This is a genomic window from Brevibacterium sp. UCMA 11754 (assembly GCF_021532275.1).
GTDB lineage: Bacteria > Actinomycetota > Actinomycetes > Actinomycetales > Brevibacteriaceae > Brevibacterium.
Window position 1 is genome coordinate 171138 of the sequence record NZ_JACBOT010000025.1, and the last position, 57671, is coordinate 228808.

The following is a 57671-nucleotide window of genomic DNA, read 5'->3' on the forward strand; positions in this document are numbered from 1 at the left end:
CACCATGGGCACCAGCGGCTTCGGAGAGGAACGCGTTGTTGACCTGACCGATCGTCAGCGGACCGACAGCGTCGTCCTTGTTCACGGCGGTGTACCACGCGAGGAAGGCCTTCGTGAGCTTGACTGATCCGGTGGCCACGATCTCAAGGTCTTCGGCACGTCCACCTCCGCTGGGCGGCAGCGCACCGGCGGCGACCTTGATCACCCGTGTCGTCGTCAGCGGTGCGAAGCCGAGGGCCTGTGCGAATCCCACACCTGGGCTCCCGGCCTGTACACGTGTGCGCAGGTCAAGTCCTTCCAGGGCAGTCCCGACGGTGTCGGCACACACTGCTTCGAAGAGTTCTCGTCCCTGACCGTGGCCCTGTTCCTCGCTGGCGACCTCGACGTGGGCCCACGCCCGGTAGGGGTGAAGCGGGGACTGTGCGATCGCGGCAGCACCGACGGGCACCTCGGGCACCACCTCGGCGATGACGGATCGCAGCAGGGGTGAATCCGAGGAGGGACGGAACAGGGACCTGGCCATATGAGCGGCCGGCGTATCGGCGTCGGCGAACACCTCGTTCAACCGCAGGTCGTCACCATCGGTCAGGTCTCTGATCGGCATTGTGTGCGCTCCTTGAACGGGTCGAGAACTTGATAATCTTGGCGTCATGACTGACTTAAGCGATCCTACCGCCGCCGCCCGCGCCGCGGCCACGACCATCAACTCCAAAGCCGGCATCGAGGCCCATGACATTGCTCTCGTTCTCGGTTCGGGATGGGGCGGAGCAGCGGAGCTCCTCGGCGAGACGATCAGCGAGATCTCGGCCGCCGAAGTTCCCGGCTTCCACGCGCCCGCAGTTGAGGGCCACGGCGCCACCCTGCGCACGATTCGGATCGAAGCCAGCGGCAAGCACGCTCTCGTCCTCGGTTCCCGCACCCACTACTACGAGGGCAAGGGCGTGCGCGCTGTGGCCCACGGAGTCCGCACCGCCGCTGCCGCCGGCTGCGAGAACCTGGTGCTCACCAACGGCTGCGGAGGGCTCAATCGCAATTGGGCCGCCGGCACCCCGGTCCTCATCTCCGACCACCTCAACCTCACCGGCACCTCCCCCATCGAAGGTGCGAACTTCGTCGACCTCACCGACCTGTACTCCCCGCGCATGCGCGCCATCGCCAAGGAGATCGACCCCAGCCTCGACGAAGGCGTCTACGCTCAGTTCCGCGGGCCCCACTACGAAACTCCCGCCGAGGTGCGCATGGCCGGAGTCCTCGGCGCGCACCTCGTCGGAATGTCCACCTCGTTGGAGGCCATCGCCGCACGTCAGGCCGGTCTGGAACTCATGGGAATCTCCCTGGTGACGAACCTGGCAGCCGGCATCCAGGAGACCCCGCTCTCCCATGCCGAGGTCATCGAGGCCGGCGTCGCCGCCGCCCCGCGGATCTCGCAGCTGCTCGCCGACATCGTCTCGAAGCTCTGAGCGACATCTGCCGCGCTGAGTGAACCGACCAGCGCTCCCCCGACGCGACAGCACAGCTCTTGCCACCCGCATTCCCCTCCCCGACAGCACTGGACAAGGACAGATATGACCGAAGTAGCCGATCGCTTCACCAACGGCTTCGACGCCGACATCGTTGAGGCGTGGATTGCCGATGACCCCGATCAGAAGACAGCGACCACGCTGAGAAACATCCTTGGCGCGGCGAAGGCCGGTGATGCGGCGGCGATAGCCGACCTCGAGGATCGTTTCGCAGGACCCCTGGCCTTCGGCACCGCAGGCCTGCGTGGAGAGATCGCGGCCGGACCCAACCGGATGAACCGTGCTGTCGTCATCCGAGCCGCAGCAGGTCTCTCCCGTTTCCTCCTGAACACGGTGGGCGAGGGATTCACTGTCGTCATCGGATGCGATGCCCGCTACAAGTCCTCAGACTTCGCGACCGACACAGCCGCAGTCGTCACGGCGGCCGGCGGTACCGCCATCCAGCTGCCCGATCAGCTGCCGACACCGCTGCTGGCATTCGCGCTGTCTCATCTGCAGGCCGACGCCGGAGTCATGGTCACCGCCAGTCACAACCCGCCCGCCGACAACGGCTACAAGGTCTACCTCGGTCAGCGTCCGCTGCAGGCCATCGAGTCCGACCCTTCCGCCGCTGAGGCAGGTGCCGGTGCTCAGATCGTCAGTCCCGCCGATGCTCTCATCGCCGAGCAGATCACGGCAGTCGAATCTGTGGCCTCGGTGCCTCGTGCCGAATCCGGGTGGGAGCACCTGGATGCGACGATCGTCGAGACCTACCTGGCTCGCATCGGTGCCCTGGGTGTGCATTCGAGCGCCGACCTGACCATCGTGCACACCTCCTTGCACGGTGTCGGAGCCTCCGTCGCCGAGGCGGCCCTGGCTCGTACCGGTTTCACGAACGTGCATCCGGTGCCCTCGCAACAGGCACCCGACCCGGACTTCCCGACGGTCACGTTCCCGAACCCGGAAGAGGCCGGAGCCCTCGATGAGTCGTATGCCTTGGCCAAGGAGGTCGGCGCCGACCTCATCATCGCCAACGACCCCGATGCCGACAGGTTCTCAGCGGCCATCCCGGATGCCTCGCTGGCAGCCGGTTTCCGCCAGCTCTCCGGCGACGAGGTGGGCCTCCTCCTCGGCGAAGACATCGCGACTCGTCTGGCCCGGGACACTCACCATTCGAGGCAGCAGGTGGCCGAGGACTCTGCAGGAGCAGGCGCCGCTGCTGATGTCTCCTCACCGGTGTTCGCGAACTCGATCGTCTCCTCCCGGGGTCTGGCTGCCGCGGCCGAAAGCCATGGATTCACCGCGACCAACACCCTCACGGGTTTCAAGTGGATCTCCCGTGTCCCCGACCTGGTCTTCGGCTACGAAGAGGCCTTGGGCTACTGCGTCGACCCGGGTGCGGTCAGGGATAAGGATGGAATCTCAACTGCCGTGACCTTTGCGGCCCTGGCCTCACGCCTCAAAGAGGCGGGTTCGAGCATCGATGCCGAACTCGATCGGATCCGCAACCGCGACGGATACTTCGCAACGGCTCCGCTGAGCTTCCGCCTCGACGACGTCAGCCTCATCGCAGCGGCCATGTCGAAGCTGCGGGAGAACCCGCCGGCGACGTTGGCCGGCTCCCCTGTCACCGAGGTTCATGATCTGTCGCAGGGTTATGATGGGCTGCCTCCCACCGATGGCATTCTGCTGCTCTCCGAGGCGAACTCACGCGTGATCGTCCGTCCTTCGGGTACCGAACCGAAGCTCAAATGCTATCTCGAGGTCGTCGCCGACCCTGAAGGACTCGCAGCCGCTGCCGCCGCCGATCAGCGCGCGGTCGCTGCTGCAGGGCTGAGGGTCACGACCGCCTCGGCGAGTGCAGCACTCCAGCCTGCGCTCAAGGAGCGCCTGACAACCATCAGCACCGAACTCAAGACCTTCTTCGGACTCTGATGGTTCCGAGCCGTGGCCGGGAAGCATACAGTCGAGGTCAGATTGAGTGGGTTGCAGAGGCTGTTGCCGAATATGTGGGGGTGGGCCTCAATGGTTACGAGCAGGAAGCAAACATCGGTGCGTAGTAGTCATCCCCGTCCTAGCCTCGACGATCGCGGGCTTTCAGTGACTTACCTTACTCATTTGGTGTGGTGATCCCAGCTCCGGTGGGTAAGAGACCACTGACAGTCCGAATCTATGCAGTCCGCAGCCTCGCGGGAAGATCAGCCCGCGGGCAGTGCTCCTGCCTGGCGGCTGTGCAACCTCAAGATATTGATGACCGCGGCGATGAGTTTGACCTCGCCAATAGCTTTCACGTGCCCGCGCATACTCAATCGCCGCATCCCTAACCATTCTTTAACCCAGGCATTGATCGTCTCGACCAACGCTGCCCGCCGCCGATACAACTGCATATTTTCCTCAGTCGCTAATTTCTCGCGCATGGCCTGCACCAGCGGATACTGCGACGTCTCACTCACTACACCCGCGGCGAGTATGCGTGCCTTGCGGTCAGAAATCAATCGGTCGGGACCATCTACAGCAAGGTTCTCTTTCGAGTGATATCCCGCATCAGCTAACACCACACCGACCGAACCCTGACCACCGGTCGCAGCCTTCAGCTCCCGGTCTGTGGCTCGAAGCATCGGTTCAAACAAATGAACATCAACCGCGTCGGTAAAGACCTCAGCCGCGACGATAACGTGGTCATCTGATACCGCGAACTGCGTGTTATAGCCCTGCACGAATCCTGTCCGGGCCTTCATCAACCGTGACTGCGGATCAGTGAGATTACGTCGGCTTGCCTGTCCCGTTCGCTGCGCAAACGTCTTGTCCTTCAGCGCTTGTATCCGTGTTTTGCTTTCCTCGATGACGGCCCATCGTTTCTTCAACAGCATCAGTTCATCCGGATGCATGCACGGCTTGCGACGATCACGATCGGGACTGGCACGCCAACCTTCGTACTTCTTCAACTGCTGGTCATACATGCGTTGGTAGCGGTGCTGGCGCCTGTCGAGGACGTCTTCAGCTCGTCGAATGGGCGTGCTGGTGACATTGTCCTTGCCTTCGTCGAATGACTCAACGCACTCCTTTGCCCGGTCTAACCGCGACGCGTTGTAGATCACCGCTTTCCGTGCGGTTTCATCATCGTCGTCATCGTCGCCAAGCAGGGCATCGTCATTGTCGGCAGCTTCGGCCTCGTCCGTGATCTCGTCAATGAGACGACGAAGGTAGGGCTCTTTCCGGTTCGCATCGATCGAGGCATTCGCCGCGATCTTCGTACCATCGATGGCGATGACTCCGACGTTGCCCATCCCCGCGCGCACGCACTCGGCCAATACCTGCGCAAACAGATCGGAAAATGCTTCAATATTGTCAGCACGAAACCGTGAAATCACGGTGTGATCAGGGATGTCACCAGCACAGGCGACTCGGAACGCGATGTCAGTCCCGCACAGTTTCTCGATACCCCTCGAAGACCGTTGGCCAACACTGTAGGCGTAGAGCAACAGCACGAGGAGCATATCCGGGTCATAGCCTGGCTGGCCAGCACGCGATGCTGTAGTGGCGCGGCGTCGACGTTTCGTGAATGCGCTCGTCTCTAGGTCACCCACCAGTGCCTCGATGACCCACACCAAATGGTGCTCGGGGAGCCATTCGCGCATGTCCGGGGGCAGGAGGAACTGCTGATCACGGGACGGTATCGAGTTGCCATGGTTCATTGTCTCAATACCGGCCCGCGCCGCCGTTGACATACACGCACCACATATTCGGCAACAGCCTCTGCAACCAACTCAATCTGACCTCGACTGTAGGAAAAGCGCCCTAGGAGTCTGAACTGCTCCCAGACTCCCCAGAGAAGGACTCTCTCAGGACAGCCCGCCAAGAATCGCAGCGGATCCGGACAGTCCGAGACGTGAGGCTCCTGCAGCGATCATCTCTTCTGTAGCGTCGACGGTGCGGATTCCGCCGGAGGCCTTGACGCCGAGGCGATCACCCACGGTTTCGCGCATCAGTGAGACCGCGTGTGCGCTGGCTCCGCCTGCGGGATGGAAGCCTGTGGAGGTCTTGACGAAGCCTGCCCCTGCAGCCTCGGCGCGGCGGCTGGCTTCGACGATCTGGTCGTCGCTGAGCGCTGCAGATTCGATGATGACCTTGACCAGGGCGCTGCCGCTGGCGTCGACGACCCCGCGGATATCGGCCTCCATCGCATCGAAGTCACCAGCAATGGCCTGGCCGATATTGATGACCATGTCGACTTCGTCGGCACCATCGGAGACGGCCTGGGCAGCCTCGGCGGCCTTGATCTCAGGCTTGACCTGACCGCTGGGGAAACCGACGACGGTGGCCACGACCAGCTCACCGGGATCGGTGACGGGAAGCATCGACGGGGAGACGCAGATCGCGAGCACGCCGAGGTCCTTCGCCTCTGTCACGAGTGCCTCCACATCAGCAGGAGTGGCTTCGGGCTTGAGCAGTGTGTGATCGATGATCGCTGCGACTTCGGCTCTGCTGGTCATGGTAATCCTCCAAGGTGGATGGTGCTGTGTGAGTTTGGGTTGCGTGAGTTGGTACTGCGGTGATGCAACGAATCGGTGCTTCAGGTGATCTTCTCTAGCACGATCGACGCGGAGACCGTGCCGAGGTCGTCTCCGATTTCGACAGCGTCCTCGAGAGATTCGATCGCTCGGGCGAAGCGTTCAGGAGTCGCTGTGTGCAGAGTCATCAGCGGCTGGCCTTCGGCAACGGTGTCACCAGGCTTGGCGTGGAGTTCGATGCCGGCCACGTCCTGGACCGGGTCCTCCTTACGTGCTCGTCCGGCACCGAGGCGCCAGGAGGCGACTCCCACGGACAACGCATCGAGCCGACTGAGGACGCCGGACGCAGGCGCAGTGATGACTTCAGTGTTCTCGGCGACGGGCAGCGCGGCGTCAGGGTCACCGTTCTGGGCCCGGATCATCTTCTTCCACACGTCCATCGCCCGGCCGTCGCCCAAGGCGGCACGCACATCGACGTCGGTCTTGCCTGCCAGACGCAGCATCTCCTCGGCCAGGGCCACAGTCAGGTCCACGACGTCGGAGGGTCCGCCGCCGGCGAGGACCTCGACGGACTCACGGACCTCGAGGGCGTTGCCGACCGTGAGTCCCAGCGGGGTGGACATGTCGGTGAGCAGCGCCGAGGTCTCGACCCCGGCTGCCTTGCCCAGATCGACCATGGTCCGAGCCAGCTTCTGGGCCTTGGCCAGGTCCTTCATGAATGCCCCGGAACCGACCTTGACGTCGAGGACAAGTCCTTCGGTGCCTTCTGCGATCTTCTTCGACATGATCGATGAGGCGATGAGCGGAATGCAGTCAACCGTCGAGGTGGTGTCGCGCAGTGCATAGAGCTTCTTGTCCGCCGGAGCCAAGCCGGAGCCTGCGGCGCAGATGACCGCGCCGAGGTCCTCGAGCTGGTCGAGGATGGCCTCATTGCTCAGACCCGCCTGCCAGCCCGGAATGGACTCGAGCTTGTCCAGGGTTCCGCCGGTATGGCCGAGGCCGCGACCCGAGAGCTGTGGGACGGCGACGTCGAATACGGCGACGAGCGGGGCCAGAGGCAGGGTGATCTTGTCCCCGACTCCCCCTGTCGAATGCTTGTCCGAGGTCGGGCGGGACAGGGATGAGAAGTCCATCCGCTCGCCCGATGCGATCATCGCCTGCGTCCAGTCCGCGATCTCGCGAGGTTCCATGTCGTTGATGAAGATCGCCATGGCCAGTGCGGCCATCTGCTCATCGGCGACAACACCGCGAGTGTAGGCATCGATCACCCATTCGATCTGTTCTCTGCTCAGGGTGCGGCCATCGCGTTTCGCGGCGATGACGTCGACGGCATCGAATGCCTCTACGCTCACGGTGTCAGTCCTTCGTTCTCGGGGTGTGGCCGATGACCCGGCCACTGGAGTGACCATTGACCAGCCATTGGTGCGGCCGAGGTCCGGCCACTGGGATGACCGTTCTGGTGGTCACCATCGATCGCCGAGGTGGCGCTGGGATCGCGGGGCCACCTCGGCGATATCGGGGTCAGTGTTTGGCGGAGCCTGCACCCGGCGCATCACCGCTCAGATGATCTGGTCCGAAGGCATCGGGCAGCACAACTGACATGGGAGCCCTGCCGCTGGGCATGTTGAGCATCATCTCGGTGCCGCCGTGTTCGAACAGGAGCTGCCGGCAGCGTCCGCACGGGGCCAGGGTCGCTCCCGCACCATCGACGCAGTCGAATGCCACGATCCGGCCTCCGCCGGACATGAACAGATCGGAGACGAGTGAGCATTCTGCACACAGCGTCACCCCGAACGAGGCATTCTCAATATTGGCGCCGCTGACGATTCGACCGTCATCGACGAGTGCTGCCGCGCCCACGGGATAGGACGAATACGGAACGTATGCGTGACGCATCGCTCTCATCGCCTCATCTCGCAGCAGCGACCAGGTGTCCTCGCTCAGGTCGTCGACCGAAACGGGGGTGGGTTCCACGCTCCACACGTGTTCAGAGGCTTCGACATCTGCAGAAGTCATAGGGGATACCTCTCTCTTCAGGGTTGGGTTATTTCACGTACGGCACGCCTTCGGCCGCCGGTGGGCGAACCCGGCCGACGAAACCGGCAACGGCGAGGACCGTGACGATATAGGGAAGCATGAGCAGCAGCTCGTTGGCCACCGGAGTTCCGATGGACTGCAGAGTGTTGCCCAAGCTCTTGGAGAAGCCGAACAGCAGGGCAGCAAGCAGGGCGCCCTTCGGGTTCCACTTGCCCAGGATCATCGCCGCAAGGGCGATGTATCCCTGTCCGGCCGACATCTCTTTGCCGAATGCCAGGCCTGAGCCGACGGTGAAGAAGGCACCGCCGAGGCCTGCGATGGCACCGGCCATGAGGGTGTTGCGCACACGCGTGAAGTTGACCTTGATGCCCACGGTGTCGGCTGCCTTCGGGTGTTCGCCCACGGCCCGCATCCGCAGCCCCCACTTCGAACGGAACACGAAGATCTGGAGGGCGATGACGACGACGTACATGATGTAGACGAGGATGTTCTGGTCGAAGAGCACCCGTCCCAGGATGGGGATGTCCGACAGCAGCGGGACCGGCAGGTTGGGAAGCTGCTGCCGGGAGTTCCACAGGCCCGGGTTCTGTGTGAGGACCGTCGAGTAGAGGAAGCTGGTGACACCGACGACGAGGACGTTGAGCACGACGCCGATGATGATCTGGTTGACCCAGTACTTCACCGCGAAGAATGTGAGAACCACAGCCACCAGCGCGCCGGCGATCGGGGCTGCCAGCAGACCTGCATAGGGGTTCTTGGCCACCGAGGCGACGACTGCGGCGAGGAAGGCACCGGCCAGCAGCTGACCTTCGATGGCGATGTTGATGATGCCGGAGCGTTCGCCGACGAGCCCGCACATGGCGCCGAAGATCAGCGGCACGGACAGTGCCAGTGCGCCAGCCAGCAGCGTGGTCAGGGGGATCACGCCGCCGCTGCCGCCGCCGGCCCAGGCCAGGAAGGACACGACGAAGAGGATGCCGAAGACCATCGGGAACCATCCGGCCAGGGTGATCCGCTTCAGGGCGAGGTAGATCGAGGCCGCGGCCATGATCACGAGGATGAGCGAGAGGACCAGTCCGGCTACGGTCGAGGACACGACGACATCGGGAATGGCGAAGAGGTCTCCGCCGGTCGCGATCCGGAATGTCGTCTCTCCGTCACGGCCGATGAGGCCGAAGAAGATGAGCGAGACGAGGGCCAGGATCGAGTAGGTGATCGGGAACTTCCACGCGATCGGGGTCAGTGCCTTGGACTGTGCCGAGGACTTCGCTGCCAGTGTCGCAGCGGCGGTGTTCTGAGCGCTCATGTCAGGCCTCCTTCCGCTTGAGCACCGGTGTGGGCAACCGGAAGATCGACCTCACGAGTGGTGGGGCCGCGATGAGCAGGACGATGACGGACTGGACGACGAGGACGATGTCGATGGGCGTCCCGGTTTGGGACTGCATGAGGTAGCCGCCGGCCTTGAAAGCGCCGAACAGGAGACCTGCGAGGAACGTCCCCAAGGGCTTGGACCGCCCCAGCAGAGCCACGGTGATGGCGTCGAAGCCGATCGAACCGCTGATTCCGCCGGTGAGTTTGAATTCCGTGCCGAGCACCTGGGCCGCTCCGCCGAGTCCGGCGAGGGCTCCCGCGACGATCATCACGAGAATCGTCACCTTCGACACGGAGATGCCTGCCGTGCGCGCCGCGTGCGGGTTGGCACCGACGGCCTTGAACTCGAAGCCGATCGTCGAGCGTTCGAGCAGCCACCACACGAAGATCGTTGCCAGGATAGCGATGATGAATCCGAAATGCAGACGGAACGGCGAGGGCAGCAGCAGGAACATCTGCGACGAATCGTCAAGCGTCCGCGACTGCGGGTTCGCCGAGTCGGTGTGGGTGAACCAACTCTGCTTGAGCAGGTAGCCCAACAGGTAGCCGGCGATGGAGTTGAGCATGATCGTCACGATCACCTCGTTGGCTCCGGTGCGTGCCTTGAGCACACCCGCGATGCCGGCCCAGATCGCACCGCCGATCATGCCGCCGATGGCTGCGATGAGCATATGCACGACGGGTGGCAGGTGGAGGGCATAGCCGAGGTAACCGGCGATGGTGGCACCGAGGATGACCTGGCCCTGGCCGCCTATGTTGAACAGTCCCGAGCGGAATGCCAGGGCGATGCCCAGGCCTGTGAGGATGAGTGGGGTGCCGCTGACCAGGGATTCGGTCAGGGGGCGGATGGCGCGCTCGGTGGTCCGGGCGTCCCAGTCGAAGATCGCACCGCGAAACAGTGCGGAGTAGGCGTCGCCGACGGTGGAGAACAGGGTCGAGAAGAAGACCCCGGGGGCTGCGAAGATGTTCATCGCCGCTTCGACGACTTCGGCGTTGGACACGGCGATGAGGACACCACCGAGGAGAAGGGCGACGACGATGGCCAGCACCGAAACCAACCAGGAACCGGACAGGATGTCCTGCAGCAGATTCGGTTCCTTGCCCGGTTCCGCTTCGGTGCTCGGAGGTGGAGCCGGCGATGGTGCCGCCGGGGAGATGTCAGTTGTCATTTCGTCTCCTCCGCCGAGGTGGTGGCTGAGTTCTCTTCAGGTGCCGCGGTGGCGGTTGAGTTCTCTTCGGGCGCCGCGGTGGCGGCGAGGGCTTCGTCGGCAGGGACGCCGGCCATCATCAGACCCAGTGCTTCGCGTGAAGTGTCAGCATCGACGATGCCGACGATGCGGCCCGAGTACATGACCGCGATCCGATCGGCGAGTCCGTAGACCTCGTCGAGTTCCGTCGAGACGATGAGGCATGGTGTGCCGGCATCGCGTTCGGCGATGACACGTTTGTGGACGAATTCGATCGAACCGACGTCGAGGCCACGGGTGGGCTGGCTGGCGATGAAGAGGCGCAGCTCGCGGCCGAGCTCCCGGGAGAGGACGACCTTCTGCTGGTTGCCTCCCGACAGCGTCGCGATCGGGTCGACGACGCTGCCGAGGCGGATGTCGAACTCCTCGACCTTCTTCTTCGCCTCGTCGTTGATGACAGCAGACTTGAGATTGAGGCCTTTGGCATAGGGAGGACGGTCGTAGACGTCGAGGATCATGTTCTCGCGGATCGTGAACTCGGCGATGATGCCGTCGGTGGACCGATCCTCAGGAACGAATCCGATGCCAGAACCCAGACGGTCTTTGACGGACTTGCCGACGAGGTCCTTCCCATCAAGGGTGATCGAACCCAACCTGGGATCTGTCAACCCGATGATCGTTTCGGCCAACTCCGTCTGACCATTGCCCTGGACGCCGGCGACGGCGAGGATCTCACCACGGCGGACGTCGAAGCTGACATCGTCGACGACGACGTTCTCGGCCTTGTCGACGACGGTCAGGCCGCGGACTTGGAAGGTGGCATCACCGGGATCGGCGTCATCCTTCTCTGTCGTCAGGGACACCTGGCGACCGACCATCTGGCTGGCCAGCTCCGCCTCGGTGGAATCAGGGGAGGCAACGCCTGTGATCTTGCCGCGGCGGATGACTGTGATGGAGTCCGCGATTGCCCGGACCTCACGCAGTTTGTGGGTGATGAACACGATCGAGGTGCCCTGCTCCTTGAGCTGGCGCATGATCGAGATGAGCTCATCGGTCTCCTGCGGGGTGAGCACCGCGGTCGGCTCATCGAGGATGAGGATCTTCGCGTTGCGCGACAGGGCCTTGATGATCTCCACTCGCTGCTGGGCACCGACCGGGAGGTCCTCGATGAGGGCGTCGGGGTCGATGTTGAAGTTGAAGCGCGAAGAGATCTCCCTGACCTTCTTCCGTGCCTCGGCGAGGTCGATGAGTCCCAGGGACTTCGTCGGCTCATAGCCCAACGCCACCGACTCGGCGACAGTGAACACGGGCACAAGCATGAAGTGCTGATGGACCATGCCGATCCCAGCAGCCACAGCATCACCCGGACCGGCGAAGGTCACAGGCTTGTCGTCGAGGAGGATCTCTCCCCCGTCGGCGTCGTAGAGTCCATAGAGGACGTTCATCATGGTGGATTTTCCGGCGCCGTTCTCACCCAACAAGGCGTGGATCTCGCCCGGTTCGATGGTGAGATCGATGTGGTCGTTGGCCACGAACGATCCGAACACCTTCGTCATCCCGCGAAGCTCGAGTTTCACTGCTTCCGGTACTCCTCACAAATTCGAAAACTGCAGGGCCGAAACCACTCGGCCCTGCAGTTTAACCTATTCGCTTATTTGGGTGTGCTCTCGGATTCCACGGTCAGCGATCCGTCGATGATCTGCTTTTTGAGCTCTTCGACCTTCTTCTTCACGTCCTCTGGAACCTTGTCATCGAAGTCGTGGTAGGGAGCAAGTCCGACGCCTTCGTTCTCGAGAGTGCCGACGTAGGGCTCGGAGCTGAAGTTCTCCTTCTGGGCTTCGGCGACCGTGTCCTCGACTGCGTTGGCGATCTGCTTGACCACTGAGGTGAGGATGATGTCACCGTATTCTGTGGACTCGTATCCGTCGGAGTCGACCCAGACGAGCTTGACGTCCTTGGCTTCCTTCGCAGCCGCGGCTGCACCCAGTCCCACAGGACCGGCGACGGGCATGATGACGTCGGCGCCCTGAGAGATAAGCTGCTTGGTCAGCGCCTGGCCCTGACCCTGATTGTCGAAGTCGCCGGAAAAGGATCCGTCCTGCTTCTCCTTGTTCCAGCCGAGGAGCTTGACGTCCTTCTTGTTCTCTTTGTTGAACTTCTTCACGCCGTCAGCGAATCCGTCCATGAAGATGGTCACCGAGGGGATCTGGATGCCGCCGAAGGTGCCGACCTTGCCGGACTCGGACGTAGCCGCAGCCACATAGCCAGCGAGGTAAGCAGCCTCGGCGGTGTTGAAGACGAGAGGTTTGGCGTTGTCCAGCGTCACCGGTTTGCCGTCAGCATCGGAGAAGGTGGAGTCGATGAGAGCGAAGTTGAGGTCCGTGTTGGCCTCAGCAGCCTCCTGGATCGCGTCCTCGAGCAGGAAGCCGACGCCGAAGGTGAGGTTGCAGCCCTGCTGGATCATGTTGTCCACGTTGGGCTTGAAGTCTGCGTCACCCTGCGACTCCGCCAGCGACTCATCTATGCCGAGGTTCTTCTTCGCGTTCGTCAGGCCCTCACGGCCCGACTGATTGAACGACTGGTCATCCCAGCCGCCGGCGTCTGACACCATGCAGCCGAGGAAGTCTTCAGCTTTGGAGTCCCCGCTGTCTTCGGATCCGCAGGCGGAGAGAACGAGGGCAGATGCGGCGACAATCGACACCGCAGATACGAGCTTCTTCACGTTTACTCTTTTCTCAAGTTGCTCACTTCCAGCACTGGCGTCGATCGGGCGCAGAGTCCTCCGCCGAATTTGTGAAACCACTGGATGATCACTCATATTTCAATGAATTTTCCGTCAGTCTAATTCACCTCAGACCCATAACAGGGTCCACTAGCATCCGAATCGTCGACACCGATATGAAAACGCAACATATCTTCATGTTGCCTTCAGCCCACCCCGACACTCGACCGCGACGGACACCAGCTTCCGCTCCGGCCCCCCGGCTGCCTGCTCGGTACCCGCGCATGCTGGTCCCAGGCACCTTGTGCACTAAACTGGAAGGCGATATGGCACATCTTCTCGGGGCTGAAGCCCTGCACCTCGAATACCCCACCCGCATCGTCTTCGACTCCGTCACGCTCGGCGTCGACGCCGGAGACATGATCGGCATCGTCGGCCGCAATGGCGACGGCAAGTCCAGCCTGCTGGGCATGCTCGCCGGCACCATCGAACCCGATTCCGGCCGCGTGACCTACCGCGGCGGAATGCGCCTGGGCATGCTCAGCCAACGCGACACCATGGACTCCGACGCGACCGTCGGCTATTCCGTCGTCGGCGACATGGACGACCACGAATGGGCCCGCGACTCCAAAGCCCGCGACATCATCTCCGGTCTCATCGCCGACCTGGACTGGAACGCCACAGTCGGCAGCCTCTCCGGAGGCCAGCGCCGACGAGTGGCTCTGGCGGCACTGCTCATCGAAGACTGGGACTTGCTCATCCTCGATGAGCCCACCAACCACCTCGATGTCGACGGCATCTCGTGGCTGGCCAAGCACATCAGGAACCGCTGGTCGAAGAACTCCGGGGCGCTGCTGCTGGTGACTCACGACCGGTGGTTCCTCGATGAGGTCTGCAACAAGACGTGGGAGGTCCACGACCAGATCGTCGAACCATTCGAGGGCGGATACGCCGCCTATGTCCTCCAACGCGTCGAACGCGACCGGATCGCTGCCGCAACCGAGCAGAAGCGCCAGAACCTCATGCGCAAGGAATTGGCATGGCTGCGCCGAGGTGCGCCCGCCCGGACTTCGAAGCCGAAGTTCCGGATCGAGGCGGCAAACCAGCTCATCGCCGATGTCCCGGAGGTGCGCAATCCGATCGAACTGAAGAAGATGGCGACGGCCCGACTCGGTAAGGACGTCGTCGACCTCCTCGATGTGTCACTGAGCTTCGGGGATCAGCAGATCCTTGACAATGTCACCTGGCGCATCGGCCCCGGCGAACGCACCGGAATCCTGGGGCCCAACGGTGCCGGCAAGTCGACCCTGCTCAGCCTCATCTCCGGTGAACTCGAACCGGATGAGGGCAGGGTCAAGCGCGGGAAAACCGTGAAGGTCGGAGTCCTCGACCAGCAGTTCAAGGAACTCGACGCCATCGCCGGACAGAAGGTCCGCGAGGTGCTGTCGGAGTCGAAGACGAGCTTCAACATCGAAGGCAAGGACTACACTCCGGCACAGCTGCTGGAGCGCCTCGGCTTCGCCAAAGAGCACCTCTCGGCCCGAGTCAAGGAACTCTCCGGAGGACAGAAGCGCCGCCTGCAGCTCTTGATGCTGCTCATGTCCGAGCCCAATGTCATCATCCTCGATGAGCCGACCAACGACGTCGACTCCGATATGTTGGCGGCGATGGAGGACCTCCTCGACTCCTGGCCGGCGACCTTGATCGTCGTCTCCCACGATAGGTACCTGCTCGAACGCGTCACCGATCAGCAATACGCGATCCTCGATCACGGTCTGCGGCATGTGCCCGGCGGCGTCGACGAATATCTGACGCTGCGTGCCGAGGCCGCCAAGTCCGGCGGATCGAAGGGAACTGTCACCGGTCGAGGTGCAGGGAACTCCGGCTCCGGCAATGAGAATTCGTCGGCTGATTCGGGCGCAGACGCACTGTCTGGAGCCGAGGCCCGAGCAGCCAAGAAGGAAGTCTCTTCGATCGAGCGTCGTATGGACAAGCTGAGCAAGCGCATCGCCCGTGCCCACGATGAGATGGCCGACCACGACCAGACCGACTTCGAAGGGCTGCAGAAGCTCACCTCTTCCCTGCAGGAGCTCAAGGACGAAATGACCGAGTTGGAGGAGCGCTGGCTCGAAGCCAACGAGGCTCTCGACGCCTGACGATGAACGGCGAGGAGGGCTGATGGCCGATTCGGATCGAGTGCGGGAGCTTCTGCATGCAGAAGATGCCGCGACCAGGCGGCTCATCGCCACACTGTCCTCGGATATCAAGGATCTGACGGCCGCACGCGAGGGCGACAACAGCGACGACGAGCACGACCCCGAGGGATCGACTCTCGCCTTCGAACGATCACAGGCGGACACCTTGCTGCGCCAGTCCGAGGAGCGCCTGCTCGCCATCGCCGAGGCGGAGCAGAGGCTTGAGCGCGGCACCTTCGGAATCTGCACGAACTGCGGAAACCCCATCCCCGAGGTGCGGTTAGAGATTCGGCCCTACGCGCCGACCTGCGTCGCCTGCGCAAGCTGAAGAGAAGACGTCTTTCAAGCTGAACACCCCCTGGTTCCTCGCTTGGAGCGGTATGAAATCTTTAGGTTTCGTGGCCCAGCGCGCTATCGTGGCGTGGTGCCCATACGAGATCACCGACTGGACCGTGCCAAAGGCATCCTCATCTTCACTGTCGTCCTCGGCCACCTGCTGGCCAGGACATCACCGTGGGGTGACGATGTCCTTCGTGCGCCGATGTACCTCATCTATTCGTTCCACATGCCGGCCTTCGTCTTCCTGGCCGGCATCACAGCGAAGTCGACGAAGCTGCCCGAACGTGTCCTGACCTTCCTGGTCCTGCTGTTCACCGTGCTGCCCCTGATGTGGGGATGGATGTGGGTCTTCGACCTCAATCCCGACTACAGTTTCCTCACCCCGTTCTGGTACACATGGTTCCTGCTGTCGATGGCGTGCTGGATCATCACCGTGCCGTTCATCGAGCGATTCCCTCGAACGCTCCTTGTCACCTCGGTAGTGGTGGGACTCTTCGGCGGCATTCTGCCGATCCTCGACACGGAGCTCTCGGCGTCACGGTCCATGATCTTCTGGCCCTTCTTCGTCATCGGCAAGCTCTACGGCAAGCAGATTCTCAACTGGGCCGGCAGCCTGCGCATCTGGCAGAAGCTGTTCTTCACGGCGACGGCCTTCGGCGCGATCGGCTACTTCTACCTCGATGAGGTCTACTACAAGTGGTTCTACGGCAGCCTCAACTTCGCCCACTTCGAAGTCAGCATTCCCGAGGGCGTCGGCATCCGCCTCATCGTCGACATCGGCGCGCTGCTCATGACATTGGCGCTGCTCATGTGGGTCGGCGACAAAGACACCATCATCGCGAAGATCGGCCGGAACAGCCTGGCTGTATATGTCCTCCACGGGTTCGTCGTCCGCGGTCTCCAACCTTTCCTCGGTGACATCGAGGACGTGATCAGCGCCCCGCTGATCTTCGTCCTCTGCCTCGCAGTGGCACTTCTGACCACATATGTGCTGTCGTGGGCACCGTTCGAGAAGGCACTGCGCTGGTATTCCTCCACCGTGACTCGATTGCTGCTCGCACCGTTTGCACCATTGCGTCCGAAGCCCGGCAGACACTCGGATAGAACCTCCGGCTGAGGCTAGGAAAAGGCTTCTTCCCACGCTCTTCCCCTAACGGAACGAATCCTCTAGTCTGGCGAGAACCTCGGAGTCGCTGAAAATGACTCCGACCGTCATATGACTGAATTATGTCAATGTGACGTCGGTAACTTTTCCAAAGATGGTTGTATGCGTAGAGTTCGGGCCATCAACCTGAGCGAGCTCAACCGCCTGTCCTCTACCTTCCGTACGGAGAGCACTCATGACTCAGTCCAACCCGTTGACCCAACGCCTCGATGCCGGACCAGTGATCTGCGCTGAGGGGTTCCTGTTCGAACTCGAGAAGCGCGGCTACCTGTCCGCCGGAGAATTCGTGCCCGAGGTCGCCCTCGAGTTCCCCGATGCTCTGCGGTCCCTGCACGTGGATTTCCAACGTGCCGGTTCGGACATCGTCGAGGCCTTCACCTACAACGGACACCGCGAGAAGATGCGGGTCATCGGCAAGGAGGATCTGCTCGAACCTCTCAACCGCTCCGCCCTGCAGATCGCCCGCAGCGTTGCAGATGCCAAGCCCGGCAACTTCATGGCCGGAAACATCTCGAACTCCAACATCTGGGATCCCGAGAGCACCGATCGCCAGGCCGAGGTCCGTGCCATGTTCACCGAGATGGTGGGCTGGGCCGTGGACGAAGGCGCCGATCTCATCATCGGTGAGACCTTCTATTTCGCCGGCGAAGCCATTGCTGCAGCCGAAATCGCCAAGGCCAGCGGGCTGCCCGTCGTTCTCACCCTCGCCCCCATGGCCTTCCAGGAGATGGCCGATGGCGTCGGCATCGTCGAGACCGCGCAGAAGCTTGAACAGTTGGGCGTCGACGTCGTCGGCCTCAACTGCTTCCGCGGACCCGCGACGATGCTGCCGTGGCTGAAGGAGATCCGCGCGGCAGTGTCCTGTCACGTCGGCGCCCTGCCCATCCCCTACCGCACGACACAGGATGAGCCCACCTTCTTCAACCTCTCCGACCCCCGCGCCGAGGTGGCTTCCCCGCACGGTCGCACCTTCCCCACGGCTCTCGATCCGCTGCAGACGAATCGCTACGAGATCGGTGCCTTCGCGAAGGAAGTCTACGACCTGGGCGTCAACTACATCGGTGTGTGCTGCGGCGCGACTCCGATGCACATCCGTGAGGTCGCCGAGGCGGTCGGACTGACCACCGATGCCAGCCGGTTCTCGGAGAACATGAAGAACCACTTCATGTACGGCGACAACGAACGCCTCGCCGACAACGTCGTCGCGCTCGGCTCCACCGCCTGAGGCCAACCGTCGATGCCGGTGACGAGGGGCCAGTCAGCAGCACCGCGCACCTGCACCACCAAAAGGCCCCTGTGCAACGGGACGTTTTTGTGCTCAGAGTGTGCAGTGAAACTGCGGGTAGGAATGGTGGCTGCGGGTAGGAACAAGCGTATCCCCGGTGCGGTGGCCATCGCGCGCTGAGAGCGCCAAAACTTCCCTGTGCAACGGGAGGTTTTGGCGCTCTCAGTGTGAGGCGAGGCTCTCGCGGCGTCGCGAAGTTGACGATGCGGACGTCAACCCCGCCGCAGCAGAACCCTGAGGCTTCAGCGTCAGGCGTCAACCCTGCGACGTCACGCCGACCGAGTCGAGTGCGGCTTCGAGGCGGGAGATCGTGCCGTCGATGTCGTCGAGTTTGTCGAGGCCGAACAGGCCGATCCGGAAGGTGGAGAAGTCCTCGGGCTCGTCGCACTGCAGGGGCACGCCGGCAGCGATCTGAACGCCGGCTTCCTTGAACTGAGCGCCGGTGGCCAGCTGCGGGTTGTCCGTGTGGACGACGACCACGCTGGGCGAAGCGAATTCCGGTGCCGCAACCGAAGGCAGCCCGCGATCGGCGAAGACCTTGCGGACCCGGTCGCCGAGTTCGAACTGTGCGGCGGCGAGCTTGTCGAAGCCGCGTTCCTTCGTCTCGAGCATGATGGCGGCATTGTGCGCGAGCGAGTCGGTGGGCATGGTCGCGTGGTACGGCGCCCGGCCCGCCTCGTATTCGTCGGCGATGAACAGCCACTTCTTCAGGTCCATGGCGAAGCTCGTCGAAGTGGACTCGTCGACGGCGGCGCGGCCGGCTTCGCTGAGCATGACATAGCCGGCGCAGGGCGAACCGCTCCAGCCCTTCTGCGGCGCGCTGATGAGGACGTCGACGCCCAGCTTCTCCTGTGAGGCCCAGACCGCACCCGAGGCGATGCAGTCGAGGACGAAGACACCCCCCACGCTGTGGACCGCGTCGCTGACCTGGCGCACGTAGTCGTCCGGCAGAAGCATGCCGGAGGCGGTTTCGATGTGAGGAGCGAACACGACGGTCGGGCGCTCGCGCTCGATGGCGGCGACCACCTCGGCGATGGGGGCAGGAGCCCAGGCCGACTGGTGCTCGTCACTGAGAGGGGACGCCTTGAGCACGGTCGTCTCGCTGGCGATGGATCCTGCGTCGAGGATCTGTGACCAGCGGAAGGAGAACAGGCCGTTGCGGACCACAAGGCACTTCTTGCCCGTCGCGATCTGTCTGGCCACTGATTCCATGGCATAGCTGCCACCACCGGGGACGATGGCGACGCTGTGGGCGTCGTAGGCCTCGCGCAGGATGCGGTTGATGTCCTGCATGACGGACACGAACCGACCCGACATGTGGTTGAGTGATCGGTCGGTGAAGACCACCGAGTATTCGAGCAGGCCGTCTGGATCGATATCTTCATGTGGCAGAGTCATGTCACCAACATTGCCACGTTCGGCGATTTTGGGCCACTGCCGCTCAGTTGCAGAGACGTCGCCGCGGAAGAGTCGTTCCAGCGGCAGAGGCCCCGGCGATCACAGCTGCACCTCGCTGCGGTCACCCGACCACAGTGTATGGAAGGTTCCCGGTCGATCTGTGCGCCCGTAGGTGTGGGATCCGAAGAAGTCCCGCTGGCCCTGCACCAGCGCCGCCGATGCCCTCGAGGTGCGGATGCCGTCGAAATACGACAGCGCCGAGGCCAGGGCCGGAATCGGCACGCCAGAGGAGGCGGCATCGGCGACCGTATCCCGCAGAGCCTGCTGCCCGGAGTTGAGCGAATCCCGGAAATACGGAGCGGCCAGCAGTGAGCTCAGATTCGGATCGGCGTCGAAGGCCTCCGTGATCCGGTCGAGGAATCTGGCCCGGATGATGCAACCCGCCCTCCAGATCCTGGCAACCTCACCGAGTTCCGTGTTCCAGCCGTGCTCCTGCGCTCCCGCGGCGATCTCGTGGAAGCCCTGCACGTAGGCGAGGATCTTTCCCGTGAACAGCGCTTTCCGCACGGTCTCGATGACCGTGTCACGGTCGACCGGCGCCGAGGTGGGGGCATCGTCGAGCGCCGATTCGCGGGCTTCCTCGAGCGCCGATTCGCGGGCTTCCTCGAGCGCCGAGGTGACCGTCGAAGGACCGACCAACGCCGCGCCGGAGGAACGAAGCACGGAGGCCGCGGACAGGGACCTGGCCGAGACCGCCTCGGCGATGGTGGCGACAGGCACGCCAAGGTCGAGGCCGGTCTTCACCGTCCAGCCGCCGGTGCCCTTGGCACCGGCGGAATCGGCGATGATGTCGACGAACGGCTCGCCTGTGGCAGCATCGGTGTGGTCGAGGACCTCGGCGGTGATTTCGATGAGATAGGACTCGAGATCTCCTCGGTTCCATTCTCTGAAGACCTCCGCGATCTCAGGAGGGGTGAGACCGAGCCTGCTCCTCAGCAGTGCGAAGGCCTCAGCAATGAGCTGCATGTCAGCGTACTCGATCCCATTGTGGATCATCTTGACGAAGTGGCCGGCCCCGTCGGTGCCCACATGGGCGATGCACGATTCCGGGTCCGCCTGTGCGCTTCGCCCGTCGCCGGGTTCGGCACGAGCCGCGATAGGTTCGGCACGAGCGGCGATGGGTTCGGCATGCGCGGCGATGGGTTCGAGAATGGGCCGCAGTCTTGACCACGCGGATTCGGTGCCGCCGACCATCATCGATGGCCCCTCAAGCGCACCGACCTCTCCCCCGGAGATGCCGACCCCGACGAACTCGATGCCGGCCTTGGCCGCGTTCTCGCCGCGGGCGATCGTGTCCGTGAACAGTGAGTTTCCGCCGTCGACGATGATGTCTCCGGGTTCGAACACCTGCAGCAGGTCGCCTATCGCCGAGTCCGTGGCCGGGCCAGCATTGACCATGAGGATCGCTACGCGCGGGCCCGACAGCTTGCTGGCCAGATCCGCCGGCGAAGAGGCGACGAGGAAATCCGCTTCGTGATGGTCGGCCGCCAGAGCTCGAGCTCGGTCGATGTCGCGGTCGTAGATGGCGACTCGCGCTCCGGTTCGGCCAGTCAGATTCCGTGCGAGGTTTCGTGCGAGGTTCGAGCCCATCACTCCGGTGCCGATCACGCCCACTTCCGCGGTCATACCCAATCCTCTTCCTCGTGGCTACTAGTCACGGCTGACAGTTACGGCGAATTGTCGCAGCTGACAGGTTCTCGCAGCGGTTGACAGTTTCACCCGTCTCATTTAGATTTCTATAAATCTGATTTAATGAGTGCAGTTTAGCAATGTCATCATATTTTTACGAGAGGCCAACTGAGATGGATCTTCCCCCGCTTGTCATCATGGGGGTGTCCGGCACGGGGAAGACACTGATCGGTCGCCGCTTGGCTGCCGAGCTCGGAGCCGCGTTCGTCGACGCCGACGATCTCCACAGCCAGGACAACAAGTCCAAGATGCGTGCTGGAGTCCCCCTCGACGATGAGGACCGGTGGCCGTGGCTGCAGTCCGTGGCCAGTGAGCTGACCTCGACTCCACCTCCCATCGTCGCCTGTTCCGCGCTGCGACGCAGCTATCGCGACTACCTGAGGGCACAGGCACCAGCAACCTTCTTCGTCCATCTCACCGGGAACCGCGAGATCATCGTCGAGCATCTCGCACGGCGTTCACACGAATTCATGTCACCAACGCTTGTCGACTCCCAGCTGGAGACGCTGGAACCGCTCACCGTCGAGGAAGCACATTTCCTCGCTCCCATCGATCTCTCCCCCGCCGAGGTGAGTCGATACATCATCGAGCGTCTCCCCCACACCACCTGACCACTGCCCAACGCCACCTGACCACGACCGAACCTCAAGGAAGAGGAAATTGTGACCGAGATCGAACTCAACTGGACGCTGTCGGCCCCGGCCCTGCTCGGCATCGCCGCAGCAGCCATCGCGGTGCTGCTCATCCTCATCATCCGCTTCAGGCTTCACGCCTTCATCGCGCTCGTCGTGGTCAGTGTGGTCACCGCCCTGGCCGCGGGAATCGCCCCCGGCGATCTGGTCCCCGTCATGTACGACGGCTTCGGGTCCACCCTTGCCAGCGTCGCACTCCTCGTGGGGCTCGGTGCCATGCTCGGGAGGATGCTTGAACTCTCGGGTGGGGCACAGGTGCTCACGGATGCGCTCATCAAGGCTTTCGGAGAGAAGCGGGCGCCCCTGGCTTTGGGCCTGACCTCGCTGCTGTTCGGCTTCCCGATCTTCTTCGATGCCGGTCTGGTCGTCATGCTGCCGATCATCTTCACGGTGGCCAAACGCCTCGGCGGATCTCTGCTTCTCTACGCCATGCCATCGGCGATCGCGTTCTCGGCCATGCACATCTTCGTCCCTCCGCATCCCGGGCCTGTGGCCGCATCCGGACTTCTGGGCGCGAACGTCGGACTCGTCCTCATCTGCGGCCTGATCATCGCCGTGCCGGCCTGGTACCTGTGCGGGTATCTGTTCGGGCTCTTCATCGGCAAGCGAATCGAGGTCTCGGTTCCCTCGCTCCTGGCCCACGATCCAGCCGAGGAGTTCGCCGACTTCAGGTCCTCACCCAAACTCTCAACGGTTCTCGTCCTGCTTGCCCTGCCGCTTGTGCTCATCTTCCTCAACACCGGCCTCGACTTCGCCGGTGAGGCCGGCTGGGTCGACGCCGAGTCCACTCTGGTCACTTCGCTGCGCATGCTCGGTGAGACTCCGATCGCCCTGCTCATCACGGTAGTGGCGGCCATGTGGCTGCTGGGGTGGAGGAAGAAGAAGGGCAGAAGCATGGTCGAGAACATCGTCGACTCGGCTCTGGGCCCAGTCTGCTCGATCATCCTCATCACCGGAGCCGGCGGCATGTTCGGCGGTGTGCTGCGAACCAGCGGGATCGGTGACTCCATCGCCGATTCCCTGGCAGCCCTGGGTCTGCCGGTCATCGTGGCCGGATTCGTCATCGCCGCGATCGTGCGCATCGCCCAAGGTTCAGCCACGGTCGCGCTCACAACTGCGGCGGCACTCATGCAGCCGGTCGTCGTCGGCAACCCGGACTTCTCGAGCCTGCAGGTCGTGGCCATCGTGCTGTCCCTGGCCGCAGGCTCCGTGGTCGCCAGCCACGTCAACGATTCGGGCTTCTGGCTGGTCTCCCGGTTCTTCGGCATGGACACGAAGACCACTCTGAAGACCTGGACCGTGGCTCAGACCATCCTCGGTCTGGTCGGCTTCGCCCTCAGCCTCGCCCTCTACGGTGTCGTCAGCGCGTTCTGACCAGCCAGTCCTGAGGGTCGTCAGCCTGTCCTGAGAGTCGTTCAGCCTAGCCTGTCCGGAGACCCGTCAGTCCGTCTTGAGGCGCGGCTGGCCCGCCCAGGCATCTTCCATCTCGGCGAAGGCTCCATCCATCATCTTCGTCATCGCGGCATGAGCACGATCGGGGTCCCCATTGCCGATGGCATCGGCGACGTCGAAGTGCCATTGCAGCGCCTCTGGATGGGGAAACTTCGGCATCAGCCCGGCGTGCGTTCGACCGCGCAGGATCTCGGCGACGACCGAGTCGAAGGAAGCGAAGAGTTCGTTGCCGCCGGCCCTCAGAACTGCCCGATGATAGGCGATATCGACCTCCAGCACCGCCTCAACATCGCCCTTGCGTCCGCTGGTGCGCATTCTGGCGGCCAATCCCATGATCTCCTCGGCCGCCTCGGCCGAGGCATGGACGGCGGCCAAGTGTGCCGCCTGAGGTTCGATCGCGACTCTCAGTTCGGTCAGGGAACGCAGTTGGACTGCCGGGGTTGCGGCCATTCGCCACCGCACCACCAGAGGGTCGAGTATGGTCCATTCCCGCATGGACAGAATCACCAGCCCCAAGCGGCGGATCGGCTTGACCATCCCCAGGGACTCCAGAACACGCACCACTTCGCGCACCACCGAGAGCGAGACTTCGTACCTCACACGCAGCTCCTCGGCCCGGACGACCGTTCCCGCTTCCAGGTCACCGGTGACGATGTCAGTGCCGATCGAATTGAGAAGACTTTCGTGGAGGTTGCCGCTATCCTTCGCTTCGGCCATCAGTGCTCGATGATGTGGGCGCCGGGGGCAGGTCCCGTGGTCCGCAGCGCTTCCTTGACTCCGCGGGTGGCCTGGAGCAGGACCGCGAGGTCAAGGGCGTGATGTGCGTCGCGGGCGAGGAAACCGATCGTCGGGCCTGAGCCGCTGAGCAGGGGCAGGAGGGCACCGGCTGCACGCCCCGCCTCCATCACCTCGGCGAGTTCGGGCATGGCCGATATCGCGGCATCGGTGAGGTCGTTGGCGGCCGCTGTGGCCAGAGTGTCCGGGTCGCCGGCGGCGAGCGCCGTGAGCACCTCGGCGGGCACGACCGCTGGTTCGGGGTTCGGGGTGAGTTCGTCGAATCGTGAGTACATCGCTGGTGTCGACAGCTGCCCCGCCGAGGTGGCCATGACCCAGTGGAATGATCCGCGGGTGAGGACGGGGGTGAGTTTCTCGCCACGTCCGTGGCCGATGGCTGTTCCTCCGTGGAGGAGGAAGGCGACATCGGCGCCGACTCCGACCGCGCAGTCGTGGAGGAGCGACTCGTCGACTCCCCCGACGAGGTGGGCGGCACCGCACAGTGCTGCGGCCGCGTCGGCCGACCCCCCGCCCATGCCGCCGGCGACGGGGACCTGTTTGTCGATGACGATGTCGAGCTCGCGCAGGACGTCGACGTCGCGTTCGTCTTCGAGGGCTGCGATGAGGAGGTTGATGGCCTTGCGTGCGAAGTTCGACTCGTCCTGGGGCACCTCGGCGTCTCCGTAGCGACCGCTGACGACGATCGAGGAGCTCCCGCCGGGGACGAGGGTCACGGTCTCGTTGAGGTTGAGGGCCTGGAACACCGTCGCGAGTTCGTGGTATCCGTCATCGCCGGCCTCACCCACGGCGAGGTGGACGTTGATCTTGCCCGGTGCCTGCACCTTCACCGGTGTCAGGGTCTTCGGGCACGAGTGCAGCTGTGCGCTCATGATTGTGCGCTTCCCGTTGTGGAAGCCTCGCCCTGTGCGGCGCCCGCTGCGGCGAGTCGTTCGAAGTCTGCGACGCTGAGGGCTTCGCCTCGAGTCTTGGGATCGATGTCTGCAGCACGCAGCAGCTCTTCTGCTCGCTGTGCGCTGCCGGCCCACGTGGCCAGGGCAGCGCGCAGAGTCTTACGACGTTGGGCGAAAGCCGCGTCGACGACGCCGAACAGGCGACGTCGCTGTTCCGGATCACGGTGGGTGCGGGTGACATCGATGTGGACGAGTCCGGAGTCGATGTTCGGGGACGGCCAGAACACGTTCTTGCCGATGCGTCCGGCCAGAGTGACGTCGCCGTACCACTGGGCCTTGACGCTGGGCACACCGTAGGTGCGTGATCCGGGCCCGGCAGCGAGGCGTTCTGCGACTTCGAGTTGGACCATGACGAGCACGGACTCCAGGCTCGGGAAGATCTCGAGGAAGTGCAGCAGCACCGGGACCGCAACGTTATAGGGCAGGTTCGCGACCAGAGCGTCAGGGTCCGTGGGCAAATCGGTGACTCTGAGCGCATCGGCATTGACGAGTTCGAAGTTCGCGGTCTCGTCGGCAGCGGCTGCGCCCTGCCCGTGCTCCGCTGCTCTCTGCCCGTGCTTCTCTGCACTCTTCCCGTACTTCTCAACCGTCGCAGGCAGGCGGGCGGCCAGGACCTCGTCGATCTCAACGGCGGTGACATGGTGTCCGGCTTCCAGCAGACCCAGCGTCAGCGATCCCAGGCCGGGACCGATCTCGACGACGCTGCTGTGGTCCTGAAGCTTCGCGGACGTGACGATCGAGCGCACGGTATTGGGGTCGATGACGAAGTTCTGCCCCTTCTGCTTAGTCGGGCGCAGACCGATGTCGGCGGCGATTTCGCGAATGTCGCGTGCGGTCAATAACGTCACAGCCAACAACTTACAGCACTCATTCCCAGGCACAATCACCGAACACTCCTGACGCCATTTCCTTATGCTCCTGCAACATCGCAGTCAGAGGGCTGACGCCGGGACGATAGGGTGAACGGTATGGATCCGCAGACACTCACCGAACTCCTCGATGTCTCCGTCCTCGACCGGCTCGACCGGATCGAGGACCTGCCTGCCGATGAGCTCGCCCGATCATCGGCGCTGCGCAAGGAAGGCTATTCCGCCGAGGTGACCGCCGCCCTGCTCACGCAGGCCCAGCTGCGCAAGGACGCCGTGAAGAAACTCGGCCCGTTCGCCGAGGACATGCTGTTCACTCGTGACGGTCTGGCCCAAGCCACACGACTGCCGGTGGCCGCCCATCACGCCCGCCGCCTCCTCGGCGAGGGCAAGGACACCGGTGGCGACGAGGGTGCCGACGACAGTGCTGATGCGGCAGATTCCACACCCTCGATCGCGGATCTGGGCTGTGGGATCGGCGCCGACTCCTTCGCCTTCGCTGGGATGGGCGCCCAGGTCACCGCCGTCGACGCAGACGAGGTCACGGCCGCCATCGCCACCTTCAACCTCCGCCACCTGGCAAATGCCAGCGCCGCGCACGCCCGCGCCGAAGACAGCGACACCTCCACGTTCGACGCCCTGTGGTTCGACCCGGCCCGCCGCACAGTCGGGAAGGGGACCAACAGCGGCTCCACCGCTCGCATCTTCGACCCCGAAGACTTCTCCCCTTCCCTCTCCTGGGTCATCGACAAGGCGCTCGCGGCGAAGGCCGCAGGCGTCAAACTCGGACCGGCGCTCGACCACAGCCTCATCCCCGATGAAGCCGAGGCACAATGGGTCTCCCACCTCGGCGAAGTCGTCGAGGTCTGCCTCTACTTCGGCGAGGCCAGGCAGCGTCCCGGGCGCAGCGCCCTCGTCATGGGCGAGCGCACACTCCTCGTCCACGAAGATGATCTTCCCGCCGACGATGAGGACGGTGTCGGTGAGCTCGGTCGGTACCTCCTCGAACCCGACGGCGCGATCGTGCGGGCCGGACTCGTCACCGCCCTGTGCGGACCCTTGCAGGCTCGCCGCGTTCACCCGAAGATCGCCTATCTGACCACGGACGTCGAACCGAGCGGACCGGCCTCGGCCGGGGTCACCACCTATGAGGTCACCGACGTGCTGCCGGCGAAGATCCCGAGCCTGCGCAAGGCCCTCATCAGCCGCGGCATCGGCTCGGTCGTGATCAAGAAGCGCGGAGCTGATATTGTTCCTGACCAGGTCAGGCGTCAGCTCAAGTTGCCGGCCGGAGACAAGGCGACACTGGTCTTCACCCGCCTGGGCGATCGTCATGTCGTCCTCCTGACCCAACCCTGCTGAACCGTCCCAACCCTGCTGAACTCCCTTCGCCCCACCTCACTAGGAGAATCCCCCATGAACCGCTCCGACGTTCTCATCACCGCCGACGAGCTCCTCGCTCGCCTCTCCGACGACGGATCCACGCCGAGGCTGCTCGACGTCCGCTGGACACTGCAGAAGCCTGATGGCCGCGAAGACTTCACCGCCGGGCACATTCCCGGAGCCGTCTACGTCGACTTGGACACCGAACTCGCCGCACACTCCGAGACTGACCCCACAGCGGGACGACACCCGCTGCCGTCTGCGGAGGAATTCCAGGACCAGGTCCGAGCCTGGGGCATCGACCAGCTCACCGACGTCGTCGTCTATGACGACAATTCGGGCCAGGGCGCCGCGCGCGCCTGGTGGCTGCTGAAGTGGGCAGGCATGAAGGCACGCGTCCTCGACGGCGGCCTGCAGGCTTTCGTTGCCGCCGGAGGCGAATTGGCCACCGGAGCCGGTGACCCCGTACAGCCGAGCACCGTGACGATCTCCCCCGATTCGATGCCCGTCATCGACGCCGACGCAGCTGCAGCATGGACAGGGGTCCTCCTCGATGCCCGCGCCGCCGAACGTTTCCGCGGAGAGACCGAGCCGCTCGACTCACAGGCCGGCCACATTCCCGGTGCCACGAGCGCGCCCGCCAGCGAAAACACCGCAGACGGAAAGTTCCTCGACGAAGAGTCTCTACAGTCGCGCTTCTCCGCCCTCGGCGCTCTCGACCAGCCCGTCGGCGTCTACTGCGGTTCAGGCGTCAGCGCTTGCCACAACGCCTTGGCGCTGGCGACCCTCGGTGTTGAGACGAGCCTCTACCCAGCCAGCTGGTCGGGATGGTCATCCGACCCTGCCCGCCCGGTCGCAACTGGAGCCTGAGCACCCACCGGCCTCACCTGCAACGTCAAACTCCTGCCCTCGTTCTCGAACGGGCATTCTCCGTCGCAGAAATGTCATTTTCGGTCTGTTACATAGGCCGATTTGTTACATACAGGCACGGAAGACGACGAGAGATAGGTCATATCACCACCGGTCAGCACCAGACAAACGCGCAACTGTTACAGAAATTTCGGCGCGAGATAAGCTTCTGACCTGCACTGTTACACACGTCGATGAGAACTTCTCGCTCAATGTAACGAAAACGTGACATTAGGTCACTGATTGGTTACAGTTGTGAAGGTCGGTCGCGAGAGTGCCGACTTCACAGCGAGAACCGCACGCCACGCTCGCTGTGAAATCACTAAGGACCGAAAGTGGCGGTTGGGATTCTTCCAATAGGTGACGAGAGGAAAACGTGGCAAATAAGCAGCATGGCCGCCGAGCCGCAGAAGCCAAGGTCAAGACTCCCTTGACCGAACTGACCGATATCCTGAACGCCAACTCCGCCGTCTTCGGACGCCGTGCAGCCGTTGTCGCTGCCAGCGGTGGCCTGCTCACCGCAGCAGTTCTTCCGGCAGCAGGACAGGGGGCCGACGACAAGGCCTCAGTCTCCGCGGAGTCAGAAGCTCAGACACAGGTCGAGTTCAAGAACCAGTCGGCGACCGTCGCTGCGGACGAAGGCTCGTCTTCTCAGGGCAAGGACAAGAAGCAGAGCGCCTCCATCGGTGTCGATGTCGAGAACATCACTGCTGAGGCCGCTCCCAAACCGAAGCCGAAGCCGAAGCCAGAACCCGTCGAGACCACCGAAGACGAACCAGCCGACGAGGCTGCTCCGGCTCCAGAACCCGCAGAGGACAACTCGGGCGACTCCGCCAACACCGGTTCTTCGGATTCCGGCGACGAGGACAAGGGCGAGAGCAAGGACTCCGGTTCCGATGCAGGCTCAATGGACGGCTCCAAGGCGGAGCAGGTCATGAGCTGGGCAGAGAAGGGAACCGGCACGCCCTACGTCTACGGCGGAACCTCCCAGAGCGGTTGGGACTGCTCCGGTTACACCAAGTGGGTCTACGGCAAGGTCGGTGTCGATCTGCCTCGCAACTCGGGCGGACAGAAGGCCGCTGGCCAGGTCGTCTCCCAGTCGGAGGCAAAGCCCGGTGACCTCATCTGGCACCCGGGACACGTCGGCATCTACGCCGGTGACGGACAGATGTACGATGCCGGCTCACCAGGGTCAGGCACCTCGAAGCGCAGCTACAGCTGGATGGGTGACGTCACCTTCATTCGCGTTCTCTGATCCAGTTCTACGAAGAAACCCCTCGTCCGCCTTGATGGTCCCAGCCGGACGAGGGGTTTTTCGTGCCCTGCCGCGATGCTGCGGTCTGGGGCGCTGCCTCAGCTGCAGTCTGGAGCTTTGTCGCTTCCGTCGTAGTCGACGGGCAGCTTGCCTGAGGCTCTGAGATCGCCCTTGAGCCATTTCGCCACGGCCTTCAGCGCATTGGGATTGCTGTCATAGGCCGTCACGGCCGACTGTGCCGGGGTATTGCGCATCGTCCACGGTGCAGCGGTGCCGACTGCCACCTCGGCGGAGGTGTCCGGGCTCAGGCTCACGCTCGTCCCACCGGAGCCGACTGTGAGACCCGCGTCCTTGGCCGCCTTGGTCAATTCGCTCTTCTCCTTCTCGCTGCCGCCGACGATGGAGATCGAGTCGGTGCCCTCGAATGCGCACTCCCCCTTGAGGACCGTCAGTGATTTCTCGGCCACATCGGTGAGGACCTTCTGCGGATCCTCGGCACCGGCTGGCCCGGAGCCGTCCCCACCGGAGTCGCCCCCTGGCCCGGAGCCGTCCCCACCGGAATCGTCGGTCATCGACTTCTGGGTCTCGGCGGTGGCCAGCTGCATCGCCACCACGCGCTTCGCCTTCTTCTGCAGATCGGACTTCTTCAGGTCACCGTCCTTCATGGCCTTGGCCACCGCCTTCTGTGCGGCGGCAGAATCCGGTGGCATCAGCGCGAGATCCGCGCCTGCGGACAGCGCCTTGACGGTCTCTTTCCCGCTCTGGTTCTGGTCCACGGCCTTCATATTGAGGGCGTCGGTGATGATGACTCCGTCGAAGTCGAGCGTGTCCCGCAGTGACTTGTAGGCCTTCTCATTCAGCGTCGCCGGCGTCGTCTTCGCATCCGGCAGGCCGATGTGTCCCATCATCACTATCGGGATGCCGGCCTTGACGGCGGACTTGAACGGCAGCAGGTCCGTGTCTTCGAGTTCCTTGATGCTCTTCTTCGACACCGGCAGACTCTCGTGTGAGTCGACGTGAAGTCGACCGTGGCCGGGGAAGTGCTTCGCGGAACTGGCGACACCGCCGAGGTGGTATCCGGTCGCGGCTTGCGCGACCACCTCGGCGGCTGTCTTGTGATCGTCACCGGCCGAACGCACGTTGATGGCCACGTCCTTCTCACCTGTTGTGACATCGGCGTCGGGAGCGAAATCGATGGTGAAGCCCAGGTCGGTGAGGTTCTGGCCCTGCACCTTGGTCGCGGTCTGCGTCAGTTCGGGATCCTGGGTGGCTGAAAGCGCCATCAGCGGTGGGAACGGCAGCGCGCCGGTGCCAAGCCGCGAGACCGGACCGCCCTCCTGATCGACGCCGATCGACACGGGCTGTCCCTTCGAACGTGACGCGTTGACTGCTTCGGTGACGCCCTTGACCTGGTCAGGAGTCGGATTCTCGGGCAGATTGTCGGCCATGACGATGACCCCGCCGAGGTCGTTGTTCTTCAGCAGATTGACCCCGGTCTGGGTGTCGGTGCCCGACCAGGTGCCGATGATGAGGGACCCTGCCAGCTCATCGTCGGAGAACGATTCGACGATCTCCTTCGCCTCGTCGGCGAAGTCAGCGGGGCCGATGTCTGCGGGCTCGGCGGCCTTTTCGGGTTCGGCCTTCTGTGCCGATTGCGGGGCTCCGGCTTCCCCGGTCTTCTCCGGTTGCGGGTCGGACGTTCCGCCGGAGCAGCCGGTCAGGGCGAGCACGGCGGCTGCAGCGATGATGCCAAGTCTGGGGCGCATAGCACCATGCTAATCGTCGAAGATGAACCAACGGTCGAACGCGGGCGGGGCGTGCCACCGCTGGTTCGGACGTCGGCGCTGCTTCGGACTTCGGCGCTGCCTCAGAGCCTCTCTCCGGCGGCGAGTCGCCTGACGGTCTCCTTCGCACCTCGTTCGTGCAGGGAGTGCAGAGCTGCCAGGTAGTGCTCGGTGAAGCGGGGCTCGTCAGCCAAAGCACCGAAGAACTGCTCCTGCCGGACGAAGGCCAGGATGTCCTCCGCTTGTGACGACGCGACCTGCTGCAGCTCACCGGCATAGCGATCGACGATGGTGAACGCCGCCCCCTGCTCATCGCTGCCTTCGGCGTAGCGAGCCCACGATGCGCAGATCGCGGCCGAGACTTCAACCTGCGCACCCGAGGCAAGATTGTCACCGATGACGGGGACCAGCCATTTGGGAATGCGGTCGGAGGACTCGGCACCGAGGCGAGCCAAGGTGTCGCGTATCTCGGGATTGCTGAAGCGTTCGATGAGAGAGTCCTTGTACCCGTCGAGGTCGATGCCCGGCAGCGGTTCAAGGCTCGGTGTGCCCTCCTCATCCATGTATCTGCGCAGGTAGACCGCTATATCCGGGTTCTCCATCGCCTCGTGGGCATAGGTGTAGCCGGCGAGGAGGCCGAAGTAGGCCAGCCCCTGATGCCCGGAGTTGAGCAGACGCAGCTTCATATGCTCGTAGGGTCTGACATCGTCGACGACCTGGACACCGGCCAGTTCGTACGGGGGCCTGCCGGAGGTGAACCTCTCCTCGAGCACCCACTGGAAGAAGGGTTCGGCGACCACAGGCCAGGCGTCCTCGATTCCGACTTCATCACGCAGATCGGCCCGATCGTCATCGGTGGCGGCCGGGGTGATGCGATCGACCATCGCGTTCGGGAAGGCCACATGCACGTCGATCCAGTCGGCGAGCTCGGGGTCGACTAGTCGGGCGAAGGCGCCGAACATCTTCTTCGCCACATGGCCGTTCTCCGAGATGTTGTCACACGACTGCACGGTGAATGGGGGCACACCAGCATCGCGGCGGCGGCGCAGAGCCTCGATCACATATCCGAAGACCGTGCCCGGCAGCGCCCCCGCTGCCAGTGCGGCCACATCGGCGACGATCATCGGATCCTCGGAGATGAACTCCCCGGTCACCGGGTTGACGTTGTATCCGCCCTCGGTGACGGTGAGCGAGACGATGCGGATCCTCGGGTCGCCGAGGAGGTCGATGAGTCCCTGCGGATCGTCGGGTCCGTAGCGGTAGTCGATGATCGATCCGATTACCCGTCGTTCGCGGGTGCCGTCTGGGTGTTTGAGTGTCAGCGAGTAGAGGTGATCCTGTCCGGCCAGTGCGTCTCGCATGCGCACATCGTGGGGCAGGACACCGGCTCCCACGATTCCCCAGTCCGCGGCTCGACCCGCGCTCATGACGTCATCGACGACCATGGCCATATGGGCCCGGTGGAAGCCGCCGACGCCGAAGTGCACGATGCCCGGAGTCACTGTGCTCCGGTCGTAGTCGGGGACGGTGACGCCGCGGGCCGCAATCTGGTCGAGGTTCGATCCGCGCAGGGGCAGCAAGTCTGAGGCTGGGCGGGCACGGTCAACGTGTGCAGAATCTGGGGAATTAGACATCACTTCACCGCACCCATCGACAGGCCCTGGACGAGTTTGTCCTGGGCGGCGATGCCTGCGACGAGCACCGGCACCGAAATGATCAGCGAGGCCGCACACACCTGGGACAGGAACAGCCCCTGGGAGGTGACGAAGCTGGTGAGGAACACGGGCGCTGTCGATGCCGCCGTCGAGGTCAGGACGTTGGCGAAGAGCAGTTCGTTCCACGAGAAGATGAAGCAGATGAGTGCCGTGGCCGCCAAACCGGGTGCGGTCAAAGGCAGCAGGATCTGCATGAATACACGGGGAAGCCGGGCACCGTCGAGCTCAGCGGCCTCGAGCACCTCAATGGGCACCTCGGCGAGGAATGATCGCATCATCCACACTGCGATGGGCATGTTCATCGCGGAGTAGATGATGATGAGGAGGAGCCAGGTGTCGAGGATGCCGAATGCCTGCGCGACCAGGTAGACGGGCAGCAGTCCCGCGACCATCGGCAGCATCTTGGTCGAGAGCAGGAAGAAGAGCACGTCCGACCAACGTTGGATCCGACGAATGGCCAGCGAGTACGCGGCCATGGTCGACAGCACCAACACGATGAGGGTGGACACGATCGCCGCGACCGCCGAATTGATGAGGGCGGGCCAGGGACTCGCGCCGCTGCCGCCGCCGAAGAAGTTGGAATAGGACTCCAGCGTCAGCGGCGCGAAGAAGCTGGGCGGGTTCGTCGAGGCATCGGTCTCGGCATGCAGGCTGGTCAGCAGCATCCACAGCAGTGGGGACACGAAGAGGAGGCCCACCAGCCAGGCCAAGAGACCAAGCAGGACCTTGCCGATTCGGCGCTGGCCCGGGCGTCTCTGCGCACTCGCCTTCTTCCGGGAACGATTGGCTCCGATGTCTGGGGTGGCCGTGATGTCTGGGGTGCTCATGAGTTCTCCTCCTTGAGCAGAGTGGACGCGGTTCGCAGCGCGAAGGTCGCGATGACAAGTGAGGCGATGACGACGATGACACCAACGGCGGAGGCGACTCCATAGTCTTGGGCCACGAAGAATTCCTGGTAGATGACATAGGGCAGATTCGCGGTTCCGAGTCCGCCCGAGGTCATCGTGAAGACGGTGTCGAAGTTCTGCACGATGTAGATGGTGCCGAGCAGCGCCGCGAGTTCGATATAGCGTCGCAGGTGCGGCAATGTGATGAATCGGAATGTCTGACCCGGTCCGGCGCCGTCGACCAGTGCCGCCTCGTAGACGTCCATGGGACGCGACTGCAGACCCGCCAGCATGATGAGCATCATGAACGGGGTCCACTGCCAGACGAGGACGATGCCGATTCCCAGCAGCGGATAGGTGCTCATCAGATCCGGCTGCGGGGCGTTCTCACCGAAGACGCTGGTCAGCAGTCCGTTGACCAATCCGTAGGACGGGTTGAAGATCGCATGCTTGAACAGCAGCGCCGCAGCCACGGGCACGATCAGGAACGGGGTGATCATCAGCGTGCGCACGAACCCGCGGCCGATGAACTTCCGGTCAAGGAGAAGCGCGATGGCCAGACCCAGCACCGCCGAGACCAGCACGACCGAGACGGTGAGCCCGATGGTGACGAACACCGCGCGCAGCAGATCCGCATTCGTGAAGACGGTGATGTAGTTCTGCAGGGTGCCGAAGCTGATGTCATCGGGATAGGCGGCGTTCCACTTCATGAACGAGATGACGATCGTGATCGCGAAGGGAATCTGCGTGACGAGGATGACGAAGATCAGCGCCGGCAGCATGGGGACTCGCCGCGACCACCGCTCTCGAGCGCTCGAGGATGCGGGCCTGGGCGATGTGGGCGCGGGCGCCGCCTGAATGCGGCGATCTTGCGCAGGAGCTGACATGGACAACCTCCGGTGATGAGTGGCGGTGGGGCCGGGGTGCCTGGGCGGAGACGCGAACGCCTCCGCCCAGTGCGTCTTCTACTTCTTGTACTTGTCTCCGACCTTCTCTGCTTGCTTCTGTCCCTTCTCAAGCGCCTTGTCCACCGTGGTGCGTCCGGCTATCGCCGAACTGACGTCCTCGGAGATGCCCGTGGCCAGGTCGGCGAATTCGGGAATGGTCACGAACTGCACTCCGAGAGTCGGGCGCGGCTGCACACCGGGGTTCTTCGGATCTGCCGAGTTGATGGCGTCCTCGGTCTGCTTGTAGAACGGTTCCGCGGCCTTCTGGTAGTCCGGGTTCTCATAGGTCGAGGTGCGTTTGCCGGCGGGCACATGCTGCCAGCCCAGTTCTTCGGCGACGGTCTCTTCATAGTCCTGTGACGAGGCCCAAGCCACGAACTGCTTGGCGGCATCCTGGTTCTTGCCTTCCTTCTGGATACCCCAGGCCCACGTGTAGAGCCACGAACTCGACTTCGTCTCCTTCACCGGGGCTGCGACATAGCCGATCTTGCCCTTGACTGGAGAGTCATCGGCTTCGAGGGTTCCCGTTGCCGCCGTCGAGTCGTACCACATCGCAACATTGCCCTGCTGGAGGTTGGTCAGGCACTCGGTGTAACCGGCCTGCGGTGCTCCCGATTCGCCGTGGTCCTTGATGAGATCGACGTAGAAGTTCGTCGCCTCCTTGAACTCCTTCGAATCGACCTGTGCGTCCCAGTTCTCATCGAACCAGGTTCCGCCGAAGGTATTGACCACGGAGGTCAGGGGCGCGAACATCTCTCCCCATCCGGGCAGGCCGCGCAGGCAGATGCCCTTGGTGGCCTTCTCGGCACCGTCGACCTTCTCTGCCAGATCGGCGACCTCGTCCCAGGTGGGATTCTCCGGCATCGTCGCCCCCGCCTTCTCGAAGATGTCCTTCCGGTACATCAGGAAGGACCCCTCCCCGTAGAACGGCTCTCCGTAGATCTTGTCCTCATAGGTCATCGATTCGGCCATCGGGGCGAGAATGTCGTCCTGGTTGAAGCCCTCGGCATCGACGACGCCTTCGTCCATCGAGGTCAGCCACCCGTTCTTGGCGTAGGTCGGCACTTCGTAGTTCGACATCGAGGCCACGTCGTAGTTGCCGGCCTGCGCGGAGAACTCCTGCCCGATCTTGGCGCGGACTTCGTTCTCCGGCAGCACCGTGTAGTTGACCTTGATGCCGGTGTCACTGGTGAAATGCTCCGCAGTGAGCTTCTGCAGGTCCTGCATCTGCGGATTGTTGACCATGAGAACGTTGACTTCTTCATTGCCCCCGCCGCTCGAACTTCCCCCGGCGCCACCACACCCTGCGAGTGTGAGTGCTCCGACCACTCCGATGGCCGCCGCTGTGACAGCCCGGCCCGTGATCTTCTGCTTCATCGTAATTGCCTTCCCTCGTCATTGCGGGATTGCTGCCCGCCATCGGGTGTGCTTGACGAAATACATATGAGCATCCGTGCTCACATGTGCAATACTGTGTCATAATCTGAACAGATGTGCAATAGATCACATATGAGCGGCAGACTGATCGCTGTGAATGTGATCTCCGTGGGTTCGGAAGGGAGAGTCATGAACACAGCACCCACCGCCAGACACCGCCGGTTCCTGGCTCAGCTGGCCAAAGAGCACTATCTCCAGGGCAGCTCGAAGGTGGAGCTGGCCAAAGCGCACGGACTCAGCCGGTTCCAGATCGCTCGTCTGCTGCAAGAGGCCGTTGACTGCGGAGTCGTCACGATCTCAATCGAAGCCGATGCCGCTCACGAAGACGGCAGGGCCGAACGGCTCGCCACGACGCTTGGGCTGAGGTCGGCCGTCATCGTCGAATTCGAACACGAGACCCACGCCGCACAGCGGATGGGGCGTGCCGCGCTTTCCTACGTCGATCGTCATGCCCGCCCGGGGATGCGCATCGGACTGGCCTGGTCACGCACGCTCGACGCAGCAGCAGAATTCGCCCCCGCACTCCCCCGGTGCACAGTCGTCCAGCTCGCCGGTGCGCTTCAACTCGGTTCGCATCGGCCCAGCGCCGGGATCTTCGCCCGGTTGGGACAGGATGCCGCCGTGACCATGGTTCGACTGCCGGCTCCACTCCTGGTCACCGAGGCGGACACCGCTGCAGATCTCAGTGCCCTGCCTGAGATCTCCGGTGCCCTCGCTGCCGCAGACGATCTCGATCTCGCGGTCATCTCGGTCGCCGCATGGGCGCAGGAACAGTCCTCGGTCTGGGAGAAATGCAGCCCGGAGCAGCGAGCGGCAGGGCTGGCCGACGGTGCGGTGGCCGAAGCCTCCGGGCGCCTCTTCGACGCTGCCGGGGCCGAGGTCGACACGATCGACGATCGAGTCATCGCTGTCACCCTGGACCAGCTGCGCAACGCAGCCACGACCGTCGGTGTGGCTCGCGGAGCACAGCGCGCCGAGGCTGTCCGTGCAGCCTGCGCCGCCGGAATCCTCGATGTCGCCATCGTCGACGAGGCGCTGGCCCGAGAGATCCTCGACGCTCAGGTGCAGGTTTCAGCGCGGACCGAGGAGCCGTGATGGCTGCCGACCTCGAACCGCGCGAACTGGTCGCCGGCGTTGATTCCTCGACGCAGAGCTGCAAGGTCGTCATCGTCGATGCCGCCACAGGTGAGATCCTGCGCAGCGGATCGGCCCCGCACCCGGTCGGCACTGAGGTCGATCCCGAAGCCTGGTGGTCGGCCCTGCAGGAGGCGATCTCTGACGCAGGTGGGTTCACTGACGTCGCCGCCGTCAGCATCAGCGGACAGCAGCACGGCCTCATCTCTCTCGACAGTCACGGGCAGGTCATCCGCGACGCTCTGCTGTGGAACGATCTGCGCAGCGACGCGGCAGCGCGGGCACTCATCGCCGAGATCGGGGCAGAAGAGTTCGTCGACCGGGCCGGCATCGTTCCTGTTGCGTCCTTCACCGGGGCCAAGCTGCGGTGGCTGCGCGATCATGAACCCGACAATGCCTCCCGCGTGGCAGGCGTGGTTCTGCCGCATGACTGGTTGACCTGGCGGCTGTTGGGCTACGGGCCAAGCAGCTCATCCGCCCCACGGGGCCCAGACCTCGAGGCGCTCGTCACCGATGCCTCCGATGCCAGCGGAACCGCGTACTTCTCCGCAGTCACCGGCCGCTACGATCTTGAACTCTTCCACACAGCATTCGGCGCCTCAGCACGGGAAGCTGCCGGACCCAATGCTCAGTCGGACCCCAACAGCGCACCCCACACCGCTCCAGTCGTCCTGCCTCGTGTCCTCGGGCCCCACGAGAGCGCCGGACACACACCCGAAGGCATCCTCGTCGGCCCCGGTGCCGGGGACAATGCGGCGGCTGCGCTCGGACTCGGAGCCGGCCCGGGCGACGTCGTCATCTCGATCGGCACCTCGGGGACGGTCTTCAGTCCGACCCGTCTGGAGATCAACGACCCTTCGGGGATGGTCGCCGGATTCGCCTCGGCCGACGGTGGGCGCCTTCCGCTCGTCGCCACGCTCAATGCCGCCCGCGTCCTCGACTCCGCGGCAGTGCTGCTGCGCGCCAGTCATACAGACGTGGCTGCGCTGGCACTGGCCTCGACACCTGGGGCGAACGGCCTCACCCTCGTCCCCTATTTCGAGGGCGAGCGCACCCCCAACCTTCCGGATGCGACAGCCCGTCTGGAGGGGATGACATTGGCGAATTCGTCCCCGGAGAACGTCGCTCGGGCGTTCGTCGAGGGCATGCTGTGCGGACTGGCCGACGGACTCGAGGCGGTGCTGCGACAGGGCCTGAGCGTCGAACGGCTGCTCCTCATCGGCGGGGCAGCCCGCAACCCGGCAGTGCGAGAGGTGGCCAGAGACATCTTCACCGTCCCCATCGACGTACCCGAACAGGCCGAGTACGTGGCCATCGGGGCCGCCCGTCAAGCGGCCTGGACACTGACCGGAACCTCGCCGAGGTGGCAGGTCGAGCTCGTCGCGACTCTGCACCCGAGACCATCACGTGTACGCGAGCAGTACCGCTCTTACGCCCACACCAGCATCACTCCCGATACCGGCACCACTCCCGAAGCCAGCCTCACTCCCGATGCCGGCGTCACCGGCAACACTGCTACCACCACAATCACCGGCGGCACCACCCCCGCCGACGAGAACTCAGACAATGATCACCGCGGATCGTCGGGTGCCCACGCACCCGTGGAAGGTTGAGATTCACCATGGCAACAGTCACTTTCGATAAGGCAATGCGCCAGTACCCAGAGGCGCTCACTCCCTCGGTCAACGAGATCAGCCTCGACATCGCCGATGGCGAGTTCCTCGTCCTGGTCGGTCCCTCAGGCTGCGGAAAGTCCACGACTCTGCGCATGCTCGCAGGCCTCGAACCCGTCGACGGCGGGCACATCAGAATCGGCGAGGACGATGTCACCGGGGTCTCTCCCCGCGAACGCGACATCGCGATGGTGTTCCAGAACTATGCGCTCTACCCACATATGAGCGTCGGAGAGAACATGGCCTTCGCACTCAAGATCGCCGGTGTGGGCAAGGCCGAACGCAATGAGCGAGTTCGTGAGGCCGCTCAGCTGCTCGACCTCGAGCCCTACCTCGATCGGAAGCCGAAGGCTCTCTCCGGCGGGCAGCGGCAGCGCGTGGCCATGGGACGCGCCATCGTGCGCTCTCCGCAGGTGTTCCTCATGGACGAACCTCTGTCCAACCTCGATGCCAAACTGCGGGTCCAGACACGTGCACAGATCGCTTCCCTCACCCGCCGCCTCGGCGTCACCACTGTCTACGTCACCCACGACCAGGTCGAGGCGATGACGATGGGCGATCGCGTCGCGGTGCTCGCTGACGGACGGCTGCAGCAGGTGGACACTCCGCGAGCCCTCTACGATCACCCCGCCAACCTCTTCGTCGCAGGCTTCATGGGCTCTCCGGCGATGAACCTCATTGACCTTCCGCTCCAGGACGGGGCGCTGCACCTCGGCGAGTCCGAGATCCGGTTGAGTCGAACGCAGCTCTCGGAGCTCACGGCTGATCGGGTGACGGCCGGAATTCGGCCGGAGGACTTCCGTCTCGAACAGACCGGCGGCCTGGAAGTCAGTGTGGATCTGATCGAAGAGCTCGGCGCCGATGCCTACGTGCATGGTCGGGCGACGACCGGCGGCGACGACAAACTGATCGTCGCCAGGGTCAGAGGGCGCACGCGCGTGGCCAGAGGTGACAGGGTCAGAGTCGTCCCGGAACTCTCGCGCCTCCACCTCTTCGATTCGCAATCGGGTGCACGACTGTCTGATGAGAGTGAGCATACGGCCTGAATGTGACGGCCGATAAGTGGTCAGAAGCCAGAAAACCCGGCGCGGAATACTATGATCGATCCATGGTCGATTTCGCACGCTCACCCCGCTCCACCATCGGAGTCGAATGGGAACTGGCTCTGTTGGACGGGGACAGCCTTGATCTGACTTCCGCCGCGGAGGTTCTCCTCGCTGATGTCGCGCAGCGTGCACCCGAGTTCGAGAAGCGGATCGTGGGCGAGATGCTCACGAACACGATCGAACTCGTCACCGGTGTCCACCAGCAGGTTTCCGGAATCGCCGAGGATCTGGCCGCGTCCATGGGTGCCCTGCGCACGCTCACCGAGGACCGTGGGATCGAACTCATGTCCGCTGGCACACACCCATTCGCCCAGTGGCAGTCCCAGGAGGTTCGCGCCAAGAATCGCTACCTCGAGCTCGTCGACCGCACCCAGTGGTGGGGTCGGAACATGCTCATCTTCGGCGTACACGTCCACGTCGGAATCGACTCCCGCGACAAGGTGCTGCCGATCGTCAACGCCCTCCTCGCCTACGTCCCCCACCTTCAGGCGCTGAGTGCATCATCACCCTTCTGGGGCGGGACCGACACCGGCTACGCGTCGAACCGGGCGATGATGTTCCAGCAGCTGCCGACCGCGGGACTGCCGTTCCAGTTCGAGGCGTGGTCGGACTACGAGAAGTACGTGGCCGACATGCTCACCACCGGCATCATCGACAACATCAATGAGATCCGCTGGGATATTCGTCCCGCCCCGAACTGGGGAACCGTCGAGGTCAGAGTCTGCGACGGTCTGCCCACGCTCGAGGAGATCACTGCGATCACGGCCCTCATCCAGTGCCTTGTCGACGACTTCTCCGCTCGCCTCGATGCCGGTGAGACCCTGCCGACGATGCCGGACTGGTTCCACGACGAGAACAAGTGGCGTGCCGCCCGTTACGGAATGGACGCCATCATCATCGAGAACGCCGAAGCCGATGAACGCCTGGTCACCGAATGCCTGGCCGATGAGGTCACGCACCTGGCCCCGGTGGCACAGCGACTGGGCTGCGTCGACGAACTGAACTCCATCACTTCGATCATCGACCGCGGTGTGCCCTACCAGCGGCTGCAGAACGTGTTCAAGGACAGCGAATCACTCACCGAGGTGACTCGTTCCCTGATCAGCGACCTGCGCACCTCGTATACCTGAGGTCTTCGAACCGCGAGCCCGCCGCACCCTCCCCCCGATAAACGGGTCAAGCGTCGAGATACGCACGCCCAAACGCGTTTATCGACGCTGGCCCCGCTTGTCGATGAAGCCGTCGTCGGGGTCCGCTGCGGCCCGTCAACGGCCGCGACTCACAGATAGGGGCGCAGGAGCTCCAGCAATTCCGGCAGGGACGCAGCGACACCGGAGTGCAGCTTGAGATCCGTGAGCTCGTCGATCGGCACCCAGGCGAGCTCGATGCTCTCAGGATCACTGATGACCGGTTCGAAATGACGCACGGCCCGGGCGATGACCGTCGTGTACGACCAGTCCCCGAGGTCGAGGACATGGGTCTCGAGGACTTCGATCCCCGAGGCGTCACTGTCGGGGACACCTGCTTCTTCCCAGGACTCCCGGACTGCCGCGTCGAGAGCGGATTCGCCCAGGTCACGGGCGCCACCGGGGAAGCCCCAGGTTCCTCCCTCGACCGACCACAGGGCGCGGTGCTGCATGAGGATCCCCTGCGCAGGGTCAAGCAGCATCAGTCCTGCTGCCCCGTTGAGCCCCCAGTGCTTCTGCCCGTCCGAGCCGAGAGTCCATCCATCGCCTGATCGCCGAGGCGGCAGGTAGTCCGGCAGATCCTTCGAGTTCGGACCGTATGCGGTCTCATCGCGTGAGGCACCGCTGCGTTCGTGAGTGTAGGCGTTCTGGTCGCCGGCGTTCGGGTCAGACGAGGACATGATCGACATCCAATGATGAGACTGCGGCAAATGACAGGTCGCTGGGTCCGATTCCACGGCGGACGAGTTCGGCACCGAGAGCTGCGACCATGGCTCCGTTGTCCGTGCACAGACTCAACGGCGGTACCCTCAGCTCCACCCCAGCCTCGGCGCATCTGGCTCCGAGGACCGCGCGCAGGTGGGAGTTCGCGGCGACTCCCCCGCCGAGGACGACGTGGCTGATTCCGGTGTCGGCCGCCGCCAGCAGGGTTTTGGTCACGAGGACGTCGACGACGGCGTCCTCGAATCCTGCTGCGATGTCGGCGACCCGTAGGTCCGTGCCCAGTGTTTCGGCCTTCGTGACCTCCCGCAGTGCGGCGGTCTTGAGTCCGGAGAACGAGAAGTTGAAGCGACGTTCGGGATCGCGCAGATCCTGCTTCTTCGCCAGTCCGCGGGGGAACTTCACAGCGGTGCGGTCACCGGGGATTCCGCTTCCGTCGAGCGCTCCGAGAGCGGCCTTTGAGATGTTCGGCCCACCCGGGTAGTTGAGTCCCAGCAGCCGTGCGGTCTTGTCGAAGGCTTCGCCGGCGGCATCGTCGATCGTGGCGCCGATGAGTTCGATGTCATCGACGAGGTCTCCGATGCGCAGGATCTCGGTGTGCCCACCAGAGACGAGGAGTGCGATGGTGGGAGTGGTCAGTCCGTCGACGTCGGCGGCGATGAGGTCCACCGCCACATGTGCGGCGAGGTGGTTGACCCCGTAGAGCGGCAGGTTGAGTGCCGCGGCGAGGCCCTTGGCGGCCCCGACTCCGACCATCAGCGCACCGCTGAGGCCTGGGCCAGCGGTCACGGAGATGGCGTCGAGGTCGCTCAGCGCGATGTCTGCCTGATCGCAGGCCGAGGCGATGGCTGGCCCGATGGCCTGGACGTGTGCGCGTGAGGCGACCTCGGGGACCACACCGCCGAAGCGAACGTGTTCATCCATCGAGGAGGAGACCGTGTTGGTCAGCAGCGTCCGGCCCCGAACGATTCCGACTCCGGTTTCGTCACAGGATGATTCGATGCCCAGCACCAGCGGTTCGCTCATCTGCCGTTCGCCCCGTCCTCGCTGTCGTCCGTTTCGCTGTCATCCGTTTCGCTGTCATCCGTTTCGCTGTCATCCGTTTCGCTGTCCTCAAGTTCGAGGTCCGCATAGAGTGCGAGCAGCTCGTCCTCTCCGGCCTCGGCGACGTCGAGGCCCAGGACCCGAGCGAACAGGCGCAGGTGGGTGTCCCACATCGGCCCGAAATCCGCGGCCTTGAGACGAGCGCTCTCGACGTCGGGCGCGGACTGGGTGAAGATCAGGAGGGTCGCATCCCCGTCCGTCAGTTCGAGTGCGAGCAGCGCCATCCCCAGCACGCCGAAGTCATCGAGCTCGACGAGGACATGGTCCTCAACCTCGCAGCTGAGGATCTCACCGTTCAGTGTGGTCTCACCGAGGTCGAAGGTGATCGCAGGATTGGGATCCTCCCCGTCACTGTTCTCAGAGTCGTCTCTGTCAGTGCCGGCTGCGGCTTCGTCGACGGTGAAGGACGCGAACCAGGACCTGGCGGTTTCGCTGTCGACGAGCTTGGACCAGACGGTCCCGATGTCGACCGCCAGCGGCAGCTCGATGACAAGATCGGTGCCGTTCTCCCATTTCACAAGGCGTGGACTCGTGCTCGTCATGCTTCCACCCATGCTTCGTTGAGGGCCGTGATCTCGTCCTCGGCCAGCTGCAGCTCGGTTCCCGCGAGCAGTTCGCTCAGCTGCTCGGGCACCCGTGCCGAGGCGATGGTGGAGGGAATGAAATCGTGTGACAGCTGCCAGGCCAGTGTGGTTGCGGTCATGGTTGCGTTGTGCGCCGAGGCCACGTCGTCGAGGATTTCAAGAGCGCGAAGAGCCTCTTGGTTCTCGAGGAAGTCGGCGACGCGTTCACCGCGCACGCTTCCGGTGGAGTCTCCGCCGGTGTGCTTTCCCGTGAGGAATCCCGAGGCCAAGGAGTGGAAGGGCAGTTCCGCGATGCCGTTGGACCGCAGGTAGGCCTGCTTCTGTGCATCCACCGCGCTGCGAGCAACGAGGTTGTACCGATCCTGGACGACGCGGTAGCACGCCAGTGAGTACTTCGCGCTGATCTTCATGGCCGACTGCAGTCGATCCAAGGTGAAATTCGAGGCGCCGAGGTAGCTGACCTTCCCGGAGCGCACCAGTGCGTCGAAGGTCTCCGCCACCGCCACCTGATCGACGCTCTCGTCGTCGGCGTGGGCGTAGTAGACGTCGACGTGGTCCGTGCCGAGACGACGCAGGGAGGAGTCGATGCATTTGCGGATATTGGCTGGGTCGAGCCCCTTGTGCTTCGGATGCATTCCGACCTTGGTGGCGATGACCATGTCATCACGGTTGCCACGCGAGGCCATCCATTCGCCGATGATGGTCTCCGACTCACCGCCGGAGTTGCCGTCGACCCACACGGAGTAGGCATCCGCTGTATCGATGAAGTTTCCGCCCGCCTCGGCGTAGGCGTCGAGGACTGCGAAACTCTGATCCCGGTCAGCACCCCAACCGAAGGGATTGCCGCCCAGATGCAGGGGGTGGACCATCAGATTCGTGTCAGCAAGTTGCACTCTTTCCATGGCTCCAGCCTACCCTTGGCACTGGCCTGCGGCGGTATGGGGCGCAGGTTAGGGCAGGCTAGACTAAGATGAAAACAAGCACTGTAGTTGCCCTGACCATCGCGACACTCCCGAATCATCGATCTCTCAATGAGGAAACATCATGACTGAAACATTCTCAGCTCGCCTCAAGGCCAGCACAGCCACGATCCACGACGAGGTCGAGCACACGAATTTCATGGTCGATCTCATGGAGGGCAGGCTCGACGCACGCGCCTACGCTCTCCTGCTCAAGCAGTACACGGTCATCTACGCAGCCCTCGAGGCGAAGACCCGGGAGTTCGCCGAGGACCCGATCTTTGCACCTTTTCACGATGCGAATCTGTTCCGAGCTGAGCGCATCGTCCGGGACCTGCAGGAACTCACCGACTCGGAGGAGTTCACGCTCAACGACTCAGACCTGCCCACCACCCGCAGCGCCGAAGCATATGCGAGTCATCTCGGCCACCTCGACAAGCCTGAGCAGGTCATCGCGCACCACTACACGCGCTACCTCGGCGATCTCTCCGGCGGGCAGGCCATCGGAGCGCTCATGGGCAGGCACTACGACATTCCTGCCAGCGCGCTGACGATCTGGGACTTCACCGAACTCGGCAAGACGAAACCGTACAAGGACTCCTACCGTCTGCGCCTCAACGACATCGCAGGCACCGGTGGGAACGAGCAGACCGTCATCGATGAGACGATGACCGCGTTCGAACTCAATGGCGAACTTCTTTCGGAGCTGACGTCCTTGTCCGATCGTCGCACAGCCGTCCGTCACGCAGCCGACCGTCACACGGCCGGCCGTCACACGGCCGGCCGTCCTGCCGCAGCCGGTCCCGCTGCCACCCGTCCCGCTGCTTCGTCTGTCTCCTGAGCTGTGCTCGGCTGCTCCTGAGGGCGGAACCGAAGGATGTAAGCTGAATCCGCATTCTCGCTGCAACGACGAACAGTTCGAGAGACAAACATGGATTCACACCAGCTGTTGGCATGGGCCCTTGTGGCCGTGATCGGAGCTGCCACACCCGGGATCGATCTCATGATCGTCCTCCGGTCAACACTGCTTCACGGCAGGCGCTCCGGTTTCGCAGCCGTCATCGGAGTTGAAATGGGTCACGCCGTCTGGGCGATCGCCAGCCTCATCGGCCTCACAGCCCTGCTGGCTGCATCCACCCTCGCCTACGACGTGGTGCGGATCGCCGGAGCCTGCTATCTGGTCTGGCTCGGATGCACCGCGATCTGGAAATCGCTGCCCCGCAACCGAGCAACGGCCACCGAGGCTGAAGATCTTCCCTCACAGAGCACTGTCAGTGCGGTCCGCAGCGGCATGACCAGCAATCTCCTCAACCCGAAGGTCGGGGTCTTCTACATCAGCATCCTGCCCCAGTTCCTGCCGACAGTCCCGACGGCCGCCGGATGGGGTGTGCTGCTCGTGGCCATCGCGCTGGCCATCGGCACGGTGTGGCACGCCGCCATCGTTCTTCTTGCCACCCGTGCCCGCGGCATCCTTACCCGTGAACGAGTCAAGGTCTGGCTCGATCGCACGAGCGCCGCGGTGATGATCGCACTCGGCGTGCGTCTGGCGACCGAAGCTCGGGCGTAGACCGACCACCGTGTGTGGCCTGCCGACTGCACGCAGCTTGAGTCTGTGAGCGGCCGGCGACTCTCCCCTATGGGTGGAAGCGCATGAGGATCGCGTCGGCACCCGGGTAGTAGTCGGGGCGTCTGCCCCATTCGGAGAATCCGAAGGAACGGTAGAGGCCCAGTGCCGGTTCGTTGTGCTCATCAACCTCGAGATGCACGGCCTGGGCCCCTCGGCTCAGGGCCCAGTCGATCCCGACCCGGAGCAGCTCTCGCGCGATGCCCTGACCGCGTCCAACCTCGGTGGTGGCAATGGTCATGACGTCCGCTTCACCGCCAGCGGCTGACATCACGATCCACCCGGCCAACGCCGAGGTGGGGGTCCGTGCCGCGAACATCGCCGTTCCAGCCTGAGCCTTCACAGCCCAGTAGTACGTCAGCGTCCACGCGGTGGGGCCGAAGACGGCGGCATCATGGTCCGCGACCTCCTCCAGATCCCACCAGCGCAGTTCATCGATGCCTGCCTGTTCGTGCGCCGCGCCCGTGCTCATCTCCCTGCACTCATTTCAGTGGGCTCATTTCAGAGGGCTCTCACGCACCGGTGTCGACTTGGCGTCGGGCTCGCGCAGGTATTCGGGAACCGGTTCGGCGAGCTCTCGCCCGGCCGCGATCTCGCTGGCTGCGGCAAACGCGAGGTATTCAGCGCGTGGGTCGACGATCGCAGGGAACCTGGACTGCCCGAGGACCTCGGGATAGAGGAGAAGTCCGCGGCCGAGGCGACCACTGATGTCCGTCTGGCCTTCAGCTGCGAGGACACCGTCGACCTCGGCAGGCTTCGCAACGAAGGGTCCGGCCTGCAGCGACGCGTCGCAGCTCTCGTAGACGCTGAAATAGACTTCCTTGCGTCGTGCGTCCGCGGCGATGAGCACCGGCCCTTTGGTCTGAGCATTCGTTCGACGCAGCTCCTCGGCGAGAGCGGCCTGGGACAGAAGGCCCCTGACCGGGATCCCACGAGCCTGACCGACCGCGATGGCTGCGGCGATGCCCACGCGCAGCCCGGTGAATGGTCCCGGACCGATTCCGGTGACGACGAGGTCAGGCTGAGCCGAATGCGCAAGCACCTTGGCCAGAGCAGGTCCGATGAACTCGACGTGCCTGCGCTGGTCATCGGCTTGCTCTGCCGCCAGGACGGTCCCGGATTCGGTGTCGACCAGAGCCACCGAGGCGGCTTGGGAGGTATCGATGCTGAGTATGATCACTGGCTGTCCTCCTCGTCGATGGACCCATCTGACCCGTCGAATTCGCTGACCTCGATCGCACCTGCCAGGGTCCGGAGCGAGTCTCTCACCTGCTGCAGCCGTGCATCCCAGGAGCTGCCGTGGCCGTGCAGTTCAATAAGGCGGCGTTCGTCCTCGTCAGCATCCTCGTCCCCGTCAGCCTCGTCGGCGTCATCCTCGTCAGCCTCGGTGACTGCGTTCGATCCTGCCGCGCGCTCTGCTCCATCTGCTGCGTCTGCAGCGAGGTCGAACATCGGCGTGATCGTCAGTCCGAGGTAGTCGCTGCTCAGCTGTTCGGCGAGTCCCGCACCCCATTCGACGACGGTGATCGACTCGTCGAGCTCCGAGTCGAGGTCGAGGTCCCCGAGCTCCTCGGCGTCGGAGATTCGGTAGGCGTCGACGTGCACGAGCGCAGGACCGTCGCTCAGTGAAGGGTGTTCGCGGGCGATGACGAAGGTGGGTGAGGTGATCCGCCCGGCGACTCCCAAGGCCCGCCCCAGGGACTGCGTGAAGGTCGTCTTCCCCGCGCCGAGGTTGCCGCTGAGGATGAGGAGATCACCTGCCCGCAGGTGCCCGGCAAGCACCTCGGCGAAGGTCCTCATCTGGTCAAGGGAGCTCAGCTGAAGTCTCATCACAGACCTCCGCCGTCGACAGGTTGTGGCTCCACTTCCATGCGGTCGACGCGTTCACTGATGCGAGTGACGATCTCGTAGTTGATCGTATCGGCCCAGGTCCCCCATTCGGCCGCGCTGGGACCGTCGGGGCCGAAGATGACGACCTCATCGCCGATGGCGACCTCGCCGGCACCGACCTCGACGATCATCTGATCCATCGCGATCCGACCGATGACGGGATAGCGGGTGCCGCGGATGGAGACCTCGGCCCTATTCGATGCCGAGCGAGCGAGCCCGTCGCCGTAGCCGCCGGGAACCAGCGCGAACCGGGTGTCGGCCGCCGCTGTGAACGTGAGCCCATAGGAGGCGCCGTGACCGCTGGGGACGTCCTTGAGATTGACGATCTGGGAGACCAGTCGCATCACCGGCACCAGTCCCAGGTCCTGGGCAGTCTGATCGTCGAGTGGGGAGAGACCGTACAGTGACAGGCCCACCCGAGCCGAGGTGCCCGGGAGCGGTGAGAGTGTCAGCGCGGCCGGCGAGTTCGCAATGTGGACCTCGAGTCCATCCGATTCGCCGAGGCGGCCCTGGGCCTCGTCGAGCACCGCCGTGAGCTCCCGGTGGGCTGAGTCGAAGACGTGCGTCTGCTGCGCGGTCTCGACACGTTCGGGTTCGTCCGCGACGGCGTAGTGGCTCATGATGCCCACGATTTCAAGACCCGGGGCAACCGACCTCGCATCAGCCTCATCCGACTCCGGCCGGGCATCCAGGCTCCGCAGCTTCTCGAGTGCACGCTTCCAGTCCGCAGGAGCCAGGCCGTTGCGGCCGAGCCCGGTGTCGACCTTGAGGTGGAGGCGGGCGGTGGAGTTCGTACGGCGGGCCGCGTCTCGCAGCCGATCGAGGCTGTCCACTGTGGACACGCCCAGCTCGATCCCGGCGGCGACGGCAGCGTCGAGGTCAGTGGTCGGTCCGTACAGCCATGCTGTGATGGTGACGTCGTCTCCCAGCAGCTCCCGCAGGTGCAGCGCCTCACTGACGGTGGCCACGCAGAAGTCCCGCCACCCGGCGGCGAACAGCGCCGGGGCGACGATGTCGATGCCGTGGCCGTAGGCGTTGGCCTTGACGACGCATTTGAGTCGGGCGGGAGCGAGCCGTTCGGCGAGGGCCGCGGCGTTGGCCTGCAGCGCGGCCACGTCTATCTCGGCCCTCACCAGTGCCCCTGAAGTATCGGTTGATGTCACTGAATAAGAATACCGTGGACCGTCATCTTTCATTCCGACAGGGACCCGCTGACTCGATCAGGGATCTGCTCACTCGATCAGGGATCCTCTCACTCGACCAGGGATCCTCCGTGGATGAGCTCCCCTGCCACCTCGGCGACGGCATCGCCGAGTGCTCCGGCGTTCACAGCCCGTCGACCCGCAGCATTGTGCACCAGCACGCCGAGTCCGACGATGTGGGCCAGTTCGCGTTCCGGCAGCGCTGGCTCATGCTGATTCTTCGCGTGGAAGGTCGCGACCAGAGCACCGATGATCCCGGCCAGCACGTCCCCGGACCCTGCGGTGGCCAGGCTGGCCGGTCCGACCTCGGGGAGCACGCAGAACCCGTCCGGGGCGGCGATGACGGTCTGGTGTCCCTTGAGCAGGACGATGCAGCCGCTGGACTGTGCGGCTCTCTGCGCCCAGCCGATGGGGTCGGCGTTGATTCGGCTCGAGGTGATGATCTCGCCCAGCAGCCGGCTGAGCAGCCGAGCCAGCTCGCCGGCGTGCGGAGTCAGGACCACGGGTCTCTCTGCCAGCCACGTGCCCTTGACCGACTCTGCGCGACCGACCATGTCCAGTGCCCCGGCGTCGAGGACGACGGGAACGTTCGTGTTCGCCAACGCGTCGACGCAGGCGTGGACGTATTCGTCCTCCGGGTTACCTGGGCCCATGACCACGGCGTTCATGCGGCCCGAGGCGGTGACCACCTCGGCGTGGAGGCCGATGACGTATTCGGCGACCATCTGGGACCCCAAGGACCGGACCATGCCGACCCCGCAGTTGACCGCCGAGGTGGTGGTCAGCACTCCTGCACCCGGGTACTCCTCGGACCCGGCGAGGATGCCGACGACTCCGCGGGAGTATTTGTGGCCGTCCGGTTGGGGGCGGGGGAAGTCCGCGTTGAGATCATCGGTGTCGACGACCTCGGCGGTGGCCTGGTTCTCGTGCAGTTCGAGGCCGATGTCGACGAGGTGGACGGTGCCGGTGAATGCGGCGACGCGGGGGTCGATCAGCTCGGCTTTGAGTCCGCCGAAGGTCACGGTGTGGTCGGCGTGGATTCTGTCTTCGGATCCTGCTTCGGCCGGGGACAGGTCGGACGGGATGTCGACAGCGATGAGCGTCTGTGGGGTAGACGTGCCGGCACCGGACCTGGATGTGCCGGCGCCGGCAGCACTGTTTGTTCTGGCGGAGTGTCGCCAGTCGCGAATGAGCGCGGCGATATGCTCGGGCAGGCCACGTCGGCCACCGGTGCCGAGCATGCCGTCGAGGACGAGATCGGACCGGGAGAGTTCCCGCAGCACATCGGCGCGTAGTTGTGCCCCGACCTCGGCACTGCACTGGCCAGGCGCCTCGACGCTCGGGCCAGCGGTCTCTTCCTGACTTGGGAAGCCGATGACACTGGCTCCGGCCCGACGAGCCGCGGCCAGTCCCTCATCGTGGGTGCGCTCGAAGAGTGTGACGACGGTGATGTGAGCCCCGCGCCGGGCCAGTGCCGCGGCGGCGAACAGTGCGTCTCCGGCGTTGTTGCCAGGACCTGCGAACACGCACACACGGGAGCCGAAGATCTGACCCCGAGACTCTCGCAGCACATCGGCGCAGAAGTGGGCCAAGGCGCGAGAAGCGCGAGCCATCAGGTCGACGCCCGCGTCGAGAAGGGGTCGTTCGGCCTCGACGATGACGGTGCTGGGATAGGCGAAGACTGACATCAGTGCCTCCTCAGTCCTGGGCCAGACGAGCGAGCCTGCGCCCGGCCAGGTGGGCCAGGAACAGTGCCTGATCGGCCAGTCCCTCGTCGCTGTGACGGGCTCGGGGCGAGTGGTTGGCTTCGCGCTCCTCGACGGGCAGGTTCGGCAGGGCCACACCGAAGTGGCCGTACGCGCCGGGGACCTGTTCGAGCACGCGGGAGAAGTCCTCGGAGCCGGGGATCGGGTTCGGTCGGACAACGGCGCGGTCTGGTCCGAAGAGATCGGCGAAGGTTTCGAGGAAGAAGTCGGCTTCGTCGTCATTGTTGATCGTCGGTGGCAGCACTCGCTCGTAGTCGACCTCGGCATCCAGTCCGTGGGCGGCGACCAGCTCGGTGACCAGCTGCGGCAATTCGGCCTCGGCTCGTGTGGTGACCTCATCGGAGAAGGTGCGGATGCTGACGACGAGCTGCGCGAAGTCGGGGATCACGTTCGGGGCGGTGCCGCCGTTGAACTGGCCGACGGTGATGACCAGGGGGTCGAAGATGTCGAAGCGCCTGGTCACGTATTCCTGGAGCTGACCGACGAGCATCGCACCGACCTGGATGGGATCGCGGCCGGTTGCCGGGCGGGAGGCGTGGGTGCCTTTGCCGCGGACGGTGATGGACATCTTCGAAAACGCCGCCATGTACGACCCTTGTCGGCAGTAGGCGACGCCGAGGTCCTGGTCTGCGGAGACGTGAATGCCGAAGGCAGCCTTCACCCTGGGACCCGCGGCATCGAGGACACCCTCCTCAATCATCTTCCCGGCCCCGTCATAGCCTTCTTCGCCGGGCTGGAACATGAAGACGACGTCTCCGGGCAGGGAGTCCCGGTCACGGTGGAGAAGTTTGAGGGCACCGACCAGGCCGGTCGTGTGCAGGTCGTGGCCGCAGGCGTGCATCCGCCCGGTCGTGGCCGCGAAGTCGAAGCCTGTCGCCTCCGGCACGGGCAGGCCGTCCATGTCTCCGCGCAGCAGCACTGCGGGGACGACACCGGTCGAATCCTCGGCGCGCTGACCACCGCGGAGGACGACGACAAGCGAGGAGAGTCCGTTGCCCTTCGTCACCTCGATGTCGAGGCCTTCGATTGCGTCGAGGACAAGTTTCTGGGTGATGGGCAGATCAAGCCCCACCTCGGCGTTCTCATGCAGTGCCCGGCGCAGAGCGACCAACCCGTCCGCGATGTCCGCTGCGTCCTCAGCGGTGGGCAGGTGGATGTCGAGGGCGGTCTCGGTGTGGGAGGTGTCGGTGTTGGAAGGAGAGCTCATGGCTCGAGTCTATTCCCGTTCTCTTTGAGGCTGCCTGTCCACCAAATCGTCGACAGGGTGCGTGTCACTTAGCCGGATACCCTGAGCTGCACCCACTAACCGTCTTGCTCAGCTTGCGGGACTGTTTTCTCGACGATTTGGTCGAACATAGCTTCCAAGGGCTGGAAATCCTGCTGATCTGTCGCGATACGTGAGGCATGGTCGTTAGTCACACCTGTGACTCGCTGCCAGTCAAGGTTCCATCCTGCGTCGTGTGCGATGCGGCTGAACATGAATCGCTGTGTTCGACCGTTGCCTTCTCGAAACGGGTGAATATAGTTGAACTGGTCGTAGTGATGGGCGAGACGCGAGACGAACTGGTCCCGACTGAGCCCTTTGAGATCGTTGTCGTTGTGTAGATCCTCGGCCGCGTGCTGCCCTCCGCGATGAACGAAGGACACCGGTATGAATGGGGTCGCTCCCTCGATGGGCTTACGAATGTCAACAGTGCGGATCTTCCCTGCCCAATCGTAGAGGTCCTGAAATAGGTGCCGATGAATGGCGGACAGTTCAGTCAGGTCACCCGTCGGCTCAGGTGGGGAAATGAGAAGCTGAATCATCCGGGCATAAACGAGGTCGCCCTCGGCCATGTCGAGAGCGACCTGAGACTGTGCGTTGACCTTGTTGCGCAAGATCCCTGTCGCGGGATCTATGTATGGGTCAGGAAAGGCCATGCCGTGCGCGGGTTCGAGCCACAAGCTCATCGGCGTCGATGGCTCCGTCGATGTAGCTCTCGGCGTCCGCTTGAGTTTCGGTGGTGACCGAAAATCCTTCCATCTCGCCGCTGTGGGCACTTTCAGCAACGTGGGCAGCGCGAACCGCCTGACCGACGCTCGTGAGAGTTGTCATCGTGAAACCGACCTTCCCGCTAGTCAATGTTTCCACCATTGATTTTACCAGTTGGAGTGCAAGTACGGCAGGCTTCACGTTTTGCTGCTCTCATGATTTGCGCACGGCTTTTGCTGCCAAAATCTCGGCATCTTTCCCTCTTCGCCACTGAACCACTTTCGATGTCTCGAACAAGCACAGAGGCCGAGCTGCTTGCACGGTTCCGGCTTCGACCTCAGCCGAAATGCTCAGCATCCCATTCCACGCTGGGACTCAGCGATGGCCCGTCACCTTCGACGATGACGAAGGTCATGGTGAGGTTCGCATCATGGGTGATGGAGAGGTGGATGTTCGTGGCGCCGATGCGGTGGAAGTGCTCGAGCACCAGCCCTCGCAGGCGGAATGAGGGCGCACCGGACCTGGCGGGGACCACCTCGGCGGATTGCCAGGGAAGCCACCCGGGGAAGCCGATCGCCTTCTTCAGAGCCTCCTTGGCGGAGAATCTCGCTGCCAAGGAGGCATCCGTCCGGCGTCTGCCGGTGCGCCCCCGCTGTTCGGCAGGGGTGAGCAGCCGATCGAGCAATTCTGGGACCCGCTCGATGTGCTCGGCGAAGCGCGGCACATCTGCGATGTCGGTTCCGATTCCCAGAATCGCCATATCTCTCCCCTTTTCGCACGCCTCCCGCTGGGACACGTGATCCGGTTGTCGTGGTCTGCCTACTCCACGGTCACGGATTTGGCCAGGTTGCGTGGCTGATCCACGTCGAGGCCCTTGGCCGTGGCCAGTTCCATCGCGAAGATCTGCAGCGGAACCGTTGTCAGCAGCGGCGCCATGAGCGTCGTCGTCTGGGGAACGTAGATGACCTCGGAGGCGAACTCGCGGACCTCTTCATCCCCTTCCTCGGCGATGACGACGGTGTTCGCGCCGCGGGCCCGGACTTCCTGGATGTTCGAGATGACCTTGGCGTGCAGCGAATCGCGGCCGCGCTTGCTGGGCACGACGATGATGACGAGCTGGCCGTCGTCGATGAGTGCGATCGGCCCGTGCTTGAGCTCACCGGCGGCGAAGCCCTCGGCGTGGATGTAGGCGAGCTCCTTGAGCTTGAGCGCACCCTCCATGGCCACGGGGAAGCCCACATGGCGGCCCAGGAACAGCACAGAGCCGACGTCCTGGTTGCGACGGGCGAGCTCGAGCACCTGCTGCTTGCCGTTGTCGAGGACGCTCTGAACCTTCTCCGGGATGGTCTGCAGCTCTGCGAGGATGGTGGTGATCTCGTCGCGGAACTTGTTGCCCCGCAGCTGTGCCAGGTAGAGGCCCAGCAGATAGCAGGCCACAACCTGGGACAGGAAGGCCTTCGTCGAGGCGACCGCGATCTCCGGACCGGCGTGCGTGTACAGTGCGGCATCGGATTCGCGGGGAATGGTCGAGCCGAAGGTGTTGCAGATGGCGATGACCTTCGCGCCCTGCTGACGTGCGTGGCGCACGGCCATGGTCGTGTCCATGGTCTCTCCCGACTGGGAGATCGCCACGACGAGGGTCTTCTCCGTCACAACAGGGTCACGGTAGCGGAACTCGTGGGCGAGCTCGACCTCGACGGGCACGCGGCACCAGTGTTCGATGGCGTACTTGGCGACCTGGCCGGCGTAGGCTGCGGTGCCGCAGGCGATGACGACGATCTTGTCGATGGTCTTGAGCACCGTCTCGTCGATGTGCATCTCATCGAGGGTGAGCTTGCCGTCGATGTCGAGGCGGCCCAGCAGGGTGTCGGCGACGGCCTGTGGCTGGTCGTGGATCTCCTTGTCCATGAACGAGGGGAATCCGCCCTTTTCCGCAGCAGCGGCGTCCCAGTCGACCTCGTACTGCACACCGTCGACCTCGTTGCCGTCGTTGTCCGTGATGACCACTGAGTCCGGGGTGATGGTCACGACCTGGTCCTGACCGATCTCGACTGCGGTGCGGGTGTAGTCGATGAAGGCGGCGACGTCGGAGCCGAGGAAGTTCTCTCCCTCACCCAGGCCGATGACCAGGGGCGAGTTGCGGCGTGCGGCGACGACCTGTCCGGGAGCGTCGGCGTGGACTGCCAGCAGCGTGAAGGCGCCTTCGAGCTGGGTGGCGGTCACGCGCATGGCCTTCGTCAGGTCGCCGGTCTCCTGGAAGTTCTTGGCCAGTTGAGCGGCCGCAACCTCGGTGTCGGTCTCTGACTGGAATTGCGCACCGTCGGCGGTGAGATCGCGCTTGAGCTGAGCGAAGTTCTCGATGATGCCGTTGTGGATCAGCGCCAGCTTTCCACCGTCGGCCACATGCGGGTGGGCGTTGAGGTCGGTCGGTCCACCGTGGGTGGCCCACCTGGTGTGTCCGATGCCGGTCTGGGCCTTCGGCAGGGGGTTGACCTCGAGCTCGTCGGTCAGCGCCGAGAGCTTGCCCGCCTTCTTCGCGGACTCCAGATCACCGGCGGGAGTGACAAGGGCGACTCCCGCAGAGTCATAGCCCCGATATTCGAGCCGTTTCAGTCCGCTGAGCACCACATCGAGCGCCGAGTGATCAGCATTGTCAACGTCTGCTTTGGATACATAACCAACGATTCCACACATGAGTGGAATTTTACGCAGTCGAGTCAAGAAACGTGGAATCGACCTACCCGACCACCACCTCGGCGATCACGAAGGGCACGTTCGGAATCTCACGGACCACCTCGGCGAACCGGCCCGACATGACGCATGACACAATTGTGCCCATGTCTCATGTCGATCCCATCCTTGACCGCGCGCGACGCCTGGCCGGCCTCAATACAGGACGCAAACCCGAGGTCGAACCGACGTCCCCGTTCTGGGAGTTCGACCGCGACGTCTGGGGCACCCTGGCCCAAGCCACTCCCCTGCCGCTGAAGCAGCGTGACATCGAACGTCTGCGCGGTCTGGGTGATCGAATCAACCTCGACGAGGTGGCTCAGGTGTACCTGCCCCTGTCACGGCTGCTCAACCTCTACGTCTCCGCCCGCCGTGCCAAGCACGATATGACGAGGGAGTTCTTCTCCCCATTGCACGAGATCGGGCTCGAACCGCAGGAGGCCAAGCGCACCCCCTTCGTCATCGGCGTGGCCGGGTCCGTCGCCGTCGGCAAGTCGACGACCGCTCGTGTCCTGCGCGAACTCCTGGCCCGCTGGCCCGACACCCCTCGCGTCGAGCTCATCACCACCGACGGCTTCCTCTACCCGAACGCCGAACTCGACCGCCGACGGCTCACAGGGCGCAAGGGCTTCCCTGAGTCCTATGACCGGCGCAAACTGCTGCGGTTCATCTCCGCCGTGAAATCCGGATCCCCCGAGGTGCGTGCCCCCGTGTACTCGCACCACACCTATGACATCGTCCCCGGCGCCGAGGTGGTTGTCCGCTCCCCCGATGTCCTCATCGTCGAAGGCCTCAACGTCCTCCAGCCCGCCCGGCCCCGCAGCGACGGGACCCTGGGCCTGTCGATCAGCGACTACTTCGACTTCTCCGTCTATGTCGATGCCCGTTCCCGCGACATCCGACAGTGGTACATCTCCCGCTTCCTCAAGCTCAAGCACGGTGCCTTCCAGGACACGGACTCCTACTTCCACCGCTATTCGAAGCTCGACGACGACGAGGCGATCACCCTGGCCACGGAGATCTGGGATTCGATCAACTTCCCAATCTGCGTGAGAACGTCCAGCCCAGCCGGGGGCGTGCCGACCTCGTGCTCCACAAATCGGATGACCACACGATCCGCAAGGTCCAGCTGCGCAAGCTCTGAATGGTCGGCTGCTTCACGGTGGAACTTCGCCCTGAGCTGATTGCGAAATAGATCTGCAGGTTCGGAGGTTGAAGTCTGTGAACATTCGGACCTGCCCGGGAAGGGCCGGGTGAGGGAGGCGACGAGATGAGTATGCAGTCAGCGCACAGGGTGATGTACACCTCGGTGTCGAGTAAGAGGACTCCGCAGACCTCGATCAAGCCGGGCACCTACCGTCGCATCGCCTCGTTCGCGACCAGGCACAAGAAGAAGCTCATCGTCTTCCTCACACTGTCCGTCGGCACGGCCGTCATCGGCGTCCTCAACCCCGTCCTCGCCGGTGACGTCGTCAACGCGATCACCAGTG

50 protein-coding genes and 2 pseudogenes (2 of these 52 cut by a window edge) are annotated in these 57671 nt (G+C 63.9%); 19 read left to right on the top strand and 33 right to left on the bottom strand.

Features of this window, described 5'->3' with window-relative positions; translation table 11 throughout:
- On the bottom strand, positions 1–604 hold the 5' portion of the coding sequence (locus tag HX613_RS14500) for a GNAT family N-acetyltransferase (RefSeq protein ID WP_235345956.1). Its footprint begins 398 nt before the window's first position; only the first 604 of its 1002 coding nucleotides appear in the window; the start codon lies at positions 602–604; the stop codon falls past the left edge of the window.
- Between the two features lie 46 nt (positions 605–650).
- On the opposite strand from HX613_RS14500, the gene HX613_RS14505 reads away from it, so the two are divergent.
- Together HX613_RS14505 and HX613_RS14510 are read left to right on the top strand one after the other, a co-directional pair.
- The gene (locus HX613_RS14505; protein WP_235345957.1) at positions 651–1460 is read left to right on the top strand and encodes a purine-nucleoside phosphorylase; all 810 of its coding nucleotides are present in this window, start codon (positions 651–653) and stop codon (positions 1458–1460) included.
- A 105-nt stretch (positions 1461–1565) separates the two neighbouring features.
- Positions 1566–3434, top strand: a complete 1869-nt coding sequence (locus tag HX613_RS14510) for a phospho-sugar mutase (RefSeq protein WP_235345958.1) — start codon at positions 1566–1568, stop codon at positions 3432–3434.
- Positions 3435–3697: 263 nt separating this feature from the next.
- Here HX613_RS14510 and HX613_RS14515 read toward each other — a convergent pair whose 3' ends face one another.
- The 8 genes from HX613_RS14515 to HX613_RS14550 all read right to left on the bottom strand — a co-directional run bounded on the left by HX613_RS14515 (position 3698) and on the right by HX613_RS14550 (position 13327).
- Complete coding sequence (locus HX613_RS14515; protein ID WP_235345959.1) at positions 3698–5227, bottom strand: transposase; 1530 nt, start codon at positions 5225–5227, stop codon at positions 3698–3700.
- Between the two features lie 114 nt (positions 5228–5341).
- Positions 5342–5992, bottom strand: a complete 651-nt coding sequence (gene deoC, locus HX613_RS14520) for a deoxyribose-phosphate aldolase (RefSeq protein WP_235345960.1) — start codon at positions 5990–5992, stop codon at positions 5342–5344.
- A gap of 80 nt (positions 5993–6072) precedes the next feature.
- Positions 6073–7362 carry a thymidine phosphorylase gene (locus HX613_RS14525; protein WP_235345961.1) on the bottom strand — a complete coding sequence of 430 codons (1290 nt, stop codon included), beginning with the start codon at positions 7360–7362 and terminating at the stop codon, positions 6073–6075.
- A gap of 169 nt (positions 7363–7531) precedes the next feature.
- The gene (locus HX613_RS14530; RefSeq protein ID WP_235345962.1) at positions 7532–8026 is read right to left on the bottom strand and encodes a cytidine deaminase; all 495 of its coding nucleotides are present in this window, start codon (positions 8024–8026) and stop codon (positions 7532–7534) included.
- Positions 8027–8054: 28 nt separating this feature from the next.
- The gene (locus tag HX613_RS14535; protein WP_235345963.1) at positions 8055–9353 is read right to left on the bottom strand and encodes an ABC transporter permease; all 1299 of its coding nucleotides are present in this window, start codon (positions 9351–9353) and stop codon (positions 8055–8057) included.
- 1 nt (position 9354) lies between these two features.
- Positions 9355–10587 carry an ABC transporter permease gene (locus tag HX613_RS14540; protein WP_235345964.1) on the bottom strand — a complete coding sequence of 411 codons (1233 nt, stop codon included), beginning with the start codon at positions 10585–10587 and terminating at the stop codon, positions 9355–9357.
- The gene (locus HX613_RS14545) at positions 10584–12182 is read right to left on the bottom strand and encodes an ABC transporter ATP-binding protein (RefSeq protein WP_235345965.1); all 1599 of its coding nucleotides are present in this window, start codon (positions 12180–12182) and stop codon (positions 10584–10586) included. The genes HX613_RS14540 and HX613_RS14545 overlap by 4 nt, the downstream gene beginning before the upstream one ends.
- Before the next feature lie 74 nt (positions 12183–12256).
- Positions 12257–13327, bottom strand: a complete 1071-nt coding sequence (locus HX613_RS14550; RefSeq protein ID WP_235345966.1) for a BMP family lipoprotein — start codon at positions 13325–13327, stop codon at positions 12257–12259.
- A 326-nt stretch (positions 13328–13653) separates the two neighbouring features.
- Between HX613_RS14550 and HX613_RS14555 the strand changes: the two genes are divergently transcribed.
- The 4 genes from HX613_RS14555 to HX613_RS14570 all read left to right on the top strand — a co-directional run bounded on the left by HX613_RS14555 (position 13654) and on the right by HX613_RS14570 (position 18251).
- On the top strand, positions 13654–15483 hold the full coding sequence (locus tag HX613_RS14555) for an ABC-F family ATP-binding cassette domain-containing protein (RefSeq protein ID WP_235345967.1): 1830 nt from the start codon (positions 13654–13656) through the stop codon (positions 15481–15483).
- Positions 15484–15505: 22 nt separating this feature from the next.
- Complete coding sequence (locus HX613_RS14560) at positions 15506–15850, top strand: TraR/DksA family transcriptional regulator (protein ID WP_235345968.1); 345 nt, start codon at positions 15506–15508, stop codon at positions 15848–15850.
- Positions 15851–15946: 96 nt separating this feature from the next.
- The gene (locus HX613_RS14565) at positions 15947–16978 is read left to right on the top strand and encodes an acyltransferase family protein (RefSeq protein ID WP_235345969.1); all 1032 of its coding nucleotides are present in this window, start codon (positions 15947–15949) and stop codon (positions 16976–16978) included.
- A 223-nt stretch (positions 16979–17201) separates the two neighbouring features.
- The gene (locus tag HX613_RS14570) at positions 17202–18251 is read left to right on the top strand and encodes a homocysteine S-methyltransferase family protein (protein WP_235345970.1); all 1050 of its coding nucleotides are present in this window, start codon (positions 17202–17204) and stop codon (positions 18249–18251) included.
- A gap of 315 nt (positions 18252–18566) precedes the next feature.
- On the opposite strand, the gene HX613_RS14575 is transcribed toward HX613_RS14570, so the two are convergent.
- Positions 18567–19709, bottom strand: coding sequence for an alanine--glyoxylate aminotransferase family protein (locus HX613_RS14575; RefSeq protein ID WP_235345971.1), 1143 nt, complete (start codon positions 19707–19709; stop codon positions 18567–18569).
- 99 nt (positions 19710–19808) lie between these two features.
- A complete protein-coding gene (gene gndA, locus HX613_RS14580; RefSeq protein WP_235345972.1) occupies positions 19809–21395 on the bottom strand; it encodes an NADP-dependent phosphogluconate dehydrogenase in 1587 nt (528 codons plus the stop codon).
- A 176-nt stretch (positions 21396–21571) separates the two neighbouring features.
- Here gndA and HX613_RS14585 point away from each other — a divergent pair, with 176 nt between their 5' ends.
- Complete coding sequence (locus HX613_RS14585) at positions 21572–22069, top strand: gluconokinase (RefSeq protein WP_235345973.1); 498 nt, start codon at positions 21572–21574, stop codon at positions 22067–22069.
- 51 nt (positions 22070–22120) lie between these two features.
- Complete coding sequence (locus HX613_RS14590; RefSeq protein WP_235345974.1) at positions 22121–23524, top strand: GntP family permease; 1404 nt, start codon at positions 22121–22123, stop codon at positions 23522–23524.
- A 66-nt stretch (positions 23525–23590) separates the two neighbouring features.
- On the opposite strand, the gene HX613_RS14595 is transcribed toward HX613_RS14590, so the two are convergent.
- The 3 genes from HX613_RS14595 to rsmA are packed head-to-tail and all read right to left on the bottom strand — an operon-like array spanning position 23591 to position 26195.
- Complete coding sequence (locus tag HX613_RS14595; RefSeq protein ID WP_235345975.1) at positions 23591–24319, bottom strand: FadR/GntR family transcriptional regulator; 729 nt, start codon at positions 24317–24319, stop codon at positions 23591–23593.
- Positions 24319–25266, bottom strand: coding sequence for a 4-(cytidine 5'-diphospho)-2-C-methyl-D-erythritol kinase (locus tag HX613_RS14600; RefSeq protein WP_235345976.1), 948 nt, complete (start codon positions 25264–25266; stop codon positions 24319–24321). Before HX613_RS14600 ends, HX613_RS14595 begins: the two co-directional genes overlap by 1 nt.
- On the bottom strand, positions 25263–26195 hold the full coding sequence (gene rsmA / locus HX613_RS14605; protein ID WP_235345977.1) for a 16S rRNA (adenine(1518)-N(6)/adenine(1519)-N(6))-dimethyltransferase RsmA: 933 nt from the start codon (positions 26193–26195) through the stop codon (positions 25263–25265). The genes HX613_RS14600 and rsmA overlap by 4 nt, the downstream gene beginning before the upstream one ends.
- 120 nt (positions 26196–26315) lie before the next feature.
- On the opposite strand from rsmA, the gene HX613_RS14610 reads away from it, so the two are divergent.
- From HX613_RS14610 to HX613_RS14620, 3 genes are all read left to right on the top strand, one after another.
- The gene (locus HX613_RS14610; protein ID WP_235345978.1) at positions 26316–27575 is read left to right on the top strand and encodes a class I SAM-dependent methyltransferase; all 1260 of its coding nucleotides are present in this window, start codon (positions 26316–26318) and stop codon (positions 27573–27575) included.
- Positions 27576–27629: 54 nt separating this feature from the next.
- The gene (locus tag HX613_RS14615; RefSeq protein ID WP_235345979.1) at positions 27630–28466 is read left to right on the top strand and encodes a sulfurtransferase; all 837 of its coding nucleotides are present in this window, start codon (positions 27630–27632) and stop codon (positions 28464–28466) included.
- Positions 28467–28881: 415 nt separating this feature from the next.
- Positions 28882–29760, top strand: a complete 879-nt coding sequence (locus HX613_RS14620; RefSeq protein ID WP_235345980.1) for a C40 family peptidase — start codon at positions 28882–28884, stop codon at positions 29758–29760.
- Between the two features lie 98 nt (positions 29761–29858).
- On the opposite strand, the gene HX613_RS14625 is transcribed toward HX613_RS14620, so the two are convergent.
- The 5 genes from HX613_RS14625 to HX613_RS14645 form a co-directional block, all read right to left on the bottom strand.
- Positions 29859–31526 carry a glycoside hydrolase family 3 N-terminal domain-containing protein gene (locus tag HX613_RS14625; protein WP_235345981.1) on the bottom strand — a complete coding sequence of 556 codons (1668 nt, stop codon included), beginning with the start codon at positions 31524–31526 and terminating at the stop codon, positions 29859–29861.
- A 101-nt stretch (positions 31527–31627) separates the two neighbouring features.
- Positions 31628–33178, bottom strand: coding sequence for a mannitol dehydrogenase family protein (locus tag HX613_RS14630; protein WP_235345982.1), 1551 nt, complete (start codon positions 33176–33178; stop codon positions 31628–31630).
- Positions 33178–34086, bottom strand: a complete 909-nt coding sequence (locus HX613_RS14635; protein WP_235345983.1) for a carbohydrate ABC transporter permease — start codon at positions 34084–34086, stop codon at positions 33178–33180. Before HX613_RS14635 ends, HX613_RS14630 begins: the two co-directional genes overlap by 1 nt.
- A complete protein-coding gene (locus HX613_RS14640; protein ID WP_198397101.1) occupies positions 34083–34928 on the bottom strand; it encodes a carbohydrate ABC transporter permease in 846 nt (281 codons plus the stop codon). The genes HX613_RS14635 and HX613_RS14640 overlap by 4 nt, the downstream gene beginning before the upstream one ends.
- 183 nt (positions 34929–35111) lie before the next feature.
- Complete coding sequence (locus HX613_RS14645; protein WP_235345984.1) at positions 35112–36470, bottom strand: ABC transporter substrate-binding protein; 1359 nt, start codon at positions 36468–36470, stop codon at positions 35112–35114.
- Positions 36471–36659: 189 nt separating this feature from the next.
- Here HX613_RS14645 and HX613_RS14650 point away from each other — a divergent pair, with 189 nt between their 5' ends.
- The 4 genes from HX613_RS14650 to HX613_RS14665 all read left to right on the top strand — a co-directional run bounded on the left by HX613_RS14650 (position 36660) and on the right by HX613_RS14665 (position 41573).
- A complete protein-coding gene (locus HX613_RS14650) occupies positions 36660–37625 on the top strand; it encodes a sugar-binding transcriptional regulator (protein WP_235345985.1) in 966 nt (321 codons plus the stop codon).
- Complete coding sequence (locus tag HX613_RS14655) at positions 37625–39277, top strand: xylulokinase (protein ID WP_235345986.1); 1653 nt, start codon at positions 37625–37627, stop codon at positions 39275–39277. Before HX613_RS14650 ends, HX613_RS14655 begins: the two co-directional genes overlap by 1 nt.
- A gap of 8 nt (positions 39278–39285) precedes the next feature.
- On the top strand, positions 39286–40383 hold the full coding sequence (locus HX613_RS14660) for an ABC transporter ATP-binding protein (RefSeq protein ID WP_235345987.1): 1098 nt from the start codon (positions 39286–39288) through the stop codon (positions 40381–40383).
- 62 nt (positions 40384–40445) lie between these two features.
- Positions 40446–41573, top strand: a complete 1128-nt coding sequence (locus HX613_RS14665; RefSeq protein ID WP_235345988.1) for a glutamate--cysteine ligase — start codon at positions 40446–40448, stop codon at positions 41571–41573.
- A 149-nt stretch (positions 41574–41722) separates the two neighbouring features.
- On the opposite strand, the gene HX613_RS14670 is transcribed toward HX613_RS14665, so the two are convergent.
- The 4 genes from HX613_RS14670 to HX613_RS14685 are packed head-to-tail and all read right to left on the bottom strand — an operon-like array spanning position 41723 to position 44940.
- Entirely contained in the window at positions 41723–42319 is a 597-nt protein-coding gene (locus HX613_RS14670) for an NUDIX domain-containing protein (protein ID WP_235345989.1), read from the bottom strand.
- Positions 42297–43376, bottom strand: coding sequence for a tRNA (adenosine(37)-N6)-threonylcarbamoyltransferase complex transferase subunit TsaD (gene tsaD / locus HX613_RS14675; protein ID WP_235345990.1), 1080 nt, complete (start codon positions 43374–43376; stop codon positions 42297–42299). The genes HX613_RS14670 and tsaD overlap by 23 nt, the downstream gene beginning before the upstream one ends.
- Positions 43373–43996, bottom strand: a complete 624-nt coding sequence (locus tag HX613_RS14680) for a hypothetical protein (RefSeq protein ID WP_235345991.1) — start codon at positions 43994–43996, stop codon at positions 43373–43375. Before HX613_RS14680 ends, tsaD begins: the two co-directional genes overlap by 4 nt.
- The gene (locus HX613_RS14685) at positions 43993–44940 is read right to left on the bottom strand and encodes an aldo/keto reductase (protein WP_235345992.1); all 948 of its coding nucleotides are present in this window, start codon (positions 44938–44940) and stop codon (positions 43993–43995) included. Before HX613_RS14685 ends, HX613_RS14680 begins: the two co-directional genes overlap by 4 nt.
- Before the next feature lie 142 nt (positions 44941–45082).
- On the opposite strand from HX613_RS14685, the gene HX613_RS14690 reads away from it, so the two are divergent.
- Together HX613_RS14690 and HX613_RS14695 are read left to right on the top strand one after the other, a co-directional pair.
- The gene (locus tag HX613_RS14690) at positions 45083–45838 is read left to right on the top strand and encodes a biliverdin-producing heme oxygenase (protein WP_235345993.1); all 756 of its coding nucleotides are present in this window, start codon (positions 45083–45085) and stop codon (positions 45836–45838) included.
- A gap of 90 nt (positions 45839–45928) precedes the next feature.
- Positions 45929–46564 (top strand): LysE family translocator, encoded by a 636-nt coding sequence (locus HX613_RS14695; protein ID WP_235345994.1) that lies wholly within the window; start codon positions 45929–45931, stop codon positions 46562–46564.
- 67 nt (positions 46565–46631) lie between these two features.
- Here HX613_RS14695 and HX613_RS14700 read toward each other — a convergent pair whose 3' ends face one another.
- The 10 genes from HX613_RS14700 to glmS form a co-directional block, all read right to left on the bottom strand.
- Positions 46632–47093, bottom strand: coding sequence for a GNAT family N-acetyltransferase (locus HX613_RS14700; protein WP_235345995.1), 462 nt, complete (start codon positions 47091–47093; stop codon positions 46632–46634).
- A gap of 24 nt (positions 47094–47117) precedes the next feature.
- Positions 47118–47801, bottom strand: a complete 684-nt coding sequence (gene tsaB / locus HX613_RS14705) for a tRNA (adenosine(37)-N6)-threonylcarbamoyltransferase complex dimerization subunit type 1 TsaB (RefSeq protein ID WP_235345996.1) — start codon at positions 47799–47801, stop codon at positions 47118–47120.
- On the bottom strand, positions 47798–48451 hold the full coding sequence (tsaE, locus tag HX613_RS14710; RefSeq protein WP_235345997.1) for a tRNA (adenosine(37)-N6)-threonylcarbamoyltransferase complex ATPase subunit type 1 TsaE: 654 nt from the start codon (positions 48449–48451) through the stop codon (positions 47798–47800). Before tsaE ends, tsaB begins: the two co-directional genes overlap by 4 nt.
- Positions 48451–49674 carry an alanine racemase gene (gene alr / locus HX613_RS14715; protein ID WP_235345998.1) on the bottom strand — a complete coding sequence of 408 codons (1224 nt, stop codon included), beginning with the start codon at positions 49672–49674 and terminating at the stop codon, positions 48451–48453. Before alr ends, tsaE begins: the two co-directional genes overlap by 1 nt.
- Before the next feature lie 89 nt (positions 49675–49763).
- Positions 49764–51401 carry an NAD(P)H-hydrate dehydratase gene (locus tag HX613_RS14720; RefSeq protein ID WP_235345999.1) on the bottom strand — a complete coding sequence of 546 codons (1638 nt, stop codon included), beginning with the start codon at positions 51399–51401 and terminating at the stop codon, positions 49764–49766.
- A 10-nt stretch (positions 51402–51411) separates the two neighbouring features.
- Positions 51412–52686, bottom strand: a complete 1275-nt coding sequence (locus HX613_RS14725; protein ID WP_235346000.1) for a M20 metallopeptidase family protein — start codon at positions 52684–52686, stop codon at positions 51412–51414.
- A 95-nt stretch (positions 52687–52781) separates the two neighbouring features.
- A complete protein-coding gene (locus HX613_RS14730; protein WP_235346001.1) occupies positions 52782–53357 on the bottom strand; it encodes a Fic/DOC family protein in 576 nt (191 codons plus the stop codon).
- Positions 53358–53385: 28 nt separating this feature from the next.
- Positions 53386–53574: a hypothetical protein gene (locus tag HX613_RS14735; RefSeq protein ID WP_235346002.1), complete on the bottom strand. Its 189-nt coding sequence runs from the start codon at positions 53572–53574 to the stop codon at positions 53386–53388.
- A gap of 214 nt (positions 53575–53788) precedes the next feature.
- Positions 53789–54211 carry a holo-ACP synthase gene (locus HX613_RS14740; protein WP_235346003.1) on the bottom strand — a complete coding sequence of 141 codons (423 nt, stop codon included), beginning with the start codon at positions 54209–54211 and terminating at the stop codon, positions 53789–53791.
- Positions 54212–54270: 59 nt separating this feature from the next.
- Positions 54271–56145 (bottom strand): glutamine--fructose-6-phosphate transaminase (isomerizing), encoded by a 1875-nt coding sequence (glmS, locus tag HX613_RS14745; RefSeq protein ID WP_235346004.1) that lies wholly within the window; start codon positions 56143–56145, stop codon positions 54271–54273.
- Positions 56146–56288: 143 nt separating this feature from the next.
- On the opposite strand from glmS, the pseudogene coaA reads away from it, so the two are divergent.
- Together coaA and HX613_RS14755 are read left to right on the top strand one after the other, a co-directional pair.
- Positions 56289–57325 (top strand): annotated as a pseudogene (gene coaA, locus HX613_RS14750) (type I pantothenate kinase).
- A gap of 153 nt (positions 57326–57478) precedes the next feature.
- Positions 57479–57671, top strand: a pseudogene (locus HX613_RS14755) (ABC transporter ATP-binding protein); its annotated part runs 1410 nt beyond the window's last position; the annotation flags it as partial.

Bases quoted from the DNA above. Each gene is read 5' to 3' on its own strand.
- HX613_RS14555 (WP_235345967.1), top strand. From the start codon at position 13,654: ATGGCACATCTTCTCGGGGCTGAAGCCCTGCACCTCGAATACCCCACC.
- HX613_RS14690 (WP_235345993.1), top strand. From the start codon at position 45,083: ATGACTGAAACATTCTCAGCTCGCCTCAAGGCCAGCACAGCCACGATC.
- HX613_RS14615 (WP_235345979.1), top strand. From the start codon at position 27,630: ATGAACCGCTCCGACGTTCTCATCACCGCCGACGAGCTCCTCGCTCGC.
- HX613_RS14680 (WP_235345991.1), bottom strand. From the start codon at position 43,996: ATGACGAGCACGAGTCCACGCCTTGTGAAATGGGAGAACGGCACCGAT.
- HX613_RS14600 (WP_235345976.1), bottom strand. From the start codon at position 25,266: ATGAGCGCACAGCTGCACTCGTGCCCGAAGACCCTGACACCGGTGAAG.
- HX613_RS14665 (WP_235345988.1), top strand. From the start codon at position 40,446: ATGGTCGATTTCGCACGCTCACCCCGCTCCACCATCGGAGTCGAATGG.
- HX613_RS14670 (WP_235345989.1), bottom strand. From the start codon at position 42,319: ATGTCGATCATGTCCTCGTCTGACCCGAACGCCGGCGACCAGAACGCC.
- deoC (WP_235345960.1), bottom strand. From the start codon at position 5,992: ATGACCAGCAGAGCCGAAGTCGCAGCGATCATCGATCACACACTGCTC.
- HX613_RS14640 (WP_198397101.1), bottom strand. From the start codon at position 34,928: ATGCTGCCGGCGCTGATCTTCGTCATCCTCGTCACGCAGATTCCCTTC.
- HX613_RS14655 (WP_235345986.1), top strand. From the start codon at position 37,625: ATGGCTGCCGACCTCGAACCGCGCGAACTGGTCGCCGGCGTTGATTCC.
- HX613_RS14660 (WP_235345987.1), top strand. From the start codon at position 39,286: ATGGCAACAGTCACTTTCGATAAGGCAATGCGCCAGTACCCAGAGGCG.
- HX613_RS14560 (WP_235345968.1), top strand. From the start codon at position 15,506: ATGGCCGATTCGGATCGAGTGCGGGAGCTTCTGCATGCAGAAGATGCC.
- HX613_RS14585 (WP_235345973.1), top strand. From the start codon at position 21,572: ATGGATCTTCCCCCGCTTGTCATCATGGGGGTGTCCGGCACGGGGAAG.
- HX613_RS14630 (WP_235345982.1), bottom strand. From the start codon at position 33,178: ATGTCTAATTCCCCAGATTCTGCACACGTTGACCGTGCCCGCCCAGCC.
- HX613_RS14530 (WP_235345962.1), bottom strand. From the start codon at position 8,026: ATGACTTCTGCAGATGTCGAAGCCTCTGAACACGTGTGGAGCGTGGAA.
- HX613_RS14740 (WP_235346003.1), bottom strand. From the start codon at position 54,211: ATGGCGATTCTGGGAATCGGAACCGACATCGCAGATGTGCCGCGCTTC.
- glmS (WP_235346004.1), bottom strand. From the start codon at position 56,145: ATGTGTGGAATCGTTGGTTATGTATCCAAAGCAGACGTTGACAATGCT.
- HX613_RS14725 (WP_235346000.1), bottom strand. From the start codon at position 52,686: ATGAGCTCTCCTTCCAACACCGACACCTCCCACACCGAGACCGCCCTC.
- HX613_RS14635 (WP_235345983.1), bottom strand. From the start codon at position 34,086: ATGAGCACCCCAGACATCACGGCCACCCCAGACATCGGAGCCAATCGT.
- HX613_RS14645 (WP_235345984.1), bottom strand. From the start codon at position 36,470: ATGAAGCAGAAGATCACGGGCCGGGCTGTCACAGCGGCGGCCATCGGA.
- HX613_RS14595 (WP_235345975.1), bottom strand. From the start codon at position 24,319: ATGGCCGAAGCGAAGGATAGCGGCAACCTCCACGAAAGTCTTCTCAAT.
- tsaD (WP_235345990.1), bottom strand. From the start codon at position 43,376: ATGAGCGAACCGCTGGTGCTGGGCATCGAATCATCCTGTGACGAAACC.
- HX613_RS14570 (WP_235345970.1), top strand. From the start codon at position 17,202: ATGACTCAGTCCAACCCGTTGACCCAACGCCTCGATGCCGGACCAGTG.
- HX613_RS14575 (WP_235345971.1), bottom strand. From the start codon at position 19,709: ATGACTCTGCCACATGAAGATATCGATCCAGACGGCCTGCTCGAATAC.
- HX613_RS14505 (WP_235345957.1), top strand. From the start codon at position 651: ATGACTGACTTAAGCGATCCTACCGCCGCCGCCCGCGCCGCGGCCACG.
- HX613_RS14720 (WP_235345999.1), bottom strand. From the start codon at position 51,401: ATGTCAGTCTTCGCCTATCCCAGCACCGTCATCGTCGAGGCCGAACGA.
- tsaE (WP_235345997.1), bottom strand. From the start codon at position 48,451: ATGAGACTTCAGCTGAGCTCCCTTGACCAGATGAGGACCTTCGCCGAG.
- HX613_RS14685 (WP_235345992.1), bottom strand. From the start codon at position 44,940: ATGGAAAGAGTGCAACTTGCTGACACGAATCTGATGGTCCACCCCCTG.
- HX613_RS14515 (WP_235345959.1), bottom strand. From the start codon at position 5,227: ATGTCAACGGCGGCGCGGGCCGGTATTGAGACAATGAACCATGGCAAC.
- HX613_RS14695 (WP_235345994.1), top strand. From the start codon at position 45,929: ATGGATTCACACCAGCTGTTGGCATGGGCCCTTGTGGCCGTGATCGGA.
- HX613_RS14510 (WP_235345958.1), top strand. From the start codon at position 1,566: ATGACCGAAGTAGCCGATCGCTTCACCAACGGCTTCGACGCCGACATC.
- HX613_RS14700 (WP_235345995.1), bottom strand. From the start codon at position 47,093: ATGAGCACGGGCGCGGCGCACGAACAGGCAGGCATCGATGAACTGCGC.
- HX613_RS14540 (WP_235345964.1), bottom strand. From the start codon at position 10,587: ATGACAACTGACATCTCCCCGGCGGCACCATCGCCGGCTCCACCTCCG.
- gndA (WP_235345972.1), bottom strand. From the start codon at position 21,395: ATGACCGCGGAAGTGGGCGTGATCGGCACCGGAGTGATGGGCTCGAAC.
- HX613_RS14535 (WP_235345963.1), bottom strand. From the start codon at position 9,353: ATGAGCGCTCAGAACACCGCCGCTGCGACACTGGCAGCGAAGTCCTCG.
- HX613_RS14735 (WP_235346002.1), bottom strand. From the start codon at position 53,574: ATGACAACTCTCACGAGCGTCGGTCAGGCGGTTCGCGCTGCCCACGTT.
- HX613_RS14625 (WP_235345981.1), bottom strand. From the start codon at position 31,526: ATGCGCCCCAGACTTGGCATCATCGCTGCAGCCGCCGTGCTCGCCCTG.
- HX613_RS14610 (WP_235345978.1), top strand. From the start codon at position 26,316: ATGGATCCGCAGACACTCACCGAACTCCTCGATGTCTCCGTCCTCGAC.
- HX613_RS14650 (WP_235345985.1), top strand. From the start codon at position 36,660: ATGAACACAGCACCCACCGCCAGACACCGCCGGTTCCTGGCTCAGCTG.